This window comes from Flavobacterium sp. FlaQc-30 (genome assembly GCF_044005885.1).
Classification (GTDB): Bacteria; Bacteroidota; Bacteroidia; order Flavobacteriales; family Flavobacteriaceae; genus Flavobacterium.
This window is the reverse complement of sequence record NZ_JBIPCO010000009.1, coordinates 114,127-171,797: the sequence shown is the minus strand read 5'-3', so window position 1 is coordinate 171,797 and position 57,671 is coordinate 114,127. Positions and strand designations below refer to the sequence as shown.

The following is a 57,671-nucleotide window of genomic DNA, read 5'->3' as shown; positions in this document are numbered from 1 at the left end:
TAAAAAAGATTTTTGCTGTCCTTGCGAACCGAATTTTTTAATAGGATGCGAATCAATTTCAAACAATAAATCATCTTTGTGAATTCCAGTGCTTGTATATTGCAGTGCTCTGTCTTTATTGATGTTCTCTTTTAGCAGTGTTAATAAATCCTTTTGATACAAATGACTTTCATAAACTACTTGAACAGTTTCTTCAGATCCTGTTATGGCTTGATGATGGATATTAAATATAGGTATGAATTGTTCAAGAAAATCTTTTCGTTTTTCAAAAATAGACTGTCCAAAACTATTTAACTGTTCATTATATATAGATAAGGTATCATTGTCGAAAGTATGATTGAGTGCAAAATACTTTAAAAGTGCATTTCGCTGTACAATTACCTTTTGATATTGTATAAGCTGATGCAGATAAGCACTGTCTAATTGCGAAATTACGCTGTCCATAAATTTACGGCGCGTTTCGCTGCCTTCTACAATTAAATCACGATCTGCAGGCGAGATGATTACTAACGGAATAAAACCAATATGATCTGAAAATTTATCATAAGCTTTTCCGTTTCTTTTTAAGATTTTCTTTTGCCCTTTTTTTAAACTGCAGACAATTTGTTCTGTTCTCTCGTCTTTTTCTAATTCAGCATCAATAACAAAAAACTCTTCTCCGTGTTTGATATTTTGAACAGCAAGCGGATTGAAATAACTTTTTCCGTAAGCTAAATGATAAATAGCATCAAGAACATTGGTTTTTCCAATTCCGTTTTTGCCGACAAAACAATTAATCTTGATGTCGAAATCAAAATTAGCTTCGGCGAAATTTTTATAATTGAATAATGAGATTTTGTTTAAATGCATTTTTTTAAGAGACTCTAAAAAGAAAAATTACTGTTTTTGCAACGAGTAAAATTGAGACTGTAAAATTATCTAATTTTATCGATATAAAAGGGTTTTGGCGTGTTTCAAGTTGATTTATTTTGATGCTGATGTGAAAGGAGTTAGCATTCTTAAAAATATTTGTTTTAAAATAGTGATAAAATTGATTTTTTTTACCTCAGTTTCAATAAAAATTTTATTTTTGCCGTTCACTAAATTAATTTTAAATGGCTACTTACAATAAAAGAGGATATAAAGCACCAAAGGAGAAGGAAGTTAAAGAAGTAACTGAAGAGCAACAAGTAATTATTGACGAGAAAGACAGCAAAACTGCTGAGGTTTTTTCTAAGTTAGATGAAACTGCTTCAAGAACTGAGGATTGGGTTGCTAAAAATCAAAAAATCATTATTGGTTTAGTTGCTGGTATTGCAGTTGCTACTATTGGATATTTGGCTTACCAAAAGTTTATTGAAGCTCCTAAACAAGACGAAGCTGCAAACGAAATGTTTGTTGCACAACAAAACTTTCAAAAAGCGGTTGATGGTGTAGCAAGTGATTCATTATATAAATTGGCTTTGAATGGTTCTGAAGGTAAATTCGGATTTGTGAAAATCGCTGACGAATATTCTGGAACTGATGCAGGAAATTTAGCAAATTACTATGCTGGTATGGCATATTTAAATACAGGTAAATTTGATGATGCTATTAAGTACTTAGGTAATTTTAAATCAGAAGATTTAATTTTAAGTGCTTTAGCAAAAGGCGCAATTGGAGATGCTTATTCTCAAAAGAACCAACAAAAAGAAGCTTTAGATTATTATGTAAAAGCTGCGGAATCTAATAAAAACGATTTTACAACACCTCGTTTCTTATTAAAAGCGGGTAAAACGGCTTTAGCTTTAGGTCAAAAAGAAGATGCATTAAAATACTTTACAGATATTAAAGATAATTTTGATGCAACTCCAGAAGCTGCTTCTGTTGATGCTTTGATTGGATTAGCACAATAAATTATTGAAGAGTTTAGATTTTAGGTTTTAGATTTGTATTTTTACAATCAGAAATCAAGAAATATAAAATCTTAAATATAAAAGATGGCTACCGAAAATAAAAATTTATCACAATACGATAAAAACACAATCCCAAATGCGAAAGACTTTCGATTTGGGATTGTTGTTTCTGAGTGGAACGAGACTATAACAGAAGGGCTTTATAATGGTGCTTTTGAAGCATTAATTGATTGTGAAGTTCCTGCACAGCAAATTATTCGCTGGAATGTTCCAGGAAGCTTTGAATTAATTTATGGTGCAAAGAAAATGCTGCAAACACAAAATGTAGATGCAGTAATTGTAATTGGCTGCGTAATTCAAGGAGAAACCAAACATTTTGATTTTGTTTGCGAAGGCGTTACACAAGGAATTAAAGATTTGAATGTTCAAACTGATATTCCGGTTATTTTTTGTGTTTTAACAGATAATAACATGCAGCAATCTATTGATAGAAGCGGTGGAGTTCATGGAAACAAAGGAACCGAAGCGGCAATTGCAGCAATCAAAATGGCCTATATTCGTCAGCAGGCTTCAATGGCACATGCTTTTAATCAGCCATTGCTTTCGTCAGGAGCTCTTCAGATAGAAGATGGTCCTAGAAAAATTGAGAAGGAATAAATAATAATTGCTTTGAAAATATTAAAAACCTATGCCGTCAAAAAGTATAGGTTTTTTTATGCTTTTTTTTGAAGGTAATTTGTCAGCGAAAATCCAATATTCAGATTAGTATATTTGTTTTTATTTTCGATAAATAAAATACTTGCGTTGGTAAAAGTTAATTGATTTTCTTTTAAAAATAAAATTCAATAACTTTAATCTTTCTGTTTCTTAGAGTATTGAGGTTTTTGTTTTTTTTATGATTGCAGATATTCTGAAAGCCAGTCAAAATTTACTAAATTTGTACCTCTTGGTTTAGATTTCAAATCAAAAATCTTAAATCGTTAATCTACAATCCTAAATATTAAATGTCGAGTATTATTCAATTGCTTCCAGATCACGTTGCTAACCAGATTGCTGCCGGAGAAGTGGTTCAAAGACCAGCTTCAGTCGTAAAAGAATTGTTAGAAAATGCTGTAGATGCAAAAGCAACTGATATTAAATTGATTATAAAAGATGCCGGCAAATCATTAGTTCAGGTTATTGATAATGGTGTTGGAATGACGGTTACGGATGCTCGTTTGTGTTTTGCACGTCATGCAACTTCAAAAATCCGTCAGGCTGAGGATTTATTTTCTCTTGGTACCAAAGGTTTTCGTGGAGAAGCTTTGGCTTCGATTGCGGCTATTGCCCACATGGAAATGAAAACCAAGCAGGATCAAGATGAATTGGGAACGCATATTGTAATCGAAGGAAGTAAGTTTGTTTCGCAGGAGGTAGCTGTTTTACCAAAAGGAACTTCATTTGCGGTTAAAAATTTATTTTTTAATATTCCAGCCCGTCGTAATTTCTTAAAATCAGATACAGTTGAGTTTCGTCATGTTATGGATGAATTTCAACGTGTGGCTTTGGCGCACCCAAATATTCATTTTAGTTTTTATCATAACGGAAGTGAGTTGTACAATTTACCTGCAGCAGGATATCGTCAGCGTATTGTTGGGATTATGTCTGGTAAAACCAACGAAAAGTTAGTTCCGGTTAATGAAGATACTGAGATTATAAATGTTCAAGGATTTGTCTGTAAACCTGAATTTGCTAAGAAAAATAGGGGAGAACAGTTCTTTTTTGTAAACGACCGATTTATAAAAAGCGGTTATTTGCATCATGCGGTTATGGCGGCTTATGACGGACTTTTGAAAGATGGTTCGCAGCCGAGTTATTTCCTGTATCTGCAAGTTCCGCCCAATACAATAGATATTAATATTCATCCCACTAAAACTGAAATTAAGTTTGATGACGAACAGGCTTTATATGCCATTTTAAGAGCTTCAATTAAACATAGTTTAGGACAGTTTAATGTTGCTCCAGTTTTAGATTTTGAAAGAGATTCAAATTTAGATACACCTTATCATTACAAAGATTTAGAAGCAGAAACGCCTACAATTCAGGTCGATGGAACTTTTAATCCATTTACAGATGATAAAACCAATCAGCATTATTCAAAAGCAGCTTCCGGATCAGGTTCTAGTTATAGTTCAGGATCTTCGTCTTCTTCTTTTTCATCAGGTTCCTCTTATTCGGGGTATTCAAAAAGAGTTGAGCCAACAGTAAGTTGGGAAAGTTTATACGTTGGTTTGGATACTGAAAATACAGAAAGTATTGAAAGTTCGCCTTTTAATTTTGAGAATGAAGAAGTAACTTCATCTTTGTTTAATGATGATGAGGTAGAACAAGCAAGTCAGAAAACGTATCAAATACATAAAAAATATATAGTTTCGCCAATAAAGTCTGGAATGATAATTGTCGATCAGCATCGTGCGCATCAACGTATTTTGTACGAGCAGTTTTTGTTGAATATGACAGTAAATCAAGCATCGAGTCAGCAATTGCTTTTTCCGTTGGATTTGTTTTACTCTTCATTAGAAATGAAATTGATTGAAGAATTAAAACCTTCACTAGAAACCACCGGATTTGTGTTTGAAGAGGCAAAAACCGATCATATTGTAATTTCGGGAATTCCGGTAAATATTACCGAAAGTGAAGTTTCTCTTGTAATTGAACAATTGTTGAGTGATTTGCAAGACGGAATTCCAGCGAGCAGTTACAGCCAGAATGATACTATAGCTAAATCGATGGCAAAAAGTTTAGCGGTTAAAACAGGATCTTATTTAACCGAAAAAGAACAAGATAATCTCGTAAACGGTTTGTTTGCTTGTAAAGATCCAAATATTTCACCTTTTCAAAAACCTACATTCATCACCATGCGTGTTGAAGATATAGACAAAAAGTTTGCCTTATGATGAATATGACTCCCGTTGTAAAACAACTGCTTATAATTAATATTATATTTTTTTTAGGTGCTCAATTAGTGCCTGTTTCTTATGAGTATTTAGCACTTTTTTTTCCAGAAAATCCTGGATTTAAATTTTGGCAGCCCATTACTCATATGTTTATGCATGGTGGTTTTGCTCATATTGCTTTCAATATGTTTGCATTATATTCGTTTGGTTCAACGCTTGAACATTTTTGGGGTGGAAAGAAATTTTTGTTCTTCTATATTTCTTGTGGATTAGGCGCTGCTTTAGTAAATTTTGCGGTAAATTATTATTTCTATCAAGACAGTTTGAATATTCTTTTGGCAAATGGTTTTCATAAGGCCGATATTTTAAGTTTGCTAAATGATGGTAAAATTGATACAAGATGGCAGCAAATTTTAACTGTTTCAGAATTTAAACATTTTACAAGTGCGTATCTAGGAACTGTGGTTGGAGCATCTGGGGCTATTTACGGATTGCTTGTTGCGTTTGCTTTTATGTTTCCAAACGCTGAACTTGGTATTATGTTTATTCCGATCCCGATAAAAGCTAAATATTTTGTACCTGTTTATATGCTTTTATATGATGGCTTTTTTGGAATTTTAGGAGGTTCACTGATGGGACTTGATTCGGGAGTTGCTCATTATGCCCATATTGGCGGTGCTTTTTTTGGATTTATGATTATGTGGTACTGGAAAAAAAATCAGTTTAATAACAATCGTTGGAATTAATTTTTAACTTTAAATAATTAATTTTAGAAACCAAAAGAAGACTTTATGAATATTCTTGACGATTTAAAACTCCAATATAAATTAGGTGGAATCGCAATGCGAGTAATTTATTGGAATATTGCCTGCTTTCTTATTTCTTTAATTTTTTTCTATCAGTTTTCAAGCGGTCAGTTTGTGTTTCCAAATTGGATTGCATTGTCTTCAGACCCGCAGGTTTTTCTGTTTAAACCTTGGACTTTTTTAACGTATGCATTTTTTCATTATGGATTTTTGCATTTGTTGTTTAATATGATGGTTTTAAACTTTGCCAGCAATCTGTTTTTAACTTTTTTTAGTCAAAAGCAATATTTAGGCCTGTATATTTTGGGAGCCATTTTTGCTGGAGTTGCATTTTCACTAAGTTTTTACTTTTTAAATATTTCAGCGCCTATAGTTGGTGCTTCGGCTGCAATTATGGCTGTTTTAGTTGCTGTTACAACGTATCAGCCTTTAATGAACATTCGTTTAATGTTGATTGGTAATGTAAAGTTGTGGCATATTACAGGTGTAATTTTAATTTTGGATTTAATGCAGTTTCGCTTAGATAATATGGGTGGACATATTTCTCATTTAGCAGGAGCTGTTTTTGGTTTTATCTTTATTAAATCGCTGCAGCAAGGAACTGATTTAAGTAAAATTGTTTCTAAAATATTGGACTTTTTTGCTAATTTGTTTAGAAAATCTCCAACAACGCCATTTACAAAAGTTCATAAAAACTATAAAAAACCGACAGAAAAAGTAACTTCACGAATTGTTACTAAAGATAAAACGCAGCAGCAAATTGATGAGATTTTGGATAAAATCAGTCAATCTGGTTATGATTGTTTGACTAAAGAAGAAAAAGAGTTTTTATTTAAAGCAGGGAAATAATCCTTTCAGCCAAAAAATATGAAAAACCTTTCGTGGTTTAATAAAGTAATGTTCTTTTTGAATATAGTGTTAACTGTACTTACATTCAGCATCTATATTTTACCTTTTCTAGCACCTAAAAGTTTTCCTCTTTTATCGGTGCTTACGCTGTTTATGCCGGCTTTTTTTGTGATGAACGGATTCTTCTTCATTTACTGGGCAATTCAGTTTAAAAAGCGCCTTATTTTGTCTGGTTTGGTTTTGTTAACCGGAATAACGTTTATTAGTAAATTCTACAAGTTTTCGTCGAAAGAGTATGTTAAAAACGAAAAAGATTTCTCAGTAATGAGTTATAATGTTCGTCTTTTTAATGTTTTTAAATGGTTAGATCGCGATGATATTCCTTCAAATATTAAAGCTTTTATCGACGAAAAAGATCCTGATATTTTGTGTATTCAGGAGTATTCTAATTCAGCTCATCTTGATTTAAAAGTGTATCCGCACCGCTATATTTTTATAGATGGGAAAAAGATTAAAACAGGTCAGGCTATTTTTTCAAAATTTCCTATAATCAACGAAGGGAATATTATTTTCCCTAAATCAGATAATAACGCAATTTACGCAGATATAAAACGCGGAAAAGACGTTATTCGAGTTTATAATATGCACCTGCAGTCCATTAAAATTTCGCCTGATGTAAACGAAATTTCAGATGATATAGATAATGTAAATCAGAAAAAATCACAGCGTATTTATGCTCGAATCAGTAAGGGATTTACACAGCAGCAGGAACAAGCAGAGATTTTTAAAGAAAATATTAAGCAATGTAAAAATCCAATTATTATTTGCGGTGATATGAATAACAGCCCGTTTTCATATGTGTACCGAAATATTAAAGGAAAACTTAAAGATGCTTTTGAAGAAGCAGGCGAAGGTTTTGGAGCAACTTATAAATTTAGATATTACCCAGCAAGAATCGATTATATTTTTACAGATAGTAAAATGAAAGTAAAGCATTTTGAAAGCTTTCCTGATTTCGAGAATTCAGACCATTATCCTATTATGGCTAGACTTTCAATGGAATAAAATTGATATTTTTCAATTTTTAAATTGCTTTAGCTGTTCGCTGTTATTTAGCGAAAATTCAAAAGGATATTATAATAGTTTTTGTGTTTTTAAGTAATCCATCGCAAATTTTCCTTCGTTAAAAAGTAGATCTAAAACACTTAAATTGTTGATGAAACCATGTTTGTCATCAAAAACCTGAGTGTATTTTTCGAATGAATTTTGATCTTTTTTTCCATTTGCTAAATATCTGAAATCAGAAATATTTTCGATCTCATGAAAGTATTCAGTTGTTTTGGCGAATTCTAATTTCATTCTTAGACATTTTGTGGTAATGTCCAAAACTTCCAAGTTTAAATCCATCAAGAAAGTGTGTTTTTTCTCGAAAATAGGGGTAATGTCATCTTCAAAAAATTCGAAGAAAGGCGAGCTCCTATATGCTGCTTCCAGTGATTTGAAATGCTGTTTTTGCCAGTCAAATTCATTTTCGATCAAAACATCCTTTGTTTTCTGATGTGCAGATTTTGAATGTTTAACTGGAATGTTTAATAATTGAATTCCGTTTGGACTATAGATATATGTGCGGTTTCTATTAGTCTGCTTTTGAAAATTATCTTCCATTTCAAAAGTTACATTCTCAGATTGCGCCATAACAGCAAAGTGGCTGATTGATGGAAAATAAGTAGGAAGTAATAAAGAGTTCATTGTGGTTTTTGTTTAATCGGTAAATCGTTTAATCGTTCTTTTTGAGAAACAATTAAACGATTTACCAGTTCAACGAATTAACGTTTTTTTTATGCTTTGTTTTCTTTTCTTTTTCTCCAGAAGAATTCTCCAACGAAGTAAAGACCAAGAACAATTAAGAAATATTTGAAGTAAGATTGTGGTTGTCCTTCGCCATCAACAGTTGTGAACACGCGGTTCCAACGTATTTTGTTGATGCCTTTTCCGTTTGTATCCCAACTCATCCAAATAAAAACTGGTTTTCCAACAATATGATTTTCTGGAACGTAACCCCAAAAACGGCTGTCTTCAGAGTTGTGACGGTTGTCTCCCATCATCCAGTAATAATTTTGTTCGAAGGTATATGTTGTTGCAGGTTTTCCGTCAATTAAAAATTTAGAACCTTGAATTTCTAGTTTTTTTCCTTCGTAATTCGTGATAATGTCTTTGTAGAATGGTAAAGATTCATTTGTTAGTGCAACCGTTTTTCCAGCTTCTGGAATATAAATTGGACCATAATTGTCTTCATTCCATTTATTGATATGTGGGAACACAGCATTGTTGGTTCTTGTTTCAATTTTTCGTACAACAGCAGTAACACCAGGAGTATTTTTGATTCGTTCAGCGCTCGCTTCGGTTAATGAACCAAAATAAAGGGTGTCTCTTTTTTCGCTTCTAAAACCTGCTGGATCTGTAATGTCTAATTCTTTAAGTAACGATTCAAAATCAATACTTGTTTTTCCGTCTAAAGCTACAGCATAAGAGTATTGCGGTTTAGCTCTCTCTGGTAAAACTAATTTTTTTCCGTTAATGTAAACAAAGCCATCTTTTATTGATAAGCTGTCTCCAGGAATACCAACACATCTTTTTACGTAATTTGATCTTTTATCGATAGGTTTAATAACGCCTGGTCTTCCTTTTGGTTCGTAAAAATAATGTACGGTATCAACAGGCCAGTTAAAAACTACAATGTCTGTGCGTTTGATTTTTTCTAGCGCAGGCAGTCTGAAATAAGGTAATTGAGGCCAGCTTAAGTATGATTTTCTTTTTGTTAACGGAATAGAGTCGTGAACCATTGGCAATGCAACGGTAGTCATTGGTACTCTAGGGCCGTAATTTATTTTACTCACAAATAGGAAGTCACCAATTAAAAGAGATTTTTCAAGAGATGATGTCGGAATTGTATAAGGCTGAACAACGTAAGTGTGTACTAAAGTTGCAACAATAACCGCAAAAAGTAATGAACTGATCGTATCGGCTGTTTTGTTATCAGGTGTCAGTTTTCTGTCTGCATTATACTCTAATTTTTGAGTATAGTTTACATAATAAATATAAAAACCAAGAGTAAATAGACCTAGAATAGTATCTAATGTAGATTTTTTCCCAAAAGTTCTTAAAGTTTCAACCCAAACAACAGGAAACATAATTAAGTTGATAATTGGAATGAAAAGTAAAAATGTCCACCAAGTTGGGCGGCCAATTATTTTCATTAAAACAATCGAATTATAAACTGGAATTGCAGCTTCCCAGCTTTTTCTGCCAGCTGCCAGATACAGTTTCCAAGTTCCCACAAAGTGGATGATTTGTACTGCTAAGAAAAATACGAACCAAGAATATAGTGTCATAGTTTTTGTTTTTTTATGTTTTAAACTTTAAGTTGTCCTTATGTAGAAGTCTTAAGTTTGGTATGTTTTATTTTAGATTTAATACATCTTTCATGCTGTAGATTCCTGTTTTACCAGCAAGCCATTCAGCAGCGATTACTGCACCTAGAGCAAAGCCTTCGCGATTGTGAGCAGTATGTTTTAGTTCGATGCTGTCTACAATTGAGTCGTATGTTACAGTGTGAGTGCCGGGAACGTCTCCAATTCTTTTCGCTTCAATATGAATTTCACCTTGTTTAGCATCATCTAAAGTCCAATTTGCATAACTGCTGTTTTCAATAACGCCTTTTGCTAAAGAAATAGCTGTTCCGCTTGGAGCATCTAGTTTTTGAGTATGATGAATTTCTTCCATCGATACTTTGTATGAATCAAATTGCGACATTATTTTGGCTAAATATTCATTAAGCTCAAAGAAAATATTAACTCCTAAGCTGAAATTTGAACTTGAAATAAATCCGCCTTGTTTTTCGTTGCATAGGGCAACCATTTTGTCAAAGTGTTCCAGCCATCCAGTTGTTCCAGAAACAACAGGAACATTTGCGTGAAAGCAGTTTGAAATATTATCTACGGCTGCAGTAGGAACACTAAAGTCAATAGCGACATCAGCAGTTGAAAGTCCGTCGTAAGTATTGAATTCATCTTTCTTTAAAACAATTTCATGACCTCTTTCTAAAGCAATTCTTTCGATTACTTTACCCATTTTTCCGTATCCTAATAGTGCAATTTTCATTTTATATTTTTTTTGTTTTAAAAGCCTTTAAAGACTGTTAAAAGTGGTAATTAAAAGTTAGTCCAACATTTGGTTTAAAAGTTACATCGGCAGGATAAATTTCCGGGCGTAATGATAATCTTTCGTTTACGTTGAATTGAATCAAGGCAGCATCGACGTTGGCATCGATAATATTTAAAGCGTAAAAAGCAACAACAAAAAGGGCTGATAAATCTCGGTTTCGCTGGTAGAATTTTTGACCAGCAATAAGCCTGCTGTCATCTAGATAATCGTACTTTCCGCCAGTTCCAGGTCCGTAACCTTCAAGTCTGCGTTTGTATTCATCACGATAATCATGGTACTTTTTATTATTATCGATGTAAAAGTATAAGCTGGTTCCTATGGCACCGTAAACTAATGGTATTTTCCAGTATTTTTTATTATAGGCTTGACCTAAGCCGGGTAGAATTGCAGAATAAAATGCTGCTTTTGCTGGTGTCAAAGGGTCAATTTCTTGTAATTTACTCGTGTCTTTAACAACCAAAACCGTGTCTTTTTTTGTTTGAGCAAAAAGAGAAACGGTTCCTATGAGAAAGAACAATAAACTTATGGGGACAATCTTATTCACTATCCGTTAATTAATTTTATAATTCGATTAAAGTCGGCTTCAGAACTAAAAGGAATTGTAATTTTTCCTTTTCCATTGCCAGCGACTTTTATATCAACTTTTGAACCAAAATAATCATTGAAAGAGTTTTTTTGAGTTTCTCTAACCATAAATGAAGAATCAGATTTTGGTTTTTGTTCTGCTTTTGGTTTTAAACTTTCGTGATAATTTTTTACTAAAGTTTCTGTTTCGCGAACAGATAGATTCTGACTTACGATTTTTTGATAAATATCAGTTTGAACATCTAAGTCTTCAATATTGATAATAGCACGTCCGTGTCCCATGCTGATAAAACCATCTCTAATTCCAGTTTGAATAATTGGATCAAGTTTTAAAAGACGTAAATAGTTGGCAATTGTAGAACGTTTTTTTCCAACACGTTCACTCATTTGTTCCTGTGTTAATTGAATTTCGTCAATTAAACGCTGGTATGAAAGTGCAATCTCGATTGGGTCTAAGTCGTGACGTTGAATGTTTTCAACCAAAGCCATTACTAAAGACTCATTGTCATTTGCAATACGAATGTATGCCGGAACGTGAGTTAAACCTAATAAAGTTGAAGCACGTAAACGACGTTCTCCAGAAATTAATTGGTATTTATTGAAATCTAATTTTCGAACAGTAATAGGTTGAATTACACCAAGTTCTTTGATAGAAGTGGCTAACTCGCGTAATGATTCTTCGTTAAAATTGCTTCTAGGCTGAAACGGATTTATTTCGATAGCACTTAGTTCAAGCTCAATAATATTTCCAACAACCTTATCAGCATTTTTGTCTTCTACTGATACAATGTCGTTTTCCGGATCTTTTAATAATGCTGATAATCCTCTTCCTAAGGCTTGTTTTTTAATTGCTTTTGTCATAAAAACTATTTACTGTTTTTCTTTATAATTTCTTGAGCAAGGTTAATATAATTAACTGCTCCTTTGCTGGTTGCGTCATAATTAATGATGCTTTCGCCAAAACTTGGAGCTTCGCTCAATTTAACATTTCGCTGAATTACGGTATCAAAAACCATATCGTTAAAGTGTTTTTGAACTTCTTCTACAACCTGATTTGATAAACGCAATCTTGAATCATACATGGTAAGTAATAATCCTTCGATATCAAGATCTGGGTTGTGTATTTTTTGAATACTTTTTATAGTATTTAATAGCTTTCCTAATCCTTCAAGTGCGAAATACTCGCATTGAATTGGAATTACTACAGAATCAGCTGCTGTTAGAGCATTCAAGGTTAATAAACCTAACGAAGGAGCGCAGTCGATAATGATATAATCATATTCTTCTTTAACACTTTCTAATGCTTTTTTAAGCATGTATTCTCTATTTTCTTTGTCAACCAATTCAATTTCGATGGCAACAAGGTCAATGTGAGCAGGTATCACGTCAACATTTGGTGCTGTGCATTGGATGATAGTTTCTTTTGGCGTGTGGCTATGTTCAAGTATTTGGTAAGTTCCAATTTCTACAGTCTCAACATCAATCCCAAGGCCAGATGTAGCATTTGCCTGAGGATCAGCATCAATAAGTAATACTTTTTTTTCTAAAACACCTAATGAGGCAGCAAGATTTACTGATGTAGTTGTCTTTCCAACGCCTCCTTTTTGATTAGCAATCGCAATGATTTTGCCCATTTATTTTCTGAATTTTGAACCGTAAAAATACAATTATTTATGGTTTTTGAAAATCTATTTTGTAAACATTTAATAAACGTTGGTTAATCGTTGTGCGGTGCGTGTTTTACAGATTTAATTTTTGATGTATGTTCAAAAGAATAACGAAATTTTGCTCAGTTTCGTCTTTTGATTTGGTAAAAAGGCAGGAATTGTGACTTGATTTTTGAGATCAACTCAAAAAATAAATGTTTCCTTCTGAATTTTTTGCTGAAGCCCCGCAAGGCAGTCAGGCTGGAATTGCTTTAATTGATTTGTTTGCGGTTTAGTTTTTTAAAACTTCAATTTTGACTTTAAGCGAACCGCTTCCTTTATTTGAGGCAATTTTCATAAAAGCTTTTTTGGTAAGATCAATTTCTCTTCTTTTGCTGTAAGGGCCTCGATCGATAACTTCTACAATAACAGATTTATTATTTTTTTCGTTTGTGATTTTTAGTTTTGTTCCAAATGGAAGCTTTTTATGAGCAGCCGTAAATTTACTGTTGTTGAATCTTCTGCCGCTGGCTGTTCGCTTTCCGTTGAACTTGTCGTTGTAATAAGAAGCATGCGCATGGGTTTTGTATAAAGTGTATTTTTCGGTCTTTATGTTTGGTTCTTTTGTAGTTGCTTTTTTCTGTGCAACAGCTAATGTCGAAATAATTAAAATAATAAAGAGGGCTATTTTTTTCATTTAAATGTTTCTATATGGTTTGCAAAAAAAGCCTATTTAAAAAATTTAACCAAATGCATTAAGTTATATTTATATTATCGAAAGGCTGTTGAGGGATAAAGAAGGTCCTAATTAGCTTGATTATAGTGTAATAATATAAGCTTTAAAATTGTAATTTGAATGAATGGTTTGGAAACTACGTTATCTTCTGTCTAATTATTCTGTGATAATGAATTCTAAAGTTTTTTCAATATGTTTTGCTTTAATTATTTCTTTTGCATATTCAATATTGTGATCTGTATTGTATTTTGTTAAGTAAGCATTGTTTATTGCTGGAGTTAAGTCGTTTTTGTCAATGGGAACAATTGCTTTAATGTTAAAAATATTTTCGCCACATTTTATTTGCCCTTTAGGGTCTTGTAAAAAAGTATTATACCAACTTTTTTCGGCTAAGCCCCATGATCTGGCAAAAATTCTGTCATTAGCAACAATCATCCAAATGTCTAAAAAGGTTTCCCTGTGCAAGCCTGCTTTTATACCTATAAGGCTGTGTGTTTCAATACAATTTATTGCAATTTCTTTTTTCATAATAATGAGATTTTTATCGAAATTAGAACGAATAAAAATGCTTCAAAATTTTATTATTTACTTTGCTGGTTATATTATTTACTTTTACTTCTCTTTTATATAATTAACTTATAGCATTATCTTATTAATTGCATTTACAAAGCAATCTTTGTAACTTTTTGCTACTGTAATTTTTAAATCTTTTATTACAATTTGATTGTCTTCAAAATATTCAATGTTTGTCAAATTTACTATATATGAATTATGAACACGCATAAACTCATTGGGTAAACTTTGAATTAAGTCTTTTAACGTTTTGTAATAGAGATATTTTTTATTGAATGTGGTGTGAATTTCTACATAATTTCCTAGTCCTTTTATAATAGTAATGTCGTTAAAGAAAACTTTAATCAATTTTTTGTCTGCCTTTATAAAGGCAAAATTTTTGTGTTCCATTAGTAATTTCTTAATTTTTAGGCTTCTAAAATTATTAGAGAGGATTATTTTTTATTAATAGAAAAAAAAGGATTAGTTACTCTGTGGTACTGCAATTTCTTGTAAAACAGTCTATAATGGAATTAAAAACAAAAAAGCCGAACATTTCTGTTCGGCTTTTGTCGGGGTGGCAGGATTCGAACCTGCGGCCTCCTGCTCCCAAAGCAGGCGCGATAACCGGGCTACGCTACACCCCGAAGATGTATTTGTTGTACTGCCCGTAAGCGGATGCAAATATAGTAATAAATTTTGTTTACAAAAGGAAAAATGAAAAATAAATAAAACTTATTTTGGGATAGTTATTTCGGATTTATTTTGGGTGTTATTTTTTATAATAAAGTTTACATTTGCATCACAAAAAATACTATACGTTATGTCAGATACAATCGAAAAAATTAAATGCCTTATTATAGGTTCTGGTCCTGCAGGTTATACTGCAGCAATTTATGCGGCCAGAGCAAACATGAATCCAGTATTATATCAAGGAATGCAGCCTGGAGGTCAGTTGACTACGACTAATGAAGTTGAAAATTTCCCAGGTTATGTTGATGGTGTTACGGGGCCGGAAATGATGATTCAATTACAAGAACAATCAAAACGTTTTGGTGCTGATATCCGTGATGGATGGGCTACAAAAGTTGATTTTTCAGGCGATATTCATAAAGTTTGGATTAATGATACAATAGAATTACACTGTGAAACAGTAATTATTTCTACTGGTGCATCTGCTAAATATTTAGGATTGCCTTCAGAACAGCATTATTTACAAATGGGCGGCGGAGTTTCTGCTTGTGCTGTCTGCGACGGATTTTTCTACCGTAATCAAGAAGTTGTGATTGTTGGAGCAGGAGATTCTGCTTGCGAAGAAGCACATTATTTATCTAAGCTTTGTAAAAAAGTTACCATGTTAGTAAGAAGTGAAAAATTTAGAGCTTCAAAAATTATGGAAGAGCGTGTTCGTAAAACTGAAAATATCGAGATTTTAATGAACCACGATACGGTTGAAGTTTTAGGAGATGAAAATGTTGTTCATGCTATAAAAGCTAAAAATAAAACAACTGGTGAAGTTTTTGATATTCCTGCAACTGGATTTTTCGTAGCAATTGGTCATAAACCAAACACAGATATTTTTGCAGATTATATTACTCTTGACGAAACAGGTTATATTGTAAATACTCCGGGAACATCTAAAACAAATGTTGAAGGTGTTTTTGTTGCTGGAGATGCTGCAGACCATGTGTATCGTCAAGCAATTACTGCTGCTGGTACGGGTTGTATGGCTGCACTTGACGCTGAAAGATATTTGGCTTCAAAGGAATAAACTAAAAGGATTATTTTTCATGTTCTTTGAATGTGAAAAATGCAAATATGAAAAAAGTCCCATTCTTGATTGAATGGGACTTTTTTGCTTTATTGGTTTCTTCTAAATTTTAGTGGTTTAGAAAGCTATTTACAATGTTGTTGCTTTTGGTTTTGGCGCTCCTGGTTTTTTAATCAGTTTTGCTTCTTCACTAAAGCGTGTAAGTTCTATTTTTGGATCACCCAACAATGAAATTTCCGATTTGTCTCCAGCTGCTATTGCGATCGCCGTTTCTGCTAAAATAGAAGCAATGGCAGAGCCTTCAGTTGTAACATTTGCTTCTTTCAAGGTAAATTTTGTTCCTGTAAATACAGAATTGTTGTCTAAACGAATCGTTGCTTTTTCGGCAATTCCTTCAATTGCAGCATTGGCTTTTTGATACAAATCGCATTTAAATTTCATAGCAGAAACTAAAGTTTTTATTGAGGCATATTTGCTCAATTGTAAACTGGCTTCATCTGATTTTAAGTTTAGTTCTGTTTTTGATCTGTCATCCGCAATTAAATTGAATTTCTTTGAGTTTACATTCAGGAATAATTTTGAAAAATCTATGCTCTTAAAAGTAATATCATCTAATTGAACTTCTTGAATTGCATATACAATTGCGTCATTTTTAACGCTGACTTTTGTCAGGGAGTTTGTGTATATAACATGTACAGCAAGTTTTTTAAAAATAGTACTTTCTTTTGTAGTGAATAAACGCAGTGTTTTTTCCTTTAAATCTGTTCCAATAATATCATGAATATTATCATCAGCTTCAATTTTAATTTCGTTTTTTTCTCCTTTTTCAAGGTAAACTTCGATATTGTCCTCTACTTCGATGGCATCAAAACTTCCTACTTCTTTAATTGATGTAGTAACAATTTTAGAACCTTTTATTTTTTCTTTTTTTTGAGCAAAAGTTAATGTTGTAACTAAAAGCAATAGCAGCAGTGCAGTATTTTTTTTCATTAATTCTAGATTTGATTTTAGCAAATATAAAAAAATCATCCACTTTTGATGAATGATTTCTTTTATATTTAACAGTTAAGGGCAGCTTAGCGCTGGCTTACACTTCCGCCTGAGCTTACATTTTTTTCGATTGTTTTAGGAGCAATGTCATAATCAATATCACCTCCGCTCGATGCGTCTGCTTTTAAACTCACGATTGGGTGTGCAGTTATGCTTCCGCCGCTTGAGGCTTTTGCTTGAACCTCGTTTGCTAATAATTTCTTTGCGTCAATGCTTGAACCGCTCGAAGCTTTTGTTTGAACTCGCAATGCTTTTCCTTCTATCTTAACATCGCTTCCGCTGCTTGCGTTTACAATGATATTGTCAGATTCAATGTTAAGATTCATATTTGCAGCGCTTGAAGTTTCAAGTTCTATGTTTTCTCCCTGAATGATGTTTTTTCCTTGTATCGATGATGCGCTTGATGCCTCCAATTTATTAATAACAGGCATTTTTACAATGACCTTTTTCATAGTGATGTTTCGGAACGAATTGAATTTGCAGTGAATAACTAAAGTTCCGTTCTCAACCTTTGTGATGATTTCTTTCTGTAAATTATCATCGGCTTCTACTACAATTTCGGTAGCGTCAGATTGTTCGATTACTAAGTCAATAGCATTGCTGACTTTTACGTTCTGAAAATCTCCTTGAACAATTCTTTTCTCAGTGGTTACGTGTCCGCTTCCTTCAATTGTATTCATGTTAAAATTACAAGAGGCAAATAATAATGCGGTGATAGTCGCAACAATAAATTTTGTAATATGAATGATTATTTTGATCATGGCTTAGTTAATTTTAATTACAACTCCGTTTTTATCAGTGGTTAGCTTTCCGTTAGTTTTTTTTCCGTTAAGAACTTCTTTTCCATTTATTTTAATAGAAACCTCTTTTACGGTGTCATTATCAATTTCATCTATTTGCTCTACATCATCGTATTCATTTTCATCAGCTGGGCAGTTTAAACATTTAATTTTTGATCCCTCAACTTTGTAGTTGTAGTTTCCGCTAAAATGCAGATTGAAAAAATCATCATCAGAATCATCGTAATCTTGTACAGATGCGTCTGGTTTAAATAACTGCCCTTCTGGTAAGTATAAGTATACGTCAACTTCTTGACCTCTAAATTTGTTCTTTACATCTGTAAGAAAATAGTTGTCCAAAATTAAAGAATTTCCTTTAACCTGAAATTTATAATCAATTTTTTCTGCTCTTTGTTTTGCTGCAATAAATGAGTTACCTCTTGCGCTTTTTTCTATTTGAATATAAGGAGCAGCTTCATCAGTATGTAAAACATGTAAACGAACATCATTAGAATAGATTAATTGATTGTTTGCTGAATCTTGCACAAATTCAAATTCGCTGCGGTGATTCAGATCTTTTGCATAATAATCGTTGTATCTGAATTTTACAAACAAAGTATCTTTTGTACTAATGTTAAGTGCTTTTTTCTCTACAGTTTTATTGTCGTATGAAATTTCAGTAGCTTGTTTAATTCCAATGCTGATTGCGATTGCAACAGCAATAATCCAAATCGCCAGCAAAGTGTATTTTGTGATGTTTCCGATTGATTTTAAACTTGGAGACAATAGTTTGAAACCTAATAAAGTCAAAAAGAAAAACGGAATCCCAACTGCAAAGAACATTAATAAACCAAACGACCATATAGGATAATCTGTAAAGTTTCCTGCGTCAACGAAGTTTTGCCAAGGAAAGTCAACAAAAACATTAGTTCCTAAAGTAAAAACTCCAATCAATAACATGATCAAAACACTAATTCCAGACATGATTAAAATTACGCCTAAAAATTTAGCAAAGATTTTAAAGATGGTCATGATAAAGTCTCCAAATGAACTACTTATTCTCTCAGCTCCCGACTTTACTTGGTTTCCCATTTTGTCATAATCTGCATTTTTAAATTTATCAGATAATGAATCAATTTCTTCACGTACTTTTTTTTCGATGTTTGAAATGGTTACCGGCTCACCAGTCATCTCCAGTTTTTCTGAAGTTGTTACCGCTTCAGGAGTTACAATCCAAAGTACGAAGTACGCTAGAATTCCTGTTCCAAAACCTGCAAAAACAAATACTAAGAATACGATTTTGATCCATACAGCATCAATTCCAAAATAATGTCCTAATCCAGTTGCTACACCGCCAATCATACCTTTTTCTTTATCACGGTATAATTTTTTGTGTTTTCTTGCACCGTAATTATTAAAAGATTGAGATGATTTTTCTTCGTCTTCAATGATGTAGTCCTCAGGTTGTCCCATTACCGTAATCACTTCGTCAACATCTTTTAGTCCTACAACATGTTTTTCGCTTTTTTGTTTTTCTGTTAATAATTCAGAAACGCGCATTTCGATGTCTTTAATTATTTCATCTTGACCAGACGAGTTATTAAGAGATCTTTTTATAGCGTCAAAATAGCGTGTCAATTTTAAATATGCATCTTCATCGATGTGAAAAAACATACCGCCTAAGTTAATATTTACTGTTTTGTTCATGACTTATTGATTTTGATTGGTGATTAGATTTACAGCATCAGATAATTCTGTCCAGGTGCCGCTAAGTTCGTTTAAAAATGTTTGTCCTATCTCGGTTAATCCATAATATTTTCGAGGTGGCCCTGAGGTCGATTCTTCCCAGCGATAATTTAGTAAACCGTCATTTTTCAGCCTAGTTAAAAGTGGATATACAGTTCCTTCAACAACTAGTAATTTTGCGTTTTTTAAAGTGTCTAATATTTCAGATGTATATGCGTCTTTTTCTTTTAATACTGATAAGATGCAAAACTCAAGAACACCTTTGCGCATCTGTGCTTTTGTGTTTTCAATGTTCATAATTTCATTTTGTTTTTTTTAGATTGAACAATTCGTTTTTTGATTGATGATGATTGATGATGATTGATGATGATTGATGATTGAATTCGAAACGATTCTTGTTGATTGCTTGTAAAGTTTCGACTATAACTTTTAATTTGTTGATTACTTTATAAAAGGAATCGTTAGCGGATATTTATATAATTCTCCGTTTGAAGCTTTTATCGAAGCGTAAATCACTAAAAAGAATTCAACAAATTTTAAAACTCCAAAAAGTAAAACTGCTGTTAAACCCACACTTATTAATCCAATGTTTCCTTCAAAGTTGAAATTTCTGATGACAAAATTTTCGTCATTAAAAACTGCTTGCATCGGAATGTTCTGTAGAAAAACGGCAAAGAAAATTGGAATTGCAATTAAAGCTAAAACTAAAGTATAAAGCAATAAACTCAATTGAAAATTCAATGTCTGTTTTCCGTGGTGATTTACAAATTCTGATTTGTCTTTGTAACTCGTCCAGATTAATATTGGAAAAATGTAATTTCCAAACGGAATAATGTACTGAGTTAACGTACTTAAATGTGTGAACGTTGCAGTGTTCTTTTCTGATGTTGTTTCCATGATGAGTGGTGTTGTTGTTTCCATGATTAAAAGTATATAGTAATTTCTTATACAAATATATGGCTAAAAGACAGTATCTTGTTTTGCACAGTACCAAATATTAACAAAATTTTAACATGTTTTGAATTTTGAAATTGACTATAAAAGGCTGAAAACCATTCGGAAGTACTGAATTTACTGCTGATTTAGGAAAGTAAAAGCAATTTATTGTGCGCGCATAGTTTTTTTGTATTTTTACAAAAAAAATTAAATTCTATGGCTGTATCAGTTTCCAAACTCAACAAATTTGTATTATTCAAATTGCCATCTGCATTCATTTGCGGAGTACGTGTAAAGGCAATCGACAAGGACAGGTGTATAGTAAGTGTTAAACACCGTTGGATAAATCAGAATCCTTTCAATTCAATGTATTTTGCGGTTCAAGCAATGGCAGCCGAATTAACTACAGGAGCTTTGGTTATTTCGCAGATACAAGAAAGCGGTAAAAAAATATCAATGCTTGTTGCTAATAATAAAGGAAATTTCACCAAAAAAGCAACGGGCCGAATTACTTTTGTTTGTAATGACGGGCACTTAATTGCCGATGCAATTCAAAGAACTATTGCAACAGGCGACGGTCAAACGTTCTGGATGAAATCTATTGGAACAAACGAAGATGGAGTTCAGGTTTCGGAAATGGATTTTGAATGGAGTGTTCGACTTAAATAAAATAGCAATACAATATATTATATGACCTGTTCTAAACAGGTCTTTTTTTTGCTTTTTATTTTGTAAATAATTGATTTTTATTTGTTTAGTATGTATTTGTGAGCTTTTCTTTTGTAATTTTATTTGAGATTTCGGCTGTTTATAAAGTTAGATTATTAATTCGATCTTCATTTAGTAATACTAATTTTACAATTTAAAAAATTACATTTGTAAGATAAATACTTCTTTAATAAGAAGGAGTAGATTTTTATTAATGTTGTTGAAAGTTTTAAAAATTTCAGATTTTTTTAATAGCATTTACTTAAAAAGAAAAGTATATGGATGGTAAAAAACAAGTATTTCAGACTGTTACTCAAAAACGCTGGAAAACTTTTCAATGGTCAAGTCGGCTTATTTTGTTTATTCTTATTTTAATGGTTCCCATCTTTTTTATCACGTTAAAAAGAGGATTAAAACCGCCATTGCCGCTTTTAGCCAATAGCAGCCGCGCAGGTCATAGTTTGGAGAATCCTGTTACACCCAAAAGTCTAAGTGATAAAGAACTTAAAAAGTTTAAAGGTTTTGATTATTTCTTAAGAGCAAAAAGCAAAATTGATAAACTAAAAAAACAGCCTGCTGTTGCAAAAACAGCTTCAGAAGTCAGGGCGGCTTTTTATGTAGACTGGGATCCGCAAAGTTTATTTTCACTCCAAAAAAATATTGACAAACTCAATATGGTAATTCCTGAATGGTTTTTTATTGATCCTAAAACAGATTTACTGCGAACAGAAATCGATACAGCAGCACTAAAAGTAATGAAAAAGGGGAAAGTTAAAATTCTTCCTATAATTAATAATATAAATGAATCTTTAGGTGAAGGCGAATTTGACGGGGATCTTATTCATCGTATTCTTCATGATAGAAACAAAAAGGAAAGACTTATTAATGACATCGTAAAGACCTTGAAAAAATATGATTTGCAAGGAATAAATATCGATTTTGAGGAGTTTAAAGAGAATAGCGACGAACCCATAATTGCTTTTCAAAAATCATTATATGAAAAATTGCATCCGTTGGGATATTTAGTTACACAGGATATTATGGCAAACGATGAGGATTTTAATATAAAAGCATTGTCAAAATACAATGATTATATGTTTCTTATGGCTTATGATGAGCATTATGCCGGCAGTATTCCTGGAGAAATAAGCAGTCAAAAATGGATAGAAAGAATAGTAGATAAGACAGCCAAAGAAATTCCGTCTGACAAAATCATTCTCTGTTTTGCTGGATATGGTTACGATTGGCAGGAAAAACAGGAAGGCGAAACCATTACCTACGATCAAGCAATTGCTGTTGCGAAACAATATAATGCGACAATAAAGTTTGATAATAACAGCTACAATAACTCTTTTAAGTATACAGACAGCAATGGGAAAAAACATGAAGTAGATTTTGAAGATGCGGCAACCAATTTTAACACAGTCAGGTTTAGTGATGAATATGGCTTAGCAGGAACTGCTTTATGGCGTTTAGGAAGTGAAGATCAACGTTTGTGGACTTACTACCAGCGAAGTTTAACGAACGAAAGTCTCAAGAAAAAGCCTTTTGATTTTAAAATGATGAAACGTGTCAATACACGAATAGAAAGTCCTGCCTATATTGGAGATGGAGAAATACTAAATGTTATTGCTGATCCTGCACCTGGAAAAATTGAATTGGAAATCAATAGAGAGGAAACAATCATTACAGAACAGAGATATGTAGAATTACCAACAAAATACGTAATCAGCAAATTTGGAAATGTAAACAAACAAGTTATTTTAACTTTTGATGACGGACCTGATCCTATTTATACGCCAGAGATTCTAGATATTTTAAAGAGAGAAAAAGTACCAGCTGTTTTTTTTGTCATTGGTATTCAAGGCGAAAACAATATTCCGTTACTGCAAAGAATTTACAAAGAGGGTCACGAAATAGGGAATCATACTTTTACTCATCCCAATATTGCTTTGGTAAGTCCGGAAAGAGCTGCTAAAGAAATGGAAACAACACGATTATTAATCGAAGCAGTTACCGGAAGAAGTACGGTTCTTTTTAGAGCGCCTTATAATGCAGATGCTGAGCCAACCACAGAAGCTGAACTCAAACCAATTGCTTTAAGTAAAGCCCAAAATTATTATACAGTTGGCGAAAGTATAGATCCTAACGATTGGGAAAAAGGCGTAAGTGCCGATTCTATTTATAAGAGAACAATATCGCAATATGAGGCAAATCCTGATAAAGGAATTATTTTGCTTCATGATGCAGGCGGAAACAGAGAAGCTACTGTTGAAGCTTTACCAAGAATCATTAAATATTTTAAAGATAGAAATATTCAGTTTACAACCGTTTCTCATTTGCTGGGTAAAACTAAAGAGGAGATTATGCCGGAAGCAAAGGGGCCGTTTATCTCATTGGATAATTTTATTTTCGATTTTGGATATTGGTTTGGACATTTTATTACAGCGACATTTTGGGTTGCCATTTTTCTTGGGTTCTTAAGAATTGCGTTAATGGCTGTAATGGCTTTTATAAAAAAATGGAAGGACCACAAATATCCGCCAGTTTATAAAGACTTCGAAGGTGAGCTTCCAAAAGTAAGTATTATTGTTCCTGCCTATAATGAAGAAATAAATGCTGTAAAAACAATCGAAAATTTATTGGGTCAGGATTATCCTTTCTTTGATATTGTTTTTGTTGATGATGGTTCTAAAGACAAAACTTTTGCAATGATCAATGAAGCTTTTGCTAATAATCCGAAAGTAAAAGTACATACGAAACCTAATGGAGGAAAAGCATCGGCATTAAATTACGGAATTGCGTTGACCCAAAATGATTATGTAATTTGTATTGATGCTGATACACAACTAAAAACGGATGCTGTTTCGCAATTAATGAAAGGATTTAGAATTCAGTTAAAAAACAATGAAGAAATTGGCGCTATTGCAGGAAATGTAAAAGTGGGAAATGAAAATACAATGCTTACGAAATGGCAGAGTATTGAATATACAACGGCGCAAAATTTTGATAGAAGGGCTTTTGATTTAATCAACGGAATTACGGTTGTTCCCGGAGCAATTGGTGCGTTTAAAAAAGAAGCGATAGAAAAAGCAGGAGGATTTACAACTGATACTCTTGCAGAAGACTGCGATTTAACGATTCGTATTTTAAGAAACGACTACCATATTATAAATTGTATTGAAGCAGTAGCAGTAACAGAAGCTCCTGAAAGTTTGAAGGAGTTTATGAAACAGCGTTTCCGCTGGAGTTATGGTATTATGCAGGCTTTTTGGAAAAATAGAGATGCGTGTTTTAATCCAAGATATAAAGGTTTAGGAATGGTTGCTTTGCCCAACATTCTGCTTTTTCAAATTGTGCTGCCTATTTTTGCACCTTTGGCAGATTTAGTTCTTATTTTAAGTTTGTTTTGGAATTATAATGATCCGGACAGTCTTCATAAAATACTAATTTACTACATAGCATTTATGTTAGTTGATATGCTGGTTAGTGTAATAGCTTTTATTTTTGAGAAAGAAAAACTAACCAAATTAATATGGTTAATTCCACAGCGATTTGTGTACAGGCAATTGATGTATGTAATTTTATTTAAAGCATTACGAAGAGCGATAAAAGGCGAAAGTCAAAGTTGGGGAGTTCTCACACGAACAGGAAATGTGGCAACGGTGAAATAGTTTTTGAAGTTTTTTGCTACAGATTAAAAGGATTTCTTTATCAAAGTTGGTTGCGAGTTTTCTCGCCGCGAATTTCACGAATTAGCACGAATTAATTTGTGCCAATTTAAGCGTACTTTAAATTAGTGTCAATTCGTGAAATTCGCGGCGAAAAAAAATATAAAAAAAAGCCTCAAATATTTGAGGCCTTTTGCTTTTAATAAATGTTGCAATTATTTTTTAGAGCAGCATTTTTTGTCTTTTTTATCATCTGTTTTTTTAGAACAAGATTCTTTTTTAGCTTTTTCTTTTTTCGGAGCTGGTTTTGTGTCTTGTGCCTGTGCACCAATTGTAAATAAGGCGATTGCTAAAACGGTAAATAGTTTTTTCATTTTTTGAGTAATTTAATTGTTAGGTAATATTCTTTTTTTGATTGAAAAATGTTAAGTCAAATATAATACGATTTAGTCTTGGAAATTGTCAACAATAAGTTAATGAGAGAAAAAAAGCATTAAAATTAGTGTTAATAATTCAAACTTAATCCAAAGCCAACTCCCATATCGCTGTCATAATGCGTTGTGATTCCAAAGTTTCTGCCCGCTACATATTTTAAACCAGCCATATATTCCTTGTCTGTATTCCACATTAGATTCATTCGCAAGCGTCTTGAAAGCGGAATATCTTTTCGTTCAAATTGTATTCTCACATTACCATCAGTGTAAACCTCAACTTGTGCTTTTACCAGCATTGGTAAAGTATATTCGATACCAGCACTAAAAACCGAACGATTGTCTTTGGTGTTCTTTTGACCAAACATATTTTGTTCCTGCTCATCCATTCCCATTTTTCGGTATCGCCAGTCAAAACCTATAAAAGGCATAAACCATTGCATTTTTCCAATGTATCGGCCAATGTGTGTTTCGGTTTCATAACCATGTTTGTCATTATAACCCAATCTCCATTCCGTTCCAATACTCCAGCGAGTGTTGCCAAGCATTGCTTCTCCATCATTTCCATTTGAAGCAAAATCATTTTCGGCCATAAAATGAAACATACGATCATCCATTTTTAGCATTTTGTCTGCCATTTTTGGATCGTGAATTAACGGATTTGGCGCTGAATTTTCATAAGTAAAAATACGTCCCATTCCTGCCATCATATGATATAAAATATGACAATGAAAAAACCAATCGCCATCAGCGTTTGCCTGAAATTCGATTGTGTCTGTTTCCATTGGCATAATGTCGATAACATTTTTCAGCGGAGAATAATCGCCGTGTTCATTCAAAATCCTAAAATCATGTCCGTGTAAGTGCATTGGGTGTCGCATCATTGATCCGTTGTACAATACAATACGTACATTTTCGCCTTTTTTAATCAAGATTTTATCTGTTTCAGAGATTACTTTATTGTCTAAACTCCAAACATAGCGATTCATGTTCCCAGATAATTCAAAGCGTAATTCTTTTACAGGCGCGTCTTTTGGTAACGTTGTTATCGTTGGCGATTTTAGCATTCCATAATTTAGCGTTGTGATCTCAGCCGTTTCAGTCGTATCACTTGGCATTTTCATGTCACCCATATTATGTTTCGAATGATCTACTTTTTTCATTGATTCCTCTTCTCCAGAAATTTCAGGATACATCACAGCATTCATGTCCATTTTGTTGAGAGACATTTTCATACCCATATCATTCATTTCGCCGTTCATTTTCATCATGTCATTCATCATTTGCATACCCTCAAAATATTTCAATTTCGGAAGATGAGAAACAGGCTGTTTAGTTCCTTCACCTAAAAATAAAGAAGCTGATCCAGTTCTGTCTTCGGCTGTAGCCAAAAAAGCAAAAGATTTGTTGTTTTCGGGAATTGTTACAACTACGTCATAAGTTTCAGAAACAGCAATAATCAATCGATCGACTTCTACAGGTTCAACATCGTTACCATCGCTGGCTACAACGGTTATTTTTCCGCCGCCATACGTCAGCCAGAAATAACTTGAAGCGCCTCCGTTTGCAATTCGCAGTCTCACTTTATCGCCTGCTTTAAATTGCGAAAGCTGATCTTCATTTTTTCCGTTAATTAAAAACTTTTCATAATAAACATCACTCACATCCATGGCATTCATGCGTTTCCATTCGTTGGTGACTTTTGTCGAAAATTTTCCTTTTTGAATCGCCTCGGCATAACTTTGTGTGGTTCCTTTTTTTATCGCAAACCAATCATTGGCATTGTGCAGCATTCGTTGCACATTCTCAGGTTTCAAATCAGTCCATTCACTTAAAATTACTGGAATAGTAGGCAAATCATCAATACCTTTTCTAAAAGCAGGATCGTCTTTCTTTTTGTTGATAATAAAAAGCCCGTATAGACCTATTTGTTCCTGTAAACCTGAATGACTGTGATACCAGTAAGTTCCGTTCTGGATTATAGGAAAAGTATATTTGTGAGTTGTTCCCGGTTTTATGGGCATTTGTGTTAAATAAGGAACACCGTCTTCTTTATTTGGCAAAAACAAACCGTGCCAGTGCATTGCTGTATTTTCTTTTTTTAAATCGTTATGCACATAAATTTCGGCAATATCACCTTCTGTAAAAGTCAAAGTCGGCATTGGGATTTTTCCATTTACAGTAAGTGCACGTTTTTCCTTTCCCGAGAAATTTACGATCGTGTCGCGAACGTGTAAATCGTATCGAACTACTTTTTGTGCTTGGGCACTAAAGGCGATCAAAAAAGTAATTATAATAGTGTATAGTTTCATATTGATTTTTTAAAGATTAAGATTTCGCAATTGTAAATGTTTTACCATTGCAGAAACCGAACTTAAACTCATTGCTAAAGCAGTCTGAATTTCTTCAATAATGTTTTAGGTTTTCCGACTTTTTACAATAATCATTGCATGACATTCTTGAAGTTATAGATTGATGAGTCATTGTTTTATCTTTTTTAGTTATTACAATGCAAATGTCCGAAGTAAGGTTTATTTCGGATTGTATAATTTTGAGAATGATTTGTAATATTATAGGAAAGGGTTTTTTACCGCAAGAGAACGCAAAGTTTTACGCAAAGGGCGCTAAGATTTTTTAGCTTTGCCTTTTCGCTATCGCTCGGGTTGTCGCTGTTTAATTTTTACTAATTTATTTGCGAACCTTGCGTAAAACTTTGCGTTCTCTTGCGGTTAGAAAAAAAAATTACAAATTCTCAATATGAATGCGTTTTTTATCTTTCAATTGTTTAAAATTGGTAGGTGTGTAGCTTGTTACTTTCTTGAACTGATTACTTAAATGCGCCACATTACTGTAGTTTAGCATATCAGCAATTTCGCTCAGCGAAAGTTCATTGTAAATCAATAACTCCTTTACCTTTTCTATTTTTTGACAGATAAAATATTTTTCAATCGTGGTGTTTTCAATTTCTGAAAATAAATTGCTCAATGAATTATAATCCTGATTTAGATTCTCCGCTAAATAATCAGATAAATTAGTTTTGAGTTCTACATTTTTACGATGAACTAAATCAATAATAAGATTCTTAATCTTCTCTATCGTTTTACTTTTTTTATCATCGATTAAATCGAAACCTAAGGATTGAAGATTCTTAAGTAAAATTTCTTTTTGATTTTCAGTAATGACGTCTTGTAATTTGACTTCGCCTAATTCTACAGAAATAGTTTGAAGTCCAAGTTTTTCAAGCTCAGACTTCACAACCATATTACAACGAGCGCACACCATGTTTTTGATGTAGAGCGTCATATTTATTTGATAGTTTCTACTACGTTTCCGCAAGTTAGCATTGAAGAGCCATAATATGGATTTTTAACCGCTTTTTCTTTGCTTAACCAATCAGCATCAGCCATTGGGCAATGTTGTTTGTAAACAACTTCATTAGATTTTGAAACTTTGATTAAATCATAAGTACTTTTAGTAAGCGATTTAAAAGTTTCACGTTGTTTTTTAAGATCGCTGGTTGTAGAAATGCTTTTTGCATCAGCAGTCATTTTTTTTACCGCTTTCATCCAAACATTATGTTCGTCATTTTTCAGTTTGTCCATTTTAACTTCTGTAATGGCGACTAATAAATCTTTAGCTTTCGCCGAAGTTAATTTGGCATCACTTTTTATTAAAGCGTCTTTTACTGCAAAATAAGCGTCATAAACAGATTGTAATTGATTTGAATCAGCAATTTCTGTTGCAGTTGGTTCTGTTGCGATTGTATTGGCTTGCGCAAAATTTATAGAAAATAATAATGCGATTGCTAGTGCTATTGTAGATGTGAAATTTTTCATTTTTTCTAAATTTGATAAAAAGGATTTTAATTTTCCTTTTCAAGTTTACTATGTTTTTTTAAGTCTCGATATTAAGTTATTTGCGTCTTTTATATGAAAAACCATAGATTGGAGGTTGGTTTAGACCCAATTATGGCTGTCGCAAATACAATTAATTTATTTTGGGCAGGAGCCAAATAGAAGTAAAACCATCTGAAATAGCAGCGGTTTTGTGAAACGAGATTGATTTCTCGGTAGAGAAATTAAACAAATTAGTATCAAATTCAAATTCATTCAAAGCGATCAAACTAAACGATAAAGCAGTTGGTGTGCATCCAGAGTGATCACATTTTCCGTTACAGCCATGTTGATCTTTTTTAGGACTTTGATCTTTTTTACAGCACTCTTTCTTGCAAGTATCAAGGTTTTCCTTTTTTGAAGAAGTGCTTTTTTCATGTGAAGTTTTTTCAGAAGAGCGTCCACAAGCATAACTCTCAGCTGATATCAAAAAGATACCGAGAGTTACGAATAGATATAATATGTGGATTTTTTTCGTCAATTACAACTGTTTTAGAAGTACAAATTTAAAGAAATTTTTTAAGAGCACCTATATATTTAAGATTTTGAATGTTACGTTTTTTTAAAATCTGTGGGATTCATGTTTTTTCTCTTTTTGAAATAATTAGATAAATGACTTTCATCTGTAAAACCGAATTCGTACGCAATTTGTTTAATTGGTAATTGATTGTTGTGAATTCTTTTTTCTATTAAAGTAGTTCTCAGATTATGAATATAATCTCTGTAACTGATAGAAAAAGTTCTTTTAAAATAGGCGCTGAAATAGGTTTGCGCTATGTTAAAGTGATCTGCTATGACTTTAATTTGAACAAGTTTTGGCTGGTAAATATTTTGATGTATATAAGTTGCAATTTGTTCATTGTCGATATGAGCCGATTTCATTTGCAAGTTCATTCCCCTGATTGTTTCTTTAATCAAACCAAATATGGAAAGAATTTGATAAAAGACAATAGGCGAAGTAGTAACATCTATTTTGCAGTTGTAAGCCGTAATGTTTTCGACTGTATTTTTTAGAATCGTTTTACAAGGATCGTCTAGTTTTAAAACAGTTTCTTTTAAAAGTTTATCCCGCATAAAATCTTCTGGCGTATGTAGAAGTAAATCATCACAAAAAAGATTTTTATTAGAGTTAAAATAGTTATCAGTAAACTTGATATATACAAATCGAGTTGTTTTTTTTATGTCAAAGTAATGCTTGTCTTCTGGCGAAATTACAAATAAATCACCTGATTTATAGGGAAGTAAGTTGTTGTTCAAATGATGAACTCCGTTTCCTTTTTTAATGTAAATGATTTCGTAATAGGTATGTGTGTGCGGAGGCAGGTGAAATTTGTCATCTTCAAATTCATCAATAACCAAAGTTTTGAATTGATTTAATTTTGGCATAACTTAAATTTACAAGTTTATATCACAAATGTACAATTTTCATTCAGACGTATAGTGTTAAATTTGCAGTATAGAAAATCTATTCCTTTCTTATAAAAACAAATGAAAAAAAGTCTTATTGCGCTCTCATTTGGAGGCTTAACTATTGGTATTACAGAATTTGTAATGATGGGTCTGCTTCCAGATATTGCTTCAAATATGAAAGTGTCGATTCCAGTTGCTGGATATCTTATTTCGGCATATGCACTTGGTGTTGTTATTGGAGCACCTTTACTAGTAATCCTTGGAAGAAACTTTCCGCCCAAAAAAATGCTCTTAATTTTAGCATTAATGTTAACTGTTTTTAATGCCTTGTCAATTATTGCTCCAACCTATAACTTTTTGTTTGCTTCGCGATTTTTGTCTGGTTTACCGCACGGTGCCTTTTTTGGTGTAGGTGCTGTAGTAGCAAGTCGTTTGGCTGATAAAGGAAAAGAAGCTCAAGCAATTGCTATTATGTTTTCGGGTTTAACCTTGGCTAATTTAATTGGAGTTCCAATAGGAACTTATATAGGACATCACTTTTTATGGCGTTATACTTTTGTATTAATTGCAATTGTTGGACTACTCACTTTTCTATTGATTTATTTCTGGATGCCGAGTTTAGAAAAAGGAGAGACGGTTAATATGAAAAAACAATTGGAATTTTTCAAGAAAACTGAAGCTTGGCTGATTATTGGAATTACAGCAATTGGTTTTGGAGGATTGTTTGCTTGGATTAGTTACATCGCTCCCTTGTTGATTAATGTTTCTAAATTCTCTGAAGGTGATGTTTCGTCTATTTTAATTTTGGCTGGACTTGGAATGGTAGTTGGAAATTTTGCAGGCGGTAAACTGGCTGATAAATTTTCACCCGCGCCAACCACATTGGCTTTACTGTTTATTATGTCAATCGATTTGATTTTGGTTTACTTTTTCTCTTCAAATCAATATGTGTCGTTGTTTTTGACATTTTTAACTGGATGTATTTCTTTTTCGGTAATAGCGCCAATTCAAATGCTTATGATACGAACTGCCAAAGGTGCTGAGATGATTGCTTCTGCTGCGCTTCAGGGAAGTTTTAATATCGGGAATGCTTTAGGAGCGTTTTTAGGCGGACTGCCTTTAACAGCTGGTTATAGTTATGCTTCGCCAAATTTAATAGGAGTGGCAATGTCTGTTATAGGAATGCTTATAACGATTACTTTAATAAGAGCACATAGGAACAACTTGAGACTTCAAAGGATCTAATTATTTCCTGTTTTTTAATTCTATTTAAGCCCTTAGATATTTTCTAAGGGTTTTTTTATGGCTTTATGTTATTTGTGTTGAGGTCGAAAAGTGTTTAATGTTTTAAAAGTTTATCTCGAGTATTTTACTGCTGTCTTTTTGTAAAGAAAAACTTTGTAAAAAAAGAAGAGCGATATAAAGTTCGGTTTTGTGCTTTCTGTTTTTTAAATGTTAAAAACACACTTAAAAATATCTTAAATTGTAAACATGTAATCGATTGTTTTTTTTGGAAAATCGCAAGGAATTTTAAAATTATAATAATATATTTAATATTTATACATCAATTAAATTACACATATTGTAGAAAAAGTCGATTTTATTTTGCTTATATAATTTTTATTATGAAATTTTTATGAATTTTAATTTTTTGTATAAAAAAAATATCTATGTTTGTGCAATCGATTACAATTTTTTCAAGCTGTTAAAAAAACTTTAGATTTTAATAGTAATAAAACAGATAAAACCTTTTATTTTATTGAAAGAAAAAGAAAAACGTTTGCAAAAGCTGTAATTGTAAATTAAAAAGAAACCACAAAAAACCACTTTTAAAACAATTAATAACTTAAACAATCAACCATGAATTTTAATGATTTATTAAACAAAGGAACAAATCGTTGCTTTGCTGTTGTTTTCTTATTGTGCTTACTGATGGGCAATCGAGCGCATGCTCAGACTGTGACATTAGAAGGAACTGTTAAGGATGCGGCAGGACTTTCTCTGCCGGGAGTTAATGTTCTTGAAAAAGGGACAAAGAATGGAACTTCGACAGATTTTGATGGACACTACAAGATTAAATTAACAAATCCGAAAGCAGTTTTGACTTTTTCTTTCATAGGATTTGTAACTAAAGAAGTTTCGGCAGGAGGTAAGACTAAGGTAGATGTATCGTTAGTTGAAGATGCTAATAATTTAAATGAAGTTGTTGTGATAGGTTATGGTACTGCAAAAAAATCTGATTTAACAGGTGCAGTTGCTTCAATTTCAGGAAATGAATTGAAAAAAGTACCCGTTTCTAATATTGCAGAAGCTTTAACAGGACGAATTGCAGGGGTTCAGGTTGTTTCAACTGAAGGTTCTCCAGATGCAGATATTAAAATTAGAGTGCGTGGTGGCGGATCTTTAACACAAGATGCTTCGCCTTTAATAATTGTTGACGGTTTTCCTGTAAATAGTATGAGTGATATTGCGGCTTCAAATGTTGAGTCGATGACGGTATTGAAAGACGCTTCTTCTACAGCAATTTATGGATCAAGAGGAGCAAATGGTGTTATTATCGTAACTACTAAAACTGGTAAAGACGGAAAAATGGCAGTAAGCTATAATATGTTTTATGGTATGAAAACAATGGCTAACGACATTGATGTTCTGCCTACAGAAGATTTTGTGAAATGGCAGTATGAATATGCTTTACTTGAGCAAAAAGATAAAACTATTTTAAGTAATCCAACATCTTACACTAAGTATTTTGGAAACTGGGAGGATCGTGATTTATATAACGGTGTAAAAGGAACAGACTGGCAAAAGCAAATTTATGGTCGTCGCGGTGAAGTAAATAGTCGTGATTTAGGAATTCGCGGAGGTACTGAAAAATTGAGTTATAATTTTAACTATGCGTATTACGATGAGAAAGCCATTATGGTTGGTTCTGATTATAAAAGAAACAACTTATCACTTGCATTAAAGAACAAAGCAAGTGATAAAATCGATCTTGGTTTTACAGTACGTTATTCTGATACAAAAATAAATGGAGGAGGAGCTAATGAACAAAATGAAGTTTCATCTCTTGACAGCCGTTTGCGTCATAGTGTTGGGTATTCACCAATTCCAATGCCGGGATTAACAACAGATAATGATGATCAAAGTGTTAACAGTTATTTAGTGAATCCATTTTTAGCGATCTCAGATAATAACCGTCAACAATTTAGAAAAAACTATAATTTATTAGGAAGCTTTGGTTGGAAGCTTGCTCAAAACCTAAAATTTCAAAGTGATTTAGGATTAGACAATTTTAATAATACAGATTATCGTTTTTACGGCTCTTCGACTTATTTTTCAAGTACTGCTAAAGTTGGGGCAGGAAAACCAGGAATGGTGATGAGCGATCGTAAAGATGTTCGTTTTAGAAATGCGAATACACTAAACTATGATTTTAAAAATATCTTAGGAGCAAACCACCATTTGACAGCGCTTTTAGGAGAAGAAATGATTACTACTACTTCAAATACTGTAACTACAACAATTTTAAACTATCCTAAATTCTTTAATTTAGATCAAGCAAAAAAATTAACAACTCAAGGAACTCCTTTTTCAGTTGATAATTTTTATAGCCCTGATGATAAGTTACTTTCATTTTTTGGACGTTTAAATTATGATTATAAAGATCGTTATTTATTGACTGCTTCTTTCCGTGCAGATGGTTCTAGCCGATTTTTAAACAGCAACCGTTGGGGTTATTTCCCAGCAGCAGCAGCAGCTTGGAAAATTTCTGAAGAAGATTTCTTAAAAAATGCTTCTTGGTTAAGTCTTCTTAAATTAAGACTGAGTTATGGTGAAGCAGGAAATAACAATATTCCTGTAGGGCAAACAGTTCAAAGTTATCAATCTAACACAAACTCTTATATAAATGGTTTTGATAGCTATTGGGCGCCATCAAGTGTTTTGGCAAATCCAGATTTGAAATGGGAAACTACTGTTACACAAAATATTGGTCTTGATTTTGGATTTTTCAAGAATCGCCTAAACGGTACTTTCGATGTGTATAAAAATGTAACTAAAGATCTATTAATTGAGTTTCCAGTAGGAGGTACAGGCTATAAAACGCAGTACAGAAATATGGGTGAAACACAAAATACAGGTTTTGAAGCTACAGTGAACTTTATAGCAATTGAAAAGAAAAATTATGGCTTAAACTTTTCTGTAAACGTTGGGGTTAACAAAAATAGAATTAACTCTCTTGGAGTAATGGATAATTTTGGAGTAAATACTAACTGGGCATCAACAGATATAGGTAATGATTATGCTGTAAATGTAGGTTCGCCAATGGGATTAATGTATGGTTATCAAAGTGCTGGACGTTACGAAGTTTCAGATTTTGATTATGTTGGAGGAAAATACACTTTAAAATCAGGTGTTGCTGATGCAACTAGTGTTCTTGGCGCTTTACAACCAGGAATGATGAAGTTAAAAAATACTGATGGTTCTGCTGATAATAAAGTTACAGCATCAGATCAAACTATTATTGGTAATTCTAATCCAAAAAGTACAGGAGGTTTAGTTATTAATGCAAATGCTTATGGTTTTGATCTTACTGCTGCTTTCAACTGGACAATTGGAAATGATATTTATAACGCTAATAAAGCTGAGTTTTCTACATCAAACAGAAACGGGCAATATAAAAACTTAAGCACTGAAATGGCTGATGGTGTAAGATGGACAAACTTAGATCCTGCTTCAGGACAATTGGTTACAGATCCTGCACAATTAGAAGCGCTTAATGCTAATACAACAATGTGGTCTCCTTATATGCAGAAATTTATGTTTACGGATTGGGCGGTAGAAGATGGTTCTTTCTTTAGATTGAATACGCTGACTTTAGGATACAGCACTCCAGAATCGTTCACATCTAAACTTGGAGTGAGTAAATTAAGATTTTATTTTACAGCAACAAATGTTTTTATAATTACAAATTATTCTGGTCCAGATCCTGAGGTGTCAACAAAAAGAAAAACACCACTAACACCGGGAGTTGATTATTCAGCATACCCGAGAAGCAGACAATTGGTTTTTGGTTTAAACCTTAATTTCTAATTTTAAAATTTATCAAAATGAAACATAAAATAATAATAGCAGGTTTAATTATCTCAGGTTTATTGACGTCTTGTCAGGATTCTGCCGATGATTTTTTTGATACTCCTGCACAGTCAACATTAGATGAGCAGCTTATTTTTTCTACACCAGGATTGGCAAAAGGAGCAGTTGATGGAATAAAAGTATCGTTTGGAGAAGAGCAATCTTATAGAGGAAGACTTTTGGCTTATCAAGGATTAAATACAGATAGTGAGTGGCTTTTAGCATCTTCAAGTGATAATGCTAAATCTGATTTAGTAGTTTATGATGCTAAGGCAGATAATACCGAAATGAATTCGCCAAAAAATGCTTGGGCAATGATGTATGAAGGAATTGAGCGTGCCAATTTATGTATCAGAGGAATTCGTGCCTATGGTAATCCTTCTACAAATGCTGAAATGGGGCAGTTGTTGGGCGAAGCATTAACATTACGTGCTATTTACTATGCTGATTTAGTTAGAAACTGGGGAGATGTTCCTGTACGTTTCGAACCTGTTTCTACTAATACTATTTATATCCCAAAAACGGGGCGTGATGAAATTTATAAGCAATTGATCGCTGATTTAGGAGAAGCTTCAACTTTGGTAGCTTGGCCTAATGCGACTTCTGCAACTGCCAGTACAGAACGTGTAAATAAGGCTTTTGTAAAAGGATTTAGAGCTAGATTAGCTATGATGGCAAGCGGTTATCAGCAATATCCTGACGGAGTAAGAAGAAGTAATGATCCAGAGCTTTCAGTAGCTGCCATGTACAAGTTAGCACTAGAGGAATGTCGTTCAGTTATTACAAGTGGAACTGCACGTTTAGAACCAACTTTTGAGGGACTGTGGAGAAAATACAATCAAGAAAATACAACTGCTGGTGGAGAATCTCTTTGGGAAATTCCTTTTGCTGATTCTAGAGGAAGAATGCTGTTTACTTTTGCGGTGAGACACGACGCTGTTGATCAATTTCAAGCTATGGGAGCCAATAAAGGAGGAGTTAACGGACCATTGCCATTTGTTTTTTATGACTACGATCAAGCTGATACTAGAAGAGATGTAACTTGTGTTCCTTATAAATGGGGCGCTGCCGTAAATGGTAAATCAAAACAAGAACTTACAGATTTACAGACTTGGTATTTTGGTAAATATCGTTTTGAATGGATGAAACGTATTGCCAGCGCGCCAAATGACGATGGTGTAAACAAAATTTATATGCGTTATGCAGAAGTGCTTTTAATTGCGGCTGAAGCGGCTAACGAATTAGAAGGAGCAGGATCTGCTGCGGTTTACCTAAAAGAAATTCGCCGCAGAGCATTTGCTCCAGCAAATCAAGCTGTAAAAGTAGATGCTTATGTAGATCAATTGACAAGTAAAGATGCGATGATGAATGCTATTATTGAGGAAAATAAATTAGAATTTACAGGAGAATTAGAACGTAAATATGCATTGATCCGTTGGAATTTACTAAAAACAAAATTAGACGAAGCTAAAGTTAAAATGGCAGATCTAAAAGCACGTACTGGTAAATATCAAGATGTGCCTAAAACATTGTATTACAAATATCAAGATGACGGATTTACATTAGATATTTACGGTTTAAATCGAGGCGAAACTCAAGCCCCAGTAGGTTATACTTCAAAAAGCTGGGATAAGCTGGAAGACAATAAAATAACCACTTTATACAAAGCCGGAGTAAATCCAGATAAAAGACAATTTTGGCCAATCTGGCAGACATTTATTGATGGAAGTAATGGGAAATTAGTAAATGACTGGGTTTTTGGAAACTAATAATAATTAATTGATAGTAATATAATTATGAAAGCAAAATATATATTTAAGGGCTTGCTGACTGTGTTTTTATTAGCAGTACTAAGCGCCGGCTGCGAAAGTTACAATGAAGCAGTCTTACAAGACATCGGGGCAGATAGAGCATTTTCTCCGGTAGCACTTACAGCAACAATTAGAAATCAAACTACAGTCGAATTGAACTGGACTGTCAAAGAGGATGCAGATCATTATGTAGTTGAATTTAGTGCAGATGATACTGAATTTAAAACCATTTTTAAAACCGTAAATGTAGCACCAAAAGAACTGCCGGTTCAAGTTGCATTAGAAGGAGAAACAGTTTATTCTATTAGAGTGAAAGCTGTAAGTTCAGCAGGAGTGGCAGATTCTAAATGGACAGTTACAAGTGCGACAACATTAACCGAGCAAATTTTATTTCCAGTTGCTGACGCTGATATTGAAGCAAAAGAAGTGACTTTAAGATGGACGCCTAATAGTTCAGTTACACAAATTTCTGTTATGCCGGGCAATATTACACATGCTATTACGCCGGCAGAAAAAGCAGCTGGAGTTGCTAAAGTAACAGGTTTAACAGGTGAAACTAATTATACAGCAACTTTATTAAATGGAACAAAGAAAAGAGGCGTTAGAACCTTTACTACTGGAATTGATATTGGAACTGGAATCTTAGTGAAACCAGAAGACGATTTAAATGCAAAAATAACAGAAGCGGCTTCTGGGGCAATTCTAGTTTTAATGCCGGGAGATTACAACGTTTACAAAGGAGATATAATTGTAAATAAATCAATTACCATAAGAGGATTACGCCCTGCTGATAAACCAAAGCTGCACGTTAAATTCACATTAAACTCTGGAACAGCTGATTTTTCATTAATTGATTTAGAGTTAGATGGAGCAGGAGTAGGTGATTTCAGCTTTATCACTATCAATACAGCGTCTGCAATATATGAAGATATCTTAATCAGCGGTTGTTATGTTCATGATTATCTAAGAGCTTTAGTTTACGGAAGTGTTAACGCTGCAAAAGTAGCTTCGTTTACAGTAGAAAATAGTGTAATTAAAAACGTAAGTACTAACCAGCAAGCTGAAACAATAGATTTTAGAAATACATATGTGGCAAGTGTAGTAGTTAAAAACAGCACATTTGACTCTTGTTCAATCGGACGTGAATTTATTCGTATCGATAATGCAGGATTAACGGGTACAGGTTTAACATCAAATGTATTAATCGACAGCAGTACTTTGTATAATGTTTCAAGTAACGTAGCATCAAAAAGAATTTTATATCTTCGATTTGGAACTAATACCTCTACGGTGAAAAATACAATAATTGCAGGAACAACAGCAATTTATTCAAACCAAAACGGAACAGGAACGCCTACAACTCCGCCAACATTTGTATCAAATAACTACTTTAATGCTAGTTTGTTGTATACAGTAGGAGCGGCAGCAATAACGGTTGATAAATCTGCAACATACACAACGTTAGACCCACAATTTACAAGTGCGGCAACAGGGAATTTTACAGTTAAGAATCAAACATTAATTGATAATAAAATAGGAGATCCACGTTGGAGACCTTAGTTTGTATTTAAGTTTTAGTTAGAAAAGGGATGTAATTTTATTTTGCATCCCTTTTTTTATTTAGACAATGGTATTTTCATAAAGGACGAAAAATTATTCAATTTCCAAATCAAATTTTTCTAATAATCCGGCAAGCGCAGCGTGCGAAACTTTAGTTTTTTTGATCTTATTTTCAGATGGATCAAAAGCATAATTCTTAGACGTTCTAAAATCAGTTTTTTCTAAAATACAATCCTGAAAAGTAGCATTGGCTAGATCACAATTTTTAAAAAGAGACAAAGACAAATCGGTATTCGAGAAATCGACATCTTTTATAGAGCAGTCAACAAAATTAGTTTTCTTTAGTTTTTTGTAAATGAAAGTCGAATAATCTAAAAGACAATCTTGAAAATTCATTGAAAATAAAAAGCTGTTACTGGCGCTAAAATCTAATCCCATTAATTTACAGCCAATGAAATTGATGTTTTTTAATCCCGTATTTTTAAGAATCGCCAACGAAAGATTACAGTTTTTAAAAGTAGAATCTAGAAAATCATTATGACTTAAATCGCTTTTAGAAAAGTTGCAATTGATGAATTCGCAATTTACAAATTCAGTATTCGATAAACTTTGATCAGAGTAATCGATAGTGTCAAAAGTTCGGTTTTGGTATAATTTAGATTCCATAAAATATGTGAAGGCGTTATAAATATTTAAGTTTTATTCTAATTCAATGCAGTCAAAAACAGCATTATTAAGAATTAAATTAGGAATGTCAAGTTCGCTGTCAATTCTCAAAATATTATCACAGTCTTCGAGATCAAAATTCCATAAGGTATCAGGCAGTAATTCGTGAAGCAATGCAGAAGCCGACTCAAATTTTGAAGTGCTGTCTACAGAAGTTTTAAATACATAAATCATAATTTGCATTTTTTGAAGAGGCAAATTTCTGAAAAAAGCAATCGTGTTTAATAGGATTCAATAATCAATAATTAGGATTTATCAATCATTTTTCGGTATTGAATAGGAGTAATTCCTTCATGTTTTTTAAAGAAACGGCTAAAGTACGATTGGTCTTCGTGACCTACTTGTATAGCGATTTCACTTACAGAAAGTGTCGTTTGAAAAAGCAGATATTTAGCCTCAAGCAATATGGTTTCATCAATCCATTTGGCTGCAGATTTGCCCGTAACAGTTTTTACCGATTTGTTTAAATGGTTTGGAGTAACATTTAGCAGAGATGCATAATAATGAACCAAATGCTGTGTCTTAATGTTTTGGTGAATCAGTTCCTTGAACTTATTTGTAATAACCTCAGCAGCCGAAATGTTTTTGGAAACTTTAATCGAATTTTTGTTCATTTCATGAAACAAGGCAATTAAATACGATTGCACAATATTTAAATTTGCAGTTGTCGTTTCAGAATATTCTTTTTGAAGTCGGTTTAAAATGGTCACGACATCAGGCACATCCTCTGGAGTCAAAGTAACTTTAGGGTTGCCGGAAATTTTCAAAAAATCAAAATCATTCAGCATTTCCCGATTACCATATTTCCCAATTAAAATATCAGGATGAAATTGACAGATATAGCCATTATGTGCATTGTTGATGTTTTTTATTGAAAAAACTTGACCTGCAGGAACAACAATAATTTCATTGGAAACCGTTTGGTACTCTTCGTATCCCGACTTCATAATATGTGAACCTGAGCTTACAAAAATTAAAGTATGACAGCTGTGTTTGGAAGGAGGAACAGGATACCGCAAACGCATCATTTCTTCCATTTTTAAACAGAAAAAATGATCCGAGTTTGACCTGAAAAGAACATGCATCGGATTGTCCTCGCCTAAAAATTTCTCTCTAAATCCCTTTGCTTCGTATGTTTTTACATTTTCATCTGCCTTTGTTTTCATACTTAATAATACAATCTAAAATCTAGTAATTTGCAAAGTGCATAGTGTTTTTGGTATAAATCTTCGACCACTTCGGTAAGATCGTCGTTTTCTTGATATAAACTGAAAAAAGCCTTGTCAATAGTACTGCAGCTGGCAATTTTATTATAAGAAGAACCATAGCCCGAAATGGCACGAGCACCAGTAATATCAAGAAAATACTGCGCTTCATCATCATTAAGATCCAATCTTTTTTTATTGGCAAAATGAATAATTTTTCCTTTCATTTTTCCTTCAAAAAGTTCTGCTATTTCTTCTAAACTGTAGTAATAATCATGAAGACAGATATTATTTTCCTGACCAGGCATTACCAGATAAATAATTTCGTAATCCTTAAAATTATGATCATCATACAGTAATGTATTTAGGCTTTCTTCTAGACTTTCTATAGTATCACAGGTTTTGTATATGCTGGCAATACCTTGGTCAAAAGCAATTTCTTCAAGATTTTTGACCACATCAGTAGCTGTAATGTTATCTACATCCTGAACGCCTTCTAGGCAGAAAATAAATTTTTCATTATCCATACTAATGTTTTTTTTGCTTCTAAAAAAGGGCAATAATGTTTTAGACAAATATATTTTTTTATGAAGAAAAATTCTTCTCCACAGTCTATTTTAACTCATTTTTTAGAGTATTGTAAGGTTTTTATTAAGAGCGTAAAGCAAGCTGTACGGTGCTGTGTTCAAGACAAAGTAAAATTTTTAAGCAGATAAAATTTTCTTAGATTAAAAATGCAGATTTGTTGACTGCTTTATGTAGTTCATCACAAACGAACTTTGCACTTTACTGATATTCGGAATTACCGAAAGTTTTCGAATAAAATCATTAAAAGCTTCAGGATCTTTTACAACCACTTTTAAAACATAATCAAAAATTCCTCCAGTAATATATCCTTCAACCACTTCTTCAAGAGCAGCCACCTGTTTAGTAAATTCTTCTACAAGTTCAAGACGCTGACTATTTAGTGAAACATTTATAATTACGGTAAAATTCAATCCTACTTTTTTCGGATCAATTATCGCAACATAATCCTTTATATAGCCTTCGGTTTCCAGTTTTTTTATTCGGTCATAAACAGAAGTTCTCGACATGTTTAATTTCTCAGTTAGATCCGTAATGTCAAATTTTGCATTTTTTTGAAGGATTCTCAATAACTCAATTTCTTGTTTGTTTAATTCTTGCATCGGATTTTTTCCAGTTAGATAATAAAAAATATTCTAATTTAGGATAAAAAACGATTAGTTGATATTTTTTAAGAATAAAATACATATTTATTTTGTTAATATAGATTATTGTTCGCTGTTGTATACTTTTGTTTGGACAAAAAATAGATTTTTAGTTGAAATAATGAATAAATATATACTCGTTGTAGCATTGGGAGCATTAAGTTTTGGAATGCTTTCATCATTTGCTAAAATTGCCTACGGACAAGGCTATACAGCTGGAGAAGTTACATTGACTCAGGCTTTAATGGGAACTTTGATTTTGTGGACAATAGTACTTTTTAAAAGTATAAAGAACAGAAAAAAAATTACCCCAAATTGGAAATTACTCTTGGCAGGAACCTCAATGGGAACCTCGACTTATACTTATTATCTTTCGGTAGCTTATATTCCAGCTTCATTGGCAATTGTTTTACTAATGCAGATCACTTGGCTTAGCATTGCTGTTGAGTGGATCTTTTTTAAGAAAAAAACAAATGCTGTTGAGGTTTGGTGTGCCGTTTTTGTAATCTTAGGAACTATTTTAGCTGGTAACCTTTTAGATTTGGGGAATTCTAATATTTCAATTATTGGTGTTTTACTAAGTTTATTGTCAGCATTACTTTATACGCTTTACATTGTTTTTACCAGCAAAATAGGAAAAGAGACGCCAATGTTCGAAAAAAGCGCTTTAATGACAAGCGGGTCGGCAATGATAATCTTTTTAATTAACTGCGAAGCGATTGTTACAAGTACGCATTTAGATTTTGGGTTGCTGCAATGGGGAACATTTTTAGCCATTTTTGGAACGGTGATTCCGCCAATTTGTTTTTCTGTGGGAATGCCAAAAATTGGAGCCGGTTTAAGTTCTGTCTTACTGACGTTAGAATTGCCTGCCGCCGTTTTTTGTGCGCATATTATTTTAGGAGAAAAAGTTAGTTTTTTGCAGATAATAGGTATAGCCGTGATGCTTGGATCTATAGTTTATCTTAATGTAGCAAAAGTTAAAAAAGCAAAAGCAATTCGAAAACAAACGGCAAACAGCTTAGTCTAACAATTAAGTTTTAAATAGAAAAAGCTGTAAGCAGTTCTTAAAAATGTTGGGAAACATTTTATTAATGTGATAATGATTTCAATCCAATAATTGACCCAATAAGAGTAGTGATAAAGAAAAGTCGCCAGAAGTTAGCAGGATCTTTAAAAACTAAAATCCCAACCAAAACAGTTCCCACCGCACCAATACCAGTCCATACTGCATAAGCCGTGCCTATTGGTAAGGTTTGCGTTGCTTTTATCAAAAGTGCCATACTGATTGTAAGAGAAATCAAGAAACCAGTATACCATAAATACATTTCATTTCCAGTTGATTCTTTAGCTTTTCCTAAACAAGTAGCAAAAGCAACTTCAAATAATCCCGCAATAATTAAAACAATCCAATTCATATCTTTTTTTGTGCAAAGATTAGAAAAGGAAGTCAGAGAGATTTTAACAAATGTTAAAAAATAAAAGTTATTTAATTTCAGCGCGAATTCTGCTCAAGCTGACTTGTGAAATGCCAAGATAAGAAGCAATGTAGCCTAATTGCACGCGTTGAATTAATTGCGGATTATTTTGCAAAAGCTCCAAATATCGTTCCGTTGCGCTGCGAAATTGGTGTGAAATAAGACGCTCTTCTGTTTTTACAAGTTCTTTTTCCGCAAATTTTCTGCCCCAGTTGGCAATATGAATGTCGATTTCAAAAAGCTTCTGCAGTTTATTTGATTTCAATTCATACAATTCGCAATCTTCTAACAGCTCAACATCTTCATATCCCTTTTGATAAACAACGTAGCTTTTCATAGATAAAATAGTGTCGCCCTCTTTACCAAACCAAAATGTTACTTCATTGTCATTCTGATTGGAATATGCTCTTGCAATTCCCTTTTTGATAAAATAAATAGTAGTCTCGATTTTGTCAGCTCTCAATAAAATATGTCCTTTAGAATAACTTTTTTCTTCAATACAATCTTGAAGAAGCCGTTTTGAAGTTTCTGGTATAGGAAGAATGTTATCCAGAATTTGGTCTAATTTCATTGAGCTTTATTTTAAAATTTAAAAGATGAAGTTTGTAGTTTTGTTGTAACGCAGGTCAAAATAAAGAAAAACTTTTTTAAGATTATTTTCTTCCAAATTATATTTTTAGATTTATTTCTAATTCTATGCGATTTCTGTTTCTGAAATTATTGTTTACTTTTCTTTAAAGCAGTCAATAATTCAACAAGATCAACAACTGCATAAGTAGAAGAATAGTCAGAAACAGCATAAGGTAATATAAGACTGTTGTTGTGAATAATGGCACCGCAGGAGTATACAACATTTGGCACATATCCCTCTCTTTCGTCTTCAAGCGGAGAAAGCAACGGTTCTGCAAGCCTTCCAATTTCTTTAGACGGATCATCAAGATCAAACAACGAAGCGCCAATGCAGTAACGTCTCATTGTGCCAACACCGTGAGTAATAATAAGCCATCCTTCCTCAGTCCAAAGAGGAGAACCGCAATTTCCTATTTGTGTAAATTCCCAAGTGTAACGCGGCTCCTGAAGAAGTATAGTTTTGTTCCATTGTGTTACTCTGTCAGAATACATAATGTAGTTATTTACGCCGTCTATTCTGGCAAGCATTGCAAATTTTCCTTTTATTTTTCGAGGAAATAAAGCAAGATTTTTGTTTTGAGCACCTTCGCCATTCAAAGGCATTACTCTAAAACTATAAAAATCTTCAGTAGAAATAAGTTTAGGTAAAATTGTATGACCATTATAAGCCGTATAAGTCGCCATAATGCGTACAGAATCGTCGTCGTCAATAAAACGAACAAAACGAGCATCTTCGATTCCGCGGCTTTCAGAGTCAGAAATCGGAAATATAACACGCTCTGTAATATCAGAATCGTGTTTGAATAGCAGGTCATAAAATGAATTGGCAAGCCAAAGTATTTCTTCAAGTGCTGTTCTTCTTTCCTCTCGAATAGATGGATCGCTTAAGGCAGTATTCAGCATATTTTTTAAAATAGCAAACTCAAACTCATCTGGTAAATCCTGCATAATCTGAACAATGTATTTGTCTTTAGTATGCATTTCATACAACTTAGTCAAGAAGCGTTCTTTGTTGAATAAAGTTTTGTGTTCAATTTCAGCTTTGTCAATGTTGTGACCAATTTTCATAATCTGCAAATTGTTGTGCTTATCCAGAATTCCTCTTCTAAAAACAATTGAAGATATATGACCTTCGCCCGTTGCGCGAAAAGATATGATAACACGTTTTTCGCCCGCCTCTAAACCAGATTGATCAAAATCTTCGACAATAGAAGGGTTGAAGATAGCTGCTGACTCGATCGCATATTCCATTGTACAATACGAGCCAATAAGCATTTTTCGATCCAGAGACATTCCTTCGTAGTCAATTTGCATTGCTTCGATTATTGGACTTATTTTTTCGCAATGTTTGATAAAAATAGAAGAGATGTTTCGATGACGTCTTGCAAATTCACGAAGAGTTTGTTCCAGAGTCTCTAGAACCTGTTTTTCGTTAAGTGTCATTATTCGAGCAACCATTTGCTGCGTTCGTTCTTCACCATTCATAAAATAGCGGGCAACAACTCTTTTTGAATCGGGGATGAATTTTATGTTTTTTCGGACTACAGATACTCGCATAGATTTATTCTTTTTTAATTAAAATAAAATAACTGCATGTGGCAGACCGCAAATCCTGTTAACAGATGCTTGAATTTAGGGGTGAAATGATGGAAATTGGCCTGCTTAAAATAAGATTAAAACTAGTGTAGTTTTAAATTTTACAACAAGTTAATGATTTTGTAAAAGAAAAGAGCTTAAATTTTTATTAAAAATGATGCTTTTTGTTTTTACAGCTAATAAAAGAGTTATGTGTAATTGTTTGAAAGTGAGTGTTGTGTGACTGTAAAAGAAGGGAAGTGTTTTGTTTTAAAATATAAAAGGGTTAAAGAAGAAGAACTTCTTTAACCCTCAAATTATTTAAATCTAAAAGGAGTTGATTATTTTTCCTGCTCTAAATTATCAACGGCAGAAATTTGGTCAAGTATATTCGTTTGATTAGGTGAAATGTAGTTTTTTACCTCGCTCACGGCTTCTTTCTTAAAAAGAAGATCTAATGCATTGTATAGTTTTAATAAAACATCTTTGTCTTCTTTTTCAATTTCTAAAGCAGTATTGAAATTAAAAACATAATTATTCGAATTGCGTACTTCTACCTTTATCGTTTTTGATGTGATTTTAAATTTTACTATATCCATGATTTTTAATGAATTACTTAGTTTTCAAAAAGCTGTTTTTAGCGATAATTATAAAATGTAAGTTACAAATTTTGCCATAAATAATCACTGTAAATAAAAAAAAGACATCACTTTTAAGTGATGCCTTTTTACCTGTAGCGAGGACGGGAGTTGAACCCGTGACCTCAGGGTTATGAATCCTGCGCTCTAACCAACTGAGCTACCTCGCCTGGACTGCTATCATGAATTCCTGATTGCGGGTGCAAAGATAGAAATAATATTAAAGCGTACAAGCATAAAATGAAGAAAAAAAAATATTTTTAAAAATGCATTGTTTTTGAACATATATTCTTATATTTCGAAAAAATTAAAAGTAGCACATGGATCCAAAAATACGTTACGAGATCGAGTTCCCGATCAATTCTTCGCCGCAATTATTGTATCAATATATATCAACGCCGTCAGGTTTATCAGAATGGTTTGCTGATAATGTTAATTCAAGAGGTGAGTTTTTCACTTTTATTTGGAATGATTCGCAGGAAAAAGCGCGATTAGCTTCAAAAAAAACCGGTGAAAAAGTAAAATTTAAATGGGTTGATGAAAGCAGTAAGGATACTGAGTACTTTTTTGAACTGCATATTTTAGTTGATGAATTGACTAAAGATGTATCATTAATGGTAGTTGATTTCGCTGAAAAAGAAGAAGTAGGAGAAGCTAAACAATTGTGGGAGAATCAAATCTCAGATTTGAAACATCTTATAGGATCTGTTTAGTAAAAGTCTATTTTATGCCTTATATTTGCCCTGAACAAAATTCAGGGTTTTTTTATGATCAATTTTAACGGAAACATAGCACTAGAAGAAAATATCTTAACGCAAAATCGTGCTTTTTTATATGGAGACGGCGTTTTTGAAACGGTAAAAATAATCAATAATAAAATCTTGTTTCTTGAAGATCACTATTTTAGATTAATGGCTTCAATGCGAGTGGTGAGAATGGAAATTCCAATGAACTTTACAATGGAATATTTCGAAGAGCAAATTTTAAATCTGCTTAAAGAAAAGAATATTTCTGGATCTGCAAGAGCTCGAATTACCGTTTTTAGAAAAGATGGCGGTCTGTATCTTCCAAAAAGTAATGAAGTTTCTTTTTTGATTCACGCAGTTGCACTCAAAAGCACTTTATATGCTTTAAATACTGCTGAATATGAAGTTGATTTGTATAAAGACTTCTATGTAACAAAGCAGTTATTATCGTCGATTAAAACGACTAATAAAATGATTAATGTTACGGGAAGTATTTTTGCACATGAAAATGGACTGGCAAATTGCATATTGCTAAATGATGCTAAAAATGTTGTTGAAGCTTTGCAAGGAAATTTGTTTATGCTTGTAGGTAAAAAACTTATTACGCCGCCAGTTTCTGAAGGTTGTTTAAATGGAATTATGCGTAAACAGATTTTAGCTTTAGCTAAAAAAGTTGAGGGCATAGAAATAACTGAGGAAATAATCTCGCCATTTGATCTTCAAAAAGCAGATGAATTATTTCTCACAAATGTAATCACGGGAATACAGCCGATAACTAAATATCGAAAAAAAGAGTTTACAAGTAATTTGGCTTACTTATTAGTGCAAAAACTAAATGAATCCATATCTGAAAATTAATTCAGATATGGGTTTTCAGGTGCATTTGACCAAATGAGATAGTCGCCGCCAAGCTCAATAATTTGTTCTTTCCAAAAGTGAGTGGTCGACTTTCCAATAATTTTATTTTTGTAATTATTATCAGCAATAATCCAGGAGTTTCCCTGCATTTCATTCTCAAGCTGATTTTCGTCCCAACCAGTATAGCCTAAGAAAAAACGGATATTGTTCTTGTTGATTGATCCGTTATTTATTAAGTCTTTGGTCGATTCAAAATCACCTCCCCAGTATATTCCATTAGAAATCTCGACACTATTCGGGATTAACTCAGGAATATTGTGAATGAAGTACAAATTGTCTTGCTCAACTGGGCCTCCATTATATATTTTGAAGGTCGCATCAATTTCTGGGATAAGATCATTAATTGTGTATTTTAACGGTTTATTAATGATAAATCCTATTGATCCTTCTTTGTTATGGTCTGCTAATAAAATTACCGATCTGTTAAAAGATAAATCTCCAATTATTGAAGGCTCGGCAATAAGCAGGTGTCCTTTTTTTAATTTTTCTGAAATCATACGGCTACAATTTTTATTAAATTTACTCATAAAAAAATTAAAATCACAAATAAAATCGTTAAACCGCATAAAAAAACCCTCCACGAGGAGGGTTTTAATTATATTATTTAGATTAGAGAACTTTCTTATTAGTTCACTGCTCCTTCTAATTCAGCACCAGCTTTAAATTTTACTACATTTTTTGCAGCAATTTTGATAGTTTTTCCTGTTTGAGGGTTTCTACCGTCTCTAGCAGCTCTCGCAGATACTGACCAAGATCCAAAACCTACTAATGAAATTCTTCCGCCTTTTTTCAAAGTAGATCCTACATTTCCTAAAAATGACTCTAAAGCTAATTTAGCCGCAGCTTTTGTAATTCCTGCATCAGCAGCGATAGCATCGATTAATTCTGATTTGTTCATAATAATTAGTTATTAATTGTTGGTTAAAAAAAATTGTTAATACACAAATTTAGTAGGAAATCCGTTGCGTGCAAGTGTTTTCTTTAATTTTAGCAATAATTGTTGATAACTTGCTTTTTTTGTTCATAAAGGGTGTTGTTTATCGATCAAAAACAGGTACAAACCCCTGTTTTACTGATGTTAATAGACCTTTGCACTATCAGAAAAAGTTATTCCGTTTAATAATTCTGCTACTTGCATTCGCTTTTTTCCGGGTAATTGTAAACTCAAAAGCTGAATGAATCCTTCTTTAATTGCAATTTTGATTTCTTTTTTGCTGCTGATTAAACTTCCAATTTCATAAGAATGTGCTTCTACAGCTAGTTTAGCTTCATATATTTTAATGCTTAATTCTTCATTTTTATCCTTCAAAAAACACCACGCAGCAGGATAAGGACTTAATCCTCGAATTAAATTATTGATCTCAGCTCCAGATTTCGTCCAGTCAATTTTACAATTCTCTTTATTTAGCTTATATGCCGTTTTGATTTCGTCATTGTCTTCCTGAATTGTTGTGGTAACATTTCCGTTTTCAATAACTTTTAAAGTGTCAATTACAGTTTGGCTTCCCAGTAACATTAATCGATCGTGCAATTGTCCTGCATTTTCTTCTGGCTCAATGGCGATTTCCGAATTTAAAATCATTGCTCCAGTATCAATCTTGTCATCGATAAAGAAAGTTGTAACTCCAGTTTTGGTTTCTCCATTAATAATTGCCCAGTTAATAGGTGCTGCACCTCTATAATTTGGAAGTAAAGAAGCATGAAGATTAAAAGTTCCTAAACTTGGCATTTCCCAAACCACTTTTGGCAGCATTCTAAAGGCAACTACTATTTGTAAATTAGCATTTAAAGCTTTTAATTCGGTTAAAAAACTTTCATCTTTTAAATTAGTTGGCTGTAATAAAGTAAGATTGTTTGCCAATGCATATTCTTTTACCGCCGAATATTTTATTTTTTGTCCGCGACCGGCCGGTTTATCTGCAGCTGTGATAACGCCCACAACGTCGTAATTGTTTTTTATAATAGTATCCAGAATGCCAACAGCAAATTCTGGCGTTCCCATAAATATAATTCGTAATTTTTCCATTATGATTTTAAAGTGTATTTATTGTTCGCTAATATAACGATATGATTGTTTTCTAATAATTCTTGAAGAACAAGTATTATATCTGATGCATCTAGTTTTATCTGATTTTGAATTTCTCTTGAACTCAAAGATGCCGTTTTTAATAAAGACAAGATTTTGTCAGCAATAGAATCGGCCTCCGTGATTTTTCCTTTTTGCGTAATGCAATAGGAGCAAACTCCACAATTCGAATTAGTTTCTTCTCCAAAATAATCCAAAACCAATCTGTTTTTGCAGGTTTTGCTCTCCTTTATATAATATAGAACAGATGAAAGCTGTTCTTGTTTAAGCTGATTCTGTTTTTCTAGATACTTTGAAACTCTATTTATAGTTAGATCATCTTCGCGAACTTCATTGAATAATATAGTAGCATCATTGTTTTTAGATTTGTACTCTATAATCTCTTTCTCTCTCAATTTTTCTAAAAGAGAAGTAACCTGTTCTTCGGTATGATTTGATTTTTTTGCAATCAAAGAAAGATTAATCGGTGTTTTCATTTCGTGAACTCCTGGGTAAGTTCTTAAAATGGCTAAAATAATTTCTTCGTCTTTCTGATTCAAACTTGTGTATCGAATAACTTCTTTAGATTCAATTAAAAACTGCATTGTAACCTTCTCTGAAAATTCCTGAGACATTGTAATGATTCCTTGTTGATTTAAAAACTGTAAAGCATTATATGTTTTTAAAGTAGGGAAGTCGTATTTGTTGCAAAAGTGATTCAGTTTAAAAGAGAAAGTATCGTCTAAGCCTTCGCCGTAAGCTATTTGAAAATAGTTGCACAGCTTGACATACATTGTTTTTAAGAATTTTTTGTCAGGCAGAATACTTAAAAACTGTTGTTCAGTTTGGTTCGCATCTGAATTATTGTATAATAAAACCGAAAAGGCTTTTTCGCCATTTCGTCCCGCTCTTCCAGATTCCTGATAATAGTTTTCTAGATTTTCAGGCAATTGTGTATGAATGACCGTTTTTACATTGTCTTTGTCAATTCCCATTCCAAACGCATTTGTGGCAACAATAACTTGTGCTTGTTCCGACATCCACAACTGCATATTTTTATCTTTTTCTTTTGTCGAAAGACCTCCGTGATAATAAGTAGCTCTAAAACCCAGCGATTGTAATTGTGTTGAGATATTTAAACAGGATTTTCTATTTCGTACATATATAATAGAAGGCTGTGGATTTTTCTTTAAAATTTGTTCAACGCGATACAGTTTATCTTCAACTTCAAAAACCATGTATGCGATATTCTTTCTTTCGAAAGACTGTTGAAATAGTTTAGTATCTTTTAATCCTAATTCAGTTTTAATATCTTCAACAACTCTTGGAGTTGCAGTTGCAGTCAGAGCCAAAAAAGGAATTTTAGGAAAGTGTTTTTTGAGCTCAGAAATTTTTAAATAAGCCGGTCTAAAATCATGCCCCCATTGCGAAACACAATGCGCTTCATCAATGGCAATAAAACTTATAGGAAGATTTTTGATACGTTCTAATATCCAGTCTGATTGTAAACGCTCCGGCGAAAGATAAAGAAATTTGTAATTTCCGAACTGGCAATTGTCCAGAAGGTCGATAATTTCTTCCGTATGAATTCCACCAGTAAGAGCAATTGCTTTAATTTCTCTTTTTTGAAGATTCGCTACTTGGTCTTTCGTCAAAGCAATCAATGGTGAAATAACCAAGCAGATTCCTTCGCGCATCATAGTTGGAACCTGAAAACAAATTGATTTTCCGCCTCCAGTTGGCAGCAGTGCAAAAGTATCATGACCTTCTAAAACCGAATCAATAATTTCTTTTTGCAGCGGTCTGAAACTTTCGTGTTTCCAGTATTTTAAAAGAATATCTTGTGCTTCCTGCATGGCCAAAGTGTTAAAGTTAAAAATTTAGAAATCAGTTTCTAGTTTTGCAACTTTAAACCCGCCGCTAAATTTTATCTAATATATAAAGAATTCTGTTTTCAACCGTATCTTTAGGAACTTCAATTAAATCATATCCGTATTTTTTATACGTTTCGATTAAGTGGTTCTGAATTGTTAGTGCCTGTTCAAAATTCTCATAACGCTCAGTGTCGCTCTGATAAATTTCTTCCCAAGGCGGTAAAATAAAAGTTTTAGAATATTTATAATCTTCGCAAGCTTTTGCAAAATGTTCAGGGTACTCATCACCAATATAGTCCATGTAGGCTGTAACATCAGGAATTCCGCGATCAATAAAAACTACAGTATCAGGCTCCTTTTTTGCATTTTCGTATTGTTTAACACGTCCTTCCAAGAGCATTTCGCTGAATAATAAAGGCTGTTCTAAGAACAATTGTTCGATACCTCTTTTTTGAGCTTCGAGTGTAACTTCTCTAGAAATTTCGGGATAACAGCAATAGCCGCGAGCGACTAATTCGTTTATAAGTGTAGATTTTCCTGTACCAGGACCTCCAATAAGGACTATAATTTGTTTTTGCACTATTCTAAAAATAAAGCGCAAATTTACCTAAACTTATTCGTAATTAAAAAGAATATTTACGCGAAGCGAAAGATTTGGCATTTTTGACGGAAATGGTTGGTTGTTCGTGTATTTGTTGATTCGCGAAATATTACGGTAAACTGGACTGAAGTCCAGCTCTACAATATAGTTTGTTCCTGCGGAATTGAATCAAAAGAGGTTTGTGTTTTATGAATTTTGAGGTGAACTGGACTGAAGTCCAGCTCTACAATATGGTTTGTTCCTGCGGAACTGAATCAAAAGAGGTTTGTGTTTTATGAATTTTGCGGTGAATTGGACTGAAGTTCAGCTCTACAATATAGTTTGTTCCTGTGGAACTGAATTAGAGAAAGAGCCAAAGGCTCAACAAATATTGTAGGGCTGGACTTCAGTCCAGTTTAAAGGTGTGTAATATTTTTAATATTTTGGTTTGGTCAAAGTATTTATTCGCAGAATAAATATTTACCAGTATTCACGTCTTTTTTAGAAGGAACAATCAAATGCGATTCAAATCTTTTGCCTTTCAAAACATCATTCACAAAATCTAAAACATATTGCTGTCCTTCATGAAAAAGGTAACCCGAGAATTCATGTCCGCCGCCGCAAAAAGTAATCAGTTCAATGTCTTTATGTAAATCCTGCATATGATTGTAAACGGCGTAAGATCCAAACAAAATCAGCCAGCCCGAAGCATTTGTTGGACACGAACGGTGCGAACCTGCGTTGTATGGAACCGTATCGTCATTGCTTCCGTGTGCCAATAACATCGGAATCGTTTTTTCTTTGGTAATTAAATTAATATCTTGAATTGCGCCTGAACCACCAATGAAACCTGCATATTTAAAATTTTCAGGCAAATTACGTTTGTATAAATTCATCAATTTATAATCCCAAAACGAAGCATGAAAACCAATTTCGGCACCAGCACTAATTCCAGAAATAAAGATTTTTGAAGTATCAAGATTATATTTGTCGGCATTTTCAATTAAATAAGAAGTTGCCTGCCACATATCGCTGACACCAATTTGAATTGCTCTTATTTTTTCGGTTAAAATTCCTTTGCATCCAAAATCTTTTCCTTTCATATATAAATTGTATGAAATGCTGGCAACTGCGTAGCCGTTTTTAGCCATAAACATTCCAAAGTCTTTTTCACTTGTGCGTTCGCCGCCAGAAAATCCGCCGCCAAATGCAAACAGAATTACAGGAGTTTTTTCATTTGCTTTTTTCTTTGGCAGATACAAATCTAAGTCCAATTTAAGCGTGTCATTTTGAAAATAAGTTAAGGTTTTGACTTCTTGTGCTTGAATCGAGTTTATTGTAAAAGCGATAAAGAGTAAAAAGAGTTTTTTCATTGTAATTTGTTTTAATTTTGCAATCCCGATAGTTATCGAGAGCAGAGTTGCAAAGTATTCCAAATATAAAGGTTTGCTATGAATTTTGCCAATTTAAATTTTAAAAGAAATCAAAAAGTTTTGAAATTTAATAAAGAAATTTACGGCAGCATAACTAGTATAAATTCTTGAAATTCCTGGCAAAAAAACAGTTATCTTTTCAATAGAAAAAATCTAAAATTTAAACTCAAAATTCTAAATTCAAAAATCGTATATTTGCGTTTATTTTTAATTACAAATGGAGAACGATAAAGAAAAAAAAACAGCCGAATTTTACGAAAGATTAAAAGTAGAACTTGATAACGCAAATACTTGGCCGGCAGAATATTTGTATAAATTTATTGTGCCAACTGTAGCAGACAATGTTGAGCGTGTCGAAAAAGCTTTTGATGATATGGGCGCTGTTATTAAAACAACAAAATCTAAAACGGGTAAGTTTACCAGTGTTTCTGTAGATGTTACCATGCACAGTTCTGATGCTGTAATTGTTAAATACAAAGAAGTCTCTACAATAGAAGGTATAGTTTCATTATAACTTATGAACGAAAAATATAAAAAAGAAGTCGCGAATGATGTTGTTTTTAATTTAGAATACAATTCTGAAAGACAACGATTAATTATTCCAGAATATGGTCGTCATTTACAAAAATTGATTGATCAGGCTACTGCAATTGAAGATGATGAAACGCGCAACAAAGCAGCGAAATATATCATTCAGGTTATGGGAAGCTTAAATCCTCATTTGCGTGATGTGCCGGATTTTCAGCATAAATTATGGGATCAGCTTTTTATTATGTCTGATTTTAAATTGAATGTAGAATCTCCGTATCCAATTCCATCAAGAGATGTATTGCAGTTAAAACCAGATGTTTTGCAATATCCGCAGAACTTTCCTAAATACAGATTTTATGGAAACAACATCAAATATATGATTGATGTGGCCAATAAATGGGAGGAAGGCGAAATGAAAAATGCATTGGTTATGGTAATTGCCAACCACATGAAAAAATCATTTTTGAGCTGGAACAAAGACACCGTAAAAGATGATGTAATTTTTGAGCACTTGTATGAATTGTCGGGAGGAAAAATAAACCTGCTTCACAGTACTGAAGAATTGTTGAACACAACAGATTTGATGCGTACTAATAAGCGTGTTTCAAATAAGATTACACCAGCCGGACAGCCAAAAATTCAAAACAACAAAAACAATAAAGGAGGTAAACAAAAGACCTTTCAAAAAAATAATAATCAGAAATAAAAAAGGGGCTACGATGCTAAGGGACTAAGAGGCTAAAATTTTTAGCTTAGAACCTCAGAATCTTAGAACCTGAGAACCTAAAAGAAATCTATGGGAATTTTTAAAATCGAAGGAGGAACTCCTTTAAAAGGAGAAATCACTCCACAAGGAGCAAAGAATGAGGCGTTACAAATTTTATGTGCCGTGCTTCTAACAGGAGAGAAAGTAAAAATTAATAACATTCCTGATATTATAGACATCAATAAATTAATCACGTTGTTGGGTAATTTAGGGGTGAAAATTCAACGTAACGAACCGGGATCAATCACTTTTCAAGCTGATGAGGTTAATGTTGGGTATTTAGAAACAGAAGCTTTCAAAAAAGAAGGCGGAGCTTTACGTGGTTCTATTATGATTGTTGGGCCTCTTTTAGCTCGTTTCGGAAAAGGATATATTCCTAAACCAGGAGGAGATAAAATTGGTCGTCGTAGATTAGATACACACTTTGAAGGGTTTATCAATCTTGGAGCAAAATTTAGATATAACAGAGAAGACCATTTTTACGGAGTAGAAGCTCCAGAAGGTCTTACAGGAACAGATATGTTATTAGACGAAGCGTCTGTAACAGGAACTGCAAATATTGTAATGGCTGCAGTTTTAGCTAAAGGAACAACTACAGTTTACAACGCGGCATGCGAACCATATTTACAGCAATTGTGTAAAATGTTGAATTCGATGGGAGCTAAAATTACTGGAGTTGGTTCTAATTTATTGACTATCGAAGGTGTTGAAAGTCTTGGCGGATGCGAGCATAGAATTTTACCAGATATGATCGAAATTGGTTCTTGGATTGGTCTTGCGGCTATGACAAAAAGCGAAATCACGATTAAAAATGTAAGCTGGGAAAATTTAGGTTTGATTCCAAATACATTCAGAAAACTTGGAATTACAATCGAAAAACGCAATGATGATATTTATATTCCTGCTCATAAAGATGGATATGAAGTAAAAACGGATATCGATGGTTCAATCTTAACAATTGCCGATGCACCTTGGCCAGGATTTACACCTGACTTGTTAAGTATCGTTTTAGTTGTGGCAACACAAGCAAAAGGCGATGTTTTAATTCATCAAAAAATGTTCGAAAGCCGTTTGTTTTTCGTAGATAAATTAATCGATATGGGAGCAAAAATTATGTTATGTGATCCGCACAGAGCTGTGGTTATGGGACATAATTTTGAATCTCAATTAAAAGCAACAACAATGTCGTCTCCTGATATTCGTGCAGGAATTTCATTGTTGATAGCAGCTCTTTCTGCAAAAGGAACAAGTACAATTCAAAATATCGAACAAATTGATCGTGGATACGAGCGTATCGACGAGCGTTTGAGAGCAATTGGAGCAAAAATCGTGAGAGCGTAAATAAAAGTTAGCCACAAATTGCACAAATTTTTAATTTTTGGAATTTAATTACACGAATTTAGTTTTTTCTAATTAGTGAAATAAGACACACTGTTAGTCTTCGTGTAATTCGTGGCAGAAAAAAATAAATGTCGTTAAATGACAAATGAACAAAAAGCTGTAAAAGCTACTATCTTTAGTATAGTTGGAAATACCTGCCTGGCCCTTATAAAAGGTCTCGCAGGTTTTTTTGGCAATTCATATGCCTTGATTGCAGATGCGATCGAATCGACAACCGATATATTTTCGTCTTGTCTGGTTTTATTCGGAATTAAGTATTCTAATAAACCTGCAGATGAAAATCATCCATACGGTCATGGTCGTGCCGAACCTTTAATTACATTTTTGGTTGTTGGGTTTTTAATTACATCAGCAACTATTATTGGTTACGAAAGTATTGCCAATATTCAAACGCCGCATGCCTTGCCTAAATCATGGACTTTGTATGTTTTGGGAGCCATTATTATCTGGAAAGAATATTCGTTTCGATTAGTAATGAAACGCAGTAAACAAACAAATAGTTCCTCTTTGGCGGCAGATGCTTGGCATCATCGCAGTGACGCCATTACTTCTGTAGCAGCATTTATTGGGATTTCGATTGCGCTATTTATGGGAAAAGGTTACGAATCTGCAGATGATTGGGCGGCACTTTTTGCTGCATTTTTTATACTTTACAACAGTTATAAAATTTTTAGGCCAGCATTAGGTGAAATCATGGATGAGAATCTAAATGATGATTTAGTTGAAGAAATCAGAATAAAATCATTAACCGTTGTTGGAATCTTAGGAA

General features: G+C 33.1%; 56 protein-coding genes and 2 tRNA genes (2 of these 58 only partly in view). 20 read left to right on the top strand and 38 right to left on the bottom strand.

The window, feature by feature from the left end; all coding sequences use genetic code 11:
- A protein-coding gene (gene recF / locus ACHRV0_RS19165; RefSeq protein WP_395442102.1) for a DNA replication/repair protein RecF crosses the window boundary here: on the bottom strand, nt 1-849 show its 5' portion. It extends 231 nt beyond the left edge of the window; only the first 849 of its 1,080 coding nucleotides appear in the window; the start codon lies at nt 847-849; its stop codon lies beyond the left edge, outside the window.
- A gap of 245 nt (nt 850-1,094) precedes the next feature.
- Here recF and ACHRV0_RS19160 point away from each other — a divergent pair, with 245 nt between their 5' ends.
- The 6 genes from ACHRV0_RS19160 to ACHRV0_RS19135 all read left to right on the top strand — a co-directional run bounded on the left by ACHRV0_RS19160 (nt 1,095) and on the right by ACHRV0_RS19135 (nt 7,530).
- Nucleotides 1,095-1,874: a hypothetical protein gene (locus ACHRV0_RS19160; RefSeq protein WP_089055883.1), complete on the top strand. Its 780-nt coding sequence runs from the start codon at nt 1,095-1,097 to the stop codon at nt 1,872-1,874.
- 84 nt (nt 1,875-1,958) lie between these two features.
- On the top strand, nt 1,959-2,531 hold the full coding sequence (gene ribH / locus ACHRV0_RS19155) for a 6,7-dimethyl-8-ribityllumazine synthase (RefSeq protein WP_129024561.1): 573 nt from the start codon (nt 1,959-1,961) through the stop codon (nt 2,529-2,531).
- A 347-nt stretch (nt 2,532-2,878) separates the two neighbouring features.
- A complete protein-coding gene (gene mutL / locus ACHRV0_RS19150) occupies nt 2,879-4,810 on the top strand; it encodes a DNA mismatch repair endonuclease MutL (RefSeq protein ID WP_395442101.1) in 1,932 nt (643 codons plus the stop codon).
- Nucleotides 4,807-5,556, top strand: coding sequence for a rhomboid family intramembrane serine protease (locus ACHRV0_RS19145; RefSeq protein ID WP_129024559.1), 750 nt, complete (start codon nt 4,807-4,809; stop codon nt 5,554-5,556). The genes mutL and ACHRV0_RS19145 overlap by 4 nt, the downstream gene beginning before the upstream one ends.
- Before the next feature lie 45 nt (nt 5,557-5,601).
- Nucleotides 5,602-6,465: a rhomboid family intramembrane serine protease gene (locus ACHRV0_RS19140; protein WP_395442100.1), complete on the top strand. Its 864-nt coding sequence runs from the start codon at nt 5,602-5,604 to the stop codon at nt 6,463-6,465.
- Between the two features lie 18 nt (nt 6,466-6,483).
- Nucleotides 6,484-7,530 carry an endonuclease/exonuclease/phosphatase family protein gene (locus ACHRV0_RS19135; RefSeq protein ID WP_164975036.1) on the top strand — a complete coding sequence of 349 codons (1,047 nt, stop codon included), beginning with the start codon at nt 6,484-6,486 and terminating at the stop codon, nt 7,528-7,530.
- A gap of 69 nt (nt 7,531-7,599) precedes the next feature.
- Here the strand turns inward: ACHRV0_RS19135 and ACHRV0_RS19130 are convergent, their stop codons facing one another.
- The 10 genes from ACHRV0_RS19130 to ACHRV0_RS19085 form a co-directional block, all read right to left on the bottom strand.
- Nucleotides 7,600-8,214, bottom strand: a complete 615-nt coding sequence (locus ACHRV0_RS19130; protein WP_395442099.1) for a WbqC family protein — start codon at nt 8,212-8,214, stop codon at nt 7,600-7,602.
- A gap of 89 nt (nt 8,215-8,303) precedes the next feature.
- Entirely contained in the window at nt 8,304-9,857 is a 1,554-nt protein-coding gene (gene lepB, locus ACHRV0_RS19125) for a signal peptidase I (RefSeq protein ID WP_129024556.1), read from the bottom strand.
- Between the two features lie 67 nt (nt 9,858-9,924).
- Complete coding sequence (gene dapB, locus ACHRV0_RS19120; RefSeq protein ID WP_395442098.1) at nt 9,925-10,626, bottom strand: 4-hydroxy-tetrahydrodipicolinate reductase; 702 nt, start codon at nt 10,624-10,626, stop codon at nt 9,925-9,927.
- A 37-nt stretch (nt 10,627-10,663) separates the two neighbouring features.
- A complete protein-coding gene (locus ACHRV0_RS19115; RefSeq protein WP_089055891.1) occupies nt 10,664-11,233 on the bottom strand; it encodes a DUF5683 domain-containing protein in 570 nt (189 codons plus the stop codon).
- Nucleotides 11,233-12,135, bottom strand: a complete 903-nt coding sequence (locus ACHRV0_RS19110) for a ParB/RepB/Spo0J family partition protein (protein ID WP_089055892.1) — start codon at nt 12,133-12,135, stop codon at nt 11,233-11,235. The genes ACHRV0_RS19115 and ACHRV0_RS19110 overlap by 1 nt, the downstream gene beginning before the upstream one ends.
- A 5-nt stretch (nt 12,136-12,140) precedes the next feature.
- Nucleotides 12,141-12,908 (bottom strand): ParA family protein, encoded by a 768-nt coding sequence (locus ACHRV0_RS19105; protein ID WP_089055893.1) that lies wholly within the window; start codon nt 12,906-12,908, stop codon nt 12,141-12,143.
- A 304-nt stretch (nt 12,909-13,212) separates the two neighbouring features.
- Nucleotides 13,213-13,617 (bottom strand): septal ring lytic transglycosylase RlpA family protein, encoded by a 405-nt coding sequence (locus ACHRV0_RS19100; RefSeq protein WP_395442097.1) that lies wholly within the window; start codon nt 13,615-13,617, stop codon nt 13,213-13,215.
- Nucleotides 13,618-13,812: 195 nt separating this feature from the next.
- On the bottom strand, nt 13,813-14,184 hold the full coding sequence (locus ACHRV0_RS19095; protein ID WP_395442096.1) for a DUF2255 family protein: 372 nt from the start codon (nt 14,182-14,184) through the stop codon (nt 13,813-13,815).
- Nucleotides 14,185-14,292: 108 nt separating this feature from the next.
- Nucleotides 14,293-14,619, bottom strand: coding sequence for a LytTR family DNA-binding domain-containing protein (locus tag ACHRV0_RS19090; RefSeq protein ID WP_129024552.1), 327 nt, complete (start codon nt 14,617-14,619; stop codon nt 14,293-14,295).
- A 161-nt stretch (nt 14,620-14,780) separates the two neighbouring features.
- Nucleotides 14,781-14,855: transfer RNA gene (locus ACHRV0_RS19085), tRNA-Pro, on the bottom strand.
- Nucleotides 14,856-15,031: 176 nt separating this feature from the next.
- Between ACHRV0_RS19085 and trxB the strand changes: the two genes are divergently transcribed.
- Nucleotides 15,032-15,979 carry a thioredoxin-disulfide reductase gene (trxB, locus tag ACHRV0_RS19080; RefSeq protein ID WP_089054099.1) on the top strand — a complete coding sequence of 316 codons (948 nt, stop codon included), beginning with the start codon at nt 15,032-15,034 and terminating at the stop codon, nt 15,977-15,979.
- Between the two features lie 129 nt (nt 15,980-16,108).
- Here trxB and ACHRV0_RS19075 read toward each other — a convergent pair whose 3' ends face one another.
- The 5 genes from ACHRV0_RS19075 to ACHRV0_RS19055 all read right to left on the bottom strand — a co-directional run bounded on the left by ACHRV0_RS19075 (nt 16,109) and on the right by ACHRV0_RS19055 (nt 20,475).
- A complete protein-coding gene (locus tag ACHRV0_RS19075; RefSeq protein ID WP_395442095.1) occupies nt 16,109-16,969 on the bottom strand; it encodes a GIN domain-containing protein in 861 nt (286 codons plus the stop codon).
- Nucleotides 16,970-17,055: 86 nt separating this feature from the next.
- On the bottom strand, nt 17,056-17,790 hold the full coding sequence (locus ACHRV0_RS19070) for a head GIN domain-containing protein (RefSeq protein WP_395442094.1): 735 nt from the start codon (nt 17,788-17,790) through the stop codon (nt 17,056-17,058).
- Between the two features lie 3 nt (nt 17,791-17,793).
- Nucleotides 17,794-19,515: a PspC domain-containing protein gene (locus ACHRV0_RS19065; protein WP_129024413.1), complete on the bottom strand. Its 1,722-nt coding sequence runs from the start codon at nt 19,513-19,515 to the stop codon at nt 17,794-17,796.
- Between the two features lie 3 nt (nt 19,516-19,518).
- Nucleotides 19,519-19,851 (bottom strand): PadR family transcriptional regulator, encoded by a 333-nt coding sequence (locus tag ACHRV0_RS19060; protein ID WP_008464689.1) that lies wholly within the window; start codon nt 19,849-19,851, stop codon nt 19,519-19,521.
- A 144-nt stretch (nt 19,852-19,995) separates the two neighbouring features.
- Nucleotides 19,996-20,475, bottom strand: coding sequence for a DUF4870 domain-containing protein (locus ACHRV0_RS19055; protein WP_129024412.1), 480 nt, complete (start codon nt 20,473-20,475; stop codon nt 19,996-19,998).
- A 231-nt stretch (nt 20,476-20,706) separates the two neighbouring features.
- On the opposite strand from ACHRV0_RS19055, the gene ACHRV0_RS19050 reads away from it, so the two are divergent.
- Together ACHRV0_RS19050 and ACHRV0_RS19045 are read left to right on the top strand one after the other, a co-directional pair.
- Complete coding sequence (locus ACHRV0_RS19050; protein WP_129024411.1) at nt 20,707-21,159, top strand: DUF4442 domain-containing protein; 453 nt, start codon at nt 20,707-20,709, stop codon at nt 21,157-21,159.
- A gap of 317 nt (nt 21,160-21,476) precedes the next feature.
- The gene (locus ACHRV0_RS19045) at nt 21,477-24,872 is read left to right on the top strand and encodes a polysaccharide deacetylase family protein (protein WP_395442093.1); all 3,396 of its coding nucleotides are present in this window, start codon (nt 21,477-21,479) and stop codon (nt 24,870-24,872) included.
- Between the two features lie 212 nt (nt 24,873-25,084).
- Here ACHRV0_RS19045 and ACHRV0_RS19040 read toward each other — a convergent pair whose 3' ends face one another.
- The 6 genes from ACHRV0_RS19040 to ACHRV0_RS19015 all read right to left on the bottom strand — a co-directional run bounded on the left by ACHRV0_RS19040 (nt 25,085) and on the right by ACHRV0_RS19015 (nt 30,579).
- Nucleotides 25,085-25,243, bottom strand: coding sequence for a hypothetical protein (locus ACHRV0_RS19040; protein ID WP_165765113.1), 159 nt, complete (start codon nt 25,241-25,243; stop codon nt 25,085-25,087).
- 131 nt (nt 25,244-25,374) lie between these two features.
- Nucleotides 25,375-27,612, bottom strand: a complete 2,238-nt coding sequence (locus ACHRV0_RS19035) for a multicopper oxidase family protein (RefSeq protein WP_395442092.1) — start codon at nt 27,610-27,612, stop codon at nt 25,375-25,377.
- Nucleotides 27,613-28,042: 430 nt separating this feature from the next.
- Nucleotides 28,043-28,603 (bottom strand): helix-turn-helix domain-containing protein, encoded by a 561-nt coding sequence (locus tag ACHRV0_RS19030; RefSeq protein ID WP_395442091.1) that lies wholly within the window; start codon nt 28,601-28,603, stop codon nt 28,043-28,045.
- Between the two features lie 2 nt (nt 28,604-28,605).
- Nucleotides 28,606-29,136: a DUF3347 domain-containing protein gene (locus ACHRV0_RS19025; protein ID WP_395442090.1), complete on the bottom strand. Its 531-nt coding sequence runs from the start codon at nt 29,134-29,136 to the stop codon at nt 28,606-28,608.
- Nucleotides 29,137-29,287: 151 nt separating this feature from the next.
- Complete coding sequence (locus ACHRV0_RS19020) at nt 29,288-29,674, bottom strand: hypothetical protein (protein ID WP_395442089.1); 387 nt, start codon at nt 29,672-29,674, stop codon at nt 29,288-29,290.
- A gap of 71 nt (nt 29,675-29,745) precedes the next feature.
- Nucleotides 29,746-30,579 (bottom strand): AraC family transcriptional regulator, encoded by an 834-nt coding sequence (locus ACHRV0_RS19015; protein ID WP_089054110.1) that lies wholly within the window; start codon nt 30,577-30,579, stop codon nt 29,746-29,748.
- A 102-nt stretch (nt 30,580-30,681) separates the two neighbouring features.
- On the opposite strand from ACHRV0_RS19015, the gene ACHRV0_RS19010 reads away from it, so the two are divergent.
- The 4 genes from ACHRV0_RS19010 to ACHRV0_RS18995 all read left to right on the top strand — a co-directional run bounded on the left by ACHRV0_RS19010 (nt 30,682) and on the right by ACHRV0_RS18995 (nt 39,107).
- On the top strand, nt 30,682-31,848 hold the full coding sequence (locus ACHRV0_RS19010) for an MFS transporter (protein ID WP_395442088.1): 1,167 nt from the start codon (nt 30,682-30,684) through the stop codon (nt 31,846-31,848).
- A 615-nt stretch (nt 31,849-32,463) separates the two neighbouring features.
- Complete coding sequence (locus ACHRV0_RS19005; RefSeq protein ID WP_395442086.1) at nt 32,464-35,694, top strand: SusC/RagA family TonB-linked outer membrane protein; 3,231 nt, start codon at nt 32,464-32,466, stop codon at nt 35,692-35,694.
- A gap of 17 nt (nt 35,695-35,711) precedes the next feature.
- Nucleotides 35,712-37,505 (top strand): RagB/SusD family nutrient uptake outer membrane protein, encoded by a 1,794-nt coding sequence (locus tag ACHRV0_RS19000; protein ID WP_395442085.1) that lies wholly within the window; start codon nt 35,712-35,714, stop codon nt 37,503-37,505.
- 27 nt (nt 37,506-37,532) lie between these two features.
- Complete coding sequence (locus ACHRV0_RS18995) at nt 37,533-39,107, top strand: DUF5123 domain-containing protein (RefSeq protein WP_395442084.1); 1,575 nt, start codon at nt 37,533-37,535, stop codon at nt 39,105-39,107.
- 93 nt (nt 39,108-39,200) lie between these two features.
- On the opposite strand, the gene ACHRV0_RS18990 is transcribed toward ACHRV0_RS18995, so the two are convergent.
- The 5 genes from ACHRV0_RS18990 to ACHRV0_RS18970 form a co-directional block, all read right to left on the bottom strand.
- Nucleotides 39,201-39,773: a pentapeptide repeat-containing protein gene (locus ACHRV0_RS18990; protein ID WP_395442083.1), complete on the bottom strand. Its 573-nt coding sequence runs from the start codon at nt 39,771-39,773 to the stop codon at nt 39,201-39,203.
- A gap of 33 nt (nt 39,774-39,806) precedes the next feature.
- Nucleotides 39,807-40,007, bottom strand: coding sequence for a hypothetical protein (locus ACHRV0_RS18985; RefSeq protein ID WP_164975030.1), 201 nt, complete (start codon nt 40,005-40,007; stop codon nt 39,807-39,809).
- A gap of 71 nt (nt 40,008-40,078) precedes the next feature.
- Complete coding sequence (locus ACHRV0_RS18980) at nt 40,079-40,999, bottom strand: helix-turn-helix domain-containing protein (RefSeq protein ID WP_395442082.1); 921 nt, start codon at nt 40,997-40,999, stop codon at nt 40,079-40,081.
- A 2-nt stretch (nt 41,000-41,001) separates the two neighbouring features.
- Nucleotides 41,002-41,565: a DUF6642 family protein gene (locus ACHRV0_RS18975; RefSeq protein ID WP_089054118.1), complete on the bottom strand. Its 564-nt coding sequence runs from the start codon at nt 41,563-41,565 to the stop codon at nt 41,002-41,004.
- Nucleotides 41,566-41,766: 201 nt separating this feature from the next.
- Nucleotides 41,767-42,225 carry an Lrp/AsnC family transcriptional regulator gene (locus ACHRV0_RS18970; RefSeq protein WP_129024399.1) on the bottom strand — a complete coding sequence of 153 codons (459 nt, stop codon included), beginning with the start codon at nt 42,223-42,225 and terminating at the stop codon, nt 41,767-41,769.
- A gap of 163 nt (nt 42,226-42,388) precedes the next feature.
- On the opposite strand from ACHRV0_RS18970, the gene ACHRV0_RS18965 reads away from it, so the two are divergent.
- Complete coding sequence (locus ACHRV0_RS18965) at nt 42,389-43,297, top strand: EamA family transporter (RefSeq protein WP_395442081.1); 909 nt, start codon at nt 42,389-42,391, stop codon at nt 43,295-43,297.
- A 61-nt stretch (nt 43,298-43,358) separates the two neighbouring features.
- Here the strand turns inward: ACHRV0_RS18965 and ACHRV0_RS18960 are convergent, their stop codons facing one another.
- The 5 genes from ACHRV0_RS18960 to ACHRV0_RS18940 all read right to left on the bottom strand — a co-directional run bounded on the left by ACHRV0_RS18960 (nt 43,359) and on the right by ACHRV0_RS18940 (nt 46,758).
- Nucleotides 43,359-43,685, bottom strand: a complete 327-nt coding sequence (locus tag ACHRV0_RS18960; protein WP_089058376.1) for a multidrug efflux SMR transporter — start codon at nt 43,683-43,685, stop codon at nt 43,359-43,361.
- Nucleotides 43,686-43,752: 67 nt separating this feature from the next.
- Entirely contained in the window at nt 43,753-44,316 is a 564-nt protein-coding gene (locus ACHRV0_RS18955; RefSeq protein ID WP_099720517.1) for a Crp/Fnr family transcriptional regulator, read from the bottom strand.
- Between the two features lie 146 nt (nt 44,317-44,462).
- Nucleotides 44,463-45,932 (bottom strand): glycoside hydrolase family 130 protein, encoded by a 1,470-nt coding sequence (locus tag ACHRV0_RS18950; protein ID WP_395442080.1) that lies wholly within the window; start codon nt 45,930-45,932, stop codon nt 44,463-44,465.
- Nucleotides 45,933-46,291: 359 nt separating this feature from the next.
- Entirely contained in the window at nt 46,292-46,549 is a 258-nt protein-coding gene (locus ACHRV0_RS18945; RefSeq protein ID WP_089054124.1) for a hypothetical protein, read from the bottom strand.
- Nucleotides 46,550-46,684: 135 nt separating this feature from the next.
- Nucleotides 46,685-46,758 (bottom strand) — tRNA-Met (locus tag ACHRV0_RS18940).
- Between the two features lie 150 nt (nt 46,759-46,908).
- Here ACHRV0_RS18940 and ACHRV0_RS18935 point away from each other — a divergent pair.
- Both ACHRV0_RS18935 and ACHRV0_RS18930 read left to right on the top strand, forming a co-directional pair.
- A complete protein-coding gene (locus ACHRV0_RS18935) occupies nt 46,909-47,301 on the top strand; it encodes an START-like domain-containing protein (RefSeq protein WP_026984135.1) in 393 nt (130 codons plus the stop codon).
- Between the two features lie 54 nt (nt 47,302-47,355).
- Nucleotides 47,356-48,192 carry an aminotransferase class IV gene (locus tag ACHRV0_RS18930; RefSeq protein ID WP_395442079.1) on the top strand — a complete coding sequence of 279 codons (837 nt, stop codon included), beginning with the start codon at nt 47,356-47,358 and terminating at the stop codon, nt 48,190-48,192.
- On the opposite strand, the gene ACHRV0_RS18925 is transcribed toward ACHRV0_RS18930, so the two are convergent.
- The 6 genes from ACHRV0_RS18925 to ACHRV0_RS18900 all read right to left on the bottom strand — a co-directional run bounded on the left by ACHRV0_RS18925 (nt 48,189) and on the right by ACHRV0_RS18900 (nt 54,144).
- Nucleotides 48,189-48,749, bottom strand: a complete 561-nt coding sequence (locus tag ACHRV0_RS18925) for a YqgE/AlgH family protein (protein ID WP_089058371.1) — start codon at nt 48,747-48,749, stop codon at nt 48,189-48,191. The two genes, ACHRV0_RS18930 and ACHRV0_RS18925, sit on opposite strands and share 4 nt — an antisense overlap.
- 128 nt (nt 48,750-48,877) lie before the next feature.
- Nucleotides 48,878-49,150 (bottom strand): HU family DNA-binding protein, encoded by a 273-nt coding sequence (locus ACHRV0_RS18920; protein WP_042567273.1) that lies wholly within the window; start codon nt 49,148-49,150, stop codon nt 48,878-48,880.
- Nucleotides 49,151-49,330: 180 nt separating this feature from the next.
- Nucleotides 49,331-50,278 (bottom strand): methionyl-tRNA formyltransferase, encoded by a 948-nt coding sequence (gene fmt, locus ACHRV0_RS18915; protein WP_089054127.1) that lies wholly within the window; start codon nt 50,276-50,278, stop codon nt 49,331-49,333.
- Nucleotides 50,278-52,173 (bottom strand): ATP-dependent DNA helicase RecQ, encoded by a 1,896-nt coding sequence (locus ACHRV0_RS18910; RefSeq protein WP_395442078.1) that lies wholly within the window; start codon nt 52,171-52,173, stop codon nt 50,278-50,280. Before ACHRV0_RS18910 ends, fmt begins: the two co-directional genes overlap by 1 nt.
- A gap of 64 nt (nt 52,174-52,237) precedes the next feature.
- Nucleotides 52,238-52,771: an AAA family ATPase gene (locus ACHRV0_RS18905; protein WP_089054129.1), complete on the bottom strand. Its 534-nt coding sequence runs from the start codon at nt 52,769-52,771 to the stop codon at nt 52,238-52,240.
- A 461-nt stretch (nt 52,772-53,232) separates the two neighbouring features.
- On the bottom strand, nt 53,233-54,144 hold the full coding sequence (locus ACHRV0_RS18900; RefSeq protein ID WP_395442077.1) for an alpha/beta hydrolase family protein: 912 nt from the start codon (nt 54,142-54,144) through the stop codon (nt 53,233-53,235).
- A gap of 277 nt (nt 54,145-54,421) precedes the next feature.
- On the opposite strand from ACHRV0_RS18900, the gene ACHRV0_RS18895 reads away from it, so the two are divergent.
- From ACHRV0_RS18895 to ACHRV0_RS18880, 4 genes are all read left to right on the top strand, one after another.
- A complete protein-coding gene (locus tag ACHRV0_RS18895; protein ID WP_129023575.1) occupies nt 54,422-54,718 on the top strand; it encodes a DUF493 family protein in 297 nt (98 codons plus the stop codon).
- Between the two features lie 3 nt (nt 54,719-54,721).
- Nucleotides 54,722-55,441 (top strand): DUF4290 domain-containing protein, encoded by a 720-nt coding sequence (locus ACHRV0_RS18890; RefSeq protein ID WP_089058366.1) that lies wholly within the window; start codon nt 54,722-54,724, stop codon nt 55,439-55,441.
- Between the two features lie 90 nt (nt 55,442-55,531).
- Nucleotides 55,532-56,842: a UDP-N-acetylglucosamine 1-carboxyvinyltransferase gene (murA, locus tag ACHRV0_RS18885; protein WP_089054134.1), complete on the top strand. Its 1,311-nt coding sequence runs from the start codon at nt 55,532-55,534 to the stop codon at nt 56,840-56,842.
- A 138-nt stretch (nt 56,843-56,980) separates the two neighbouring features.
- Nucleotides 56,981-57,671, top strand: the 5' portion of a protein-coding gene (locus ACHRV0_RS18880) for a cation diffusion facilitator family transporter (RefSeq protein ID WP_129023573.1). It continues 185 nt past the right edge of the window; 691 of the gene's 876 nt are visible here — the first part of the coding sequence; its start codon is at nt 56,981-56,983; its stop codon lies beyond the right edge, outside the window.

Bases quoted from the DNA above. Each gene is read 5' to 3' on its own strand.
- ACHRV0_RS19160 (WP_089055883.1), top strand. From the start codon at position 1,095: ATGGCTACTTACAATAAAAGAGGATATAAAGCACCAAAGGAGAAGGAA.
- ribH (WP_129024561.1), top strand. From the start codon at position 1,959: ATGGCTACCGAAAATAAAAATTTATCACAATACGATAAAAACACAATC.
- mutL (WP_395442101.1), top strand. From the start codon at position 2,879: ATGTCGAGTATTATTCAATTGCTTCCAGATCACGTTGCTAACCAGATT.
- ACHRV0_RS19145 (WP_129024559.1), top strand. From the start codon at position 4,807: ATGATGAATATGACTCCCGTTGTAAAACAACTGCTTATAATTAATATT.
- ACHRV0_RS19140 (WP_395442100.1), top strand. From the start codon at position 5,602: ATGAATATTCTTGACGATTTAAAACTCCAATATAAATTAGGTGGAATC.
- ACHRV0_RS19135 (WP_164975036.1), top strand. From the start codon at position 6,484: ATGAAAAACCTTTCGTGGTTTAATAAAGTAATGTTCTTTTTGAATATA.
- ACHRV0_RS19130 (WP_395442099.1), bottom strand. From the start codon at position 8,214: ATGAACTCTTTATTACTTCCTACTTATTTTCCATCAATCAGCCACTTT.
- lepB (WP_129024556.1), bottom strand. From the start codon at position 9,857: ATGACACTATATTCTTGGTTCGTATTTTTCTTAGCAGTACAAATCATC.
- dapB (WP_395442098.1), bottom strand. From the start codon at position 10,626: ATGAAAATTGCACTATTAGGATACGGAAAAATGGGTAAAGTAATCGAA.
- ACHRV0_RS19110 (WP_089055892.1), bottom strand. From the start codon at position 12,135: ATGACAAAAGCAATTAAAAAACAAGCCTTAGGAAGAGGATTATCAGCA.
- ACHRV0_RS19105 (WP_089055893.1), bottom strand. From the start codon at position 12,908: ATGGGCAAAATCATTGCGATTGCTAATCAAAAAGGAGGCGTTGGAAAG.
- ACHRV0_RS19100 (WP_395442097.1), bottom strand. From the start codon at position 13,617: ATGAAAAAAATAGCCCTCTTTATTATTTTAATTATTTCGACATTAGCT.
- ACHRV0_RS19095 (WP_395442096.1), bottom strand. From the start codon at position 14,184: ATGAAAAAAGAAATTGCAATAAATTGTATTGAAACACACAGCCTTATA.
- ACHRV0_RS19090 (WP_129024552.1), bottom strand. From the start codon at position 14,619: ATGGAACACAAAAATTTTGCCTTTATAAAGGCAGACAAAAAATTGATT.
- trxB (WP_089054099.1), top strand. From the start codon at position 15,032: ATGTCAGATACAATCGAAAAAATTAAATGCCTTATTATAGGTTCTGGT.
- ACHRV0_RS19075 (WP_395442095.1), bottom strand. From the start codon at position 16,969: ATGAAAAAAAATACTGCACTGCTGCTATTGCTTTTAGTTACAACATTA.
- ACHRV0_RS19070 (WP_395442094.1), bottom strand. From the start codon at position 17,790: ATGATCAAAATAATCATTCATATTACAAAATTTATTGTTGCGACTATC.
- ACHRV0_RS19065 (WP_129024413.1), bottom strand. From the start codon at position 19,515: ATGAACAAAACAGTAAATATTAACTTAGGCGGTATGTTTTTTCACATC.
- ACHRV0_RS19060 (WP_008464689.1), bottom strand. From the start codon at position 19,851: ATGAACATTGAAAACACAAAAGCACAGATGCGCAAAGGTGTTCTTGAG.
- ACHRV0_RS19055 (WP_129024412.1), bottom strand. From the start codon at position 20,475: ATGGAAACAACAACACCACTCATCATGGAAACAACATCAGAAAAGAAC.
- ACHRV0_RS19050 (WP_129024411.1), top strand. From the start codon at position 20,707: ATGGCTGTATCAGTTTCCAAACTCAACAAATTTGTATTATTCAAATTG.
- ACHRV0_RS19045 (WP_395442093.1), top strand. From the start codon at position 21,477: ATGGATGGTAAAAAACAAGTATTTCAGACTGTTACTCAAAAACGCTGG.
- ACHRV0_RS19040 (WP_165765113.1), bottom strand. From the start codon at position 25,243: ATGAAAAAACTATTTACCGTTTTAGCAATCGCCTTATTTACAATTGGT.
- ACHRV0_RS19035 (WP_395442092.1), bottom strand. From the start codon at position 27,612: ATGAAACTATACACTATTATAATTACTTTTTTGATCGCCTTTAGTGCC.
- ACHRV0_RS19030 (WP_395442091.1), bottom strand. From the start codon at position 28,603: ATGACGCTCTACATCAAAAACATGGTGTGCGCTCGTTGTAATATGGTT.
- ACHRV0_RS19025 (WP_395442090.1), bottom strand. From the start codon at position 29,136: ATGAAAAATTTCACATCTACAATAGCACTAGCAATCGCATTATTATTT.
- ACHRV0_RS19015 (WP_089054110.1), bottom strand. From the start codon at position 30,579: ATGCCAAAATTAAATCAATTCAAAACTTTGGTTATTGATGAATTTGAA.
- ACHRV0_RS19010 (WP_395442088.1), top strand. From the start codon at position 30,682: ATGAAAAAAAGTCTTATTGCGCTCTCATTTGGAGGCTTAACTATTGGT.
- ACHRV0_RS19005 (WP_395442086.1), top strand. From the start codon at position 32,464: ATGAATTTTAATGATTTATTAAACAAAGGAACAAATCGTTGCTTTGCT.
- ACHRV0_RS19000 (WP_395442085.1), top strand. From the start codon at position 35,712: ATGAAACATAAAATAATAATAGCAGGTTTAATTATCTCAGGTTTATTG.
- ACHRV0_RS18995 (WP_395442084.1), top strand. From the start codon at position 37,533: ATGAAAGCAAAATATATATTTAAGGGCTTGCTGACTGTGTTTTTATTA.
- ACHRV0_RS18990 (WP_395442083.1), bottom strand. From the start codon at position 39,773: ATGGAATCTAAATTATACCAAAACCGAACTTTTGACACTATCGATTAC.
- ACHRV0_RS18985 (WP_164975030.1), bottom strand. From the start codon at position 40,007: ATGATTTATGTATTTAAAACTTCTGTAGACAGCACTTCAAAATTTGAG.
- ACHRV0_RS18980 (WP_395442082.1), bottom strand. From the start codon at position 40,999: ATGAAAACAAAGGCAGATGAAAATGTAAAAACATACGAAGCAAAGGGA.
- ACHRV0_RS18975 (WP_089054118.1), bottom strand. From the start codon at position 41,565: ATGGATAATGAAAAATTTATTTTCTGCCTAGAAGGCGTTCAGGATGTA.
- ACHRV0_RS18970 (WP_129024399.1), bottom strand. From the start codon at position 42,225: ATGCAAGAATTAAACAAACAAGAAATTGAGTTATTGAGAATCCTTCAA.
- ACHRV0_RS18965 (WP_395442081.1), top strand. From the start codon at position 42,389: ATGAATAAATATATACTCGTTGTAGCATTGGGAGCATTAAGTTTTGGA.
- ACHRV0_RS18960 (WP_089058376.1), bottom strand. From the start codon at position 43,685: ATGAATTGGATTGTTTTAATTATTGCGGGATTATTTGAAGTTGCTTTT.
- ACHRV0_RS18955 (WP_099720517.1), bottom strand. From the start codon at position 44,316: ATGAAATTAGACCAAATTCTGGATAACATTCTTCCTATACCAGAAACT.
- ACHRV0_RS18950 (WP_395442080.1), bottom strand. From the start codon at position 45,932: ATGCGAGTATCTGTAGTCCGAAAAAACATAAAATTCATCCCCGATTCA.
- ACHRV0_RS18945 (WP_089054124.1), bottom strand. From the start codon at position 46,549: ATGGATATAGTAAAATTTAAAATCACATCAAAAACGATAAAGGTAGAA.
- ACHRV0_RS18935 (WP_026984135.1), top strand. From the start codon at position 46,909: ATGGATCCAAAAATACGTTACGAGATCGAGTTCCCGATCAATTCTTCG.
- ACHRV0_RS18930 (WP_395442079.1), top strand. From the start codon at position 47,356: ATGATCAATTTTAACGGAAACATAGCACTAGAAGAAAATATCTTAACG.
- ACHRV0_RS18925 (WP_089058371.1), bottom strand. From the start codon at position 48,749: ATGATTTCAGAAAAATTAAAAAAAGGACACCTGCTTATTGCCGAGCCT.
- ACHRV0_RS18920 (WP_042567273.1), bottom strand. From the start codon at position 49,150: ATGAACAAATCAGAATTAATCGATGCTATCGCTGCTGATGCAGGAATT.
- fmt (WP_089054127.1), bottom strand. From the start codon at position 50,278: ATGGAAAAATTACGAATTATATTTATGGGAACGCCAGAATTTGCTGTT.
- ACHRV0_RS18910 (WP_395442078.1), bottom strand. From the start codon at position 52,173: ATGCAGGAAGCACAAGATATTCTTTTAAAATACTGGAAACACGAAAGT.
- ACHRV0_RS18900 (WP_395442077.1), bottom strand. From the start codon at position 54,144: ATGAAAAAACTCTTTTTACTCTTTATCGCTTTTACAATAAACTCGATT.
- ACHRV0_RS18895 (WP_129023575.1), top strand. From the start codon at position 54,422: ATGGAGAACGATAAAGAAAAAAAAACAGCCGAATTTTACGAAAGATTA.
- ACHRV0_RS18890 (WP_089058366.1), top strand. From the start codon at position 54,722: ATGAACGAAAAATATAAAAAAGAAGTCGCGAATGATGTTGTTTTTAAT.
- murA (WP_089054134.1), top strand. From the start codon at position 55,532: ATGGGAATTTTTAAAATCGAAGGAGGAACTCCTTTAAAAGGAGAAATC.